Here is a 57,671-nt window from a genome sequence, read left to right on the forward strand (position 1 = left end):
AAGCTGGTGCTGCGGATGCCCAGGGCGCTGGATCCGGGCGGGACGGTCCTGATCACCGGCGGCACCGGCACCCTGGGCGGCCTGGTCGCCCGGCATCTCGTCACCGAACACGGCGTCCGCGGCCTCGTGTTGCTCAGCCGCAGCGGTCCCGACGCCCCCGGCGCGGGCGAGCTGGCGGCGGAACTCACGGCCCTCGGAGCCGACGTCACCGTAGAGGCGTGTGACGCGGCCGATCGTGAGGCGCTGGCCGCAGTCCTCGCACGCATCCCTGCCGACCGTCCCCTGACCGGCGTCGTGCACGCCACCGGCCTGCTCGACGACGGCCTCATCGAGTCCATGCCTCGGAACCGACTGGAGCGGGTGCTGCGGGCCAAGGTTGACGGGGCGGTCAACCTGCACGAACTCACCGCGGACCTCGACCTGGCCGCCTTCGTCCTGTTCTCCTCCGTCGCCGGAGTCCTCGGCGGCCCCGGCCAGGCCAACTACGCCGCCGCGAACACCTTCCTGGACGCACTCGCCGCCCGCCGACAGGCCGCCGGCCTCCCCGGCATCTCGCTCGCCTGGGGCCTGTGGGGAGAGGCCACCGGCATGACCGGCCACCTCGGGCGCGGCGACCTGGACCGGATGGCGCGCGGCGGCATCCTGCCGTTCACCCCGCACCTCGGACTGCGACTCTTCGACGCCGGCCGTGCGCTCCCGCACGCCCTCGCCGTGCCGCTCCGACTGGACACGGCCGCGCTGCGCACCCTGGCCGGGACGGGTGCGCTGCCCGGCGTGTTGAGCGGTCTCGTCCGAGGGGCGACCCGGCGTGTCGCGGCGGCCGGCGGGGAGACCGGCGTGGGGACGGACGGGTCGGCCTGGCAGCGGAGTATCGCGGCGCTCGACCCGTCCGAACGCTCACGCGCGTTGCTGGAGCTGGTCCGTACGCACGTCGCCGCAGTACTGGGCCACGGCGACCGGACGGCCGTGGCCGGCGACCGCGGCTTCAAGGACCTCGGCTTCGACTCGCTGACCGCCGTCGAACTGCGCAACCGGCTCACCGCCGAGACCGGGCTGCGGCTGCCCGCCACCCTTGTCTTCGACCATCCGACCCCGGCCGCGCTGGCCCGGCACCTGGGTTCCGAACTGTCCGGCGCGGAGCTCGCGCCGGCCGCCGCACAGGACACAGTGGCGTCGGCCGCCGCCCACGAGCCGATCGCGATCATCGGCATGGCCTGCCGCTTCCCCGGGGACGTGGCCTCGGCCGACGACCTGTGGCGGCTGGTCGCACAGGGCACGGACGCGATCTCCGAGTTCCCCGGCAACCGAGGCTGGGACCTCGCCGGTCTGTTCGATCCGCACCCCGACCACGCGGGTACGAGCTACACCCGCTCCGGCGGCTTCCTGCACGACGCGGACCTGTTCGACGCCGACCTGTTCGGCATCAACCCCCGCGAAGCCCTGGCGATGGACCCACAGCAGCGGCTGCTCCTGGAGACCTCCTGGAAAGCCCTCGAACACGCCGGCATCGCGCCGGACGCCCTCGCCGGCACCCGGACCGGTGTGTACACCGGGCTGGTCGCCCAGGGGTACGCCGGCCGACTCGACCGGGCCCCCGAGGAACTGGAGGGGTACCTGGGCACCGGCAACACGCCGAGCGTCGGTTCCGGCCGGGTCGCGTACACCTTCGGGCTGGAGGGGCCCGCCGTGACCGTGGACACCGCGTGCTCCTCCTCGCTCGTCGCCCTTCACCTCGCGGTGCGCGCGCTGCGCGGCGGCGAGTGCTCGATGGCGCTCGCCGGCGGCGTGACCGTGATGGCGGAGCCCGGGCTGTTCGTCGAGTTCAGCCGCCAGCGCGGTCTCGCCGCGGACGGCCGCTGCAAGGCGTTCTCCGCGGACGGCGACGGGTTCGGACCGGCCGAGGGCGTCGGCGTCCTGGTCGTGGAGCGACTGTCGGACGCGGTGCGCAACGGACACCGCGTCCTCGCCGTCGTGCGCGGCAGCGCCGTCAACCAGGACGGTGCCAGCAACGGCCTGACCGCCCCCAACGGACCGTCCCAGCAACGGGTCATCCGGCAGGCGCTGGCCGACGCGGGCCTGTCGCCGCAGAGCGTCGACGCGGTCGAGGCCCATGGGACGGGCACGGCGCTCGGCGACCCCATCGAGGCCCAGGCCCTCATCGCGACCTACGGTCAGGAGCGGACCGAGGAACTCCCCGTCTATCTCGGCTCCGTGAAGTCGAACATCGGCCACACCCAGGCCGCGGCCGGTGTCGCGGGCGTGATCAAGATGGTCCAGGCGATGCGCGCGGGCGTGCTGCCGCCCACGCTGCATGTCACCGAGCCCACCCCGCACGTGGACTGGTCCGCAGGATCCGTACGACTGCTGGCCGACGCGACGCCGTGGCCTGCCACCGGTCGCCCGCGCCGGGCCGCCGTCTCCTCCTTCGGCATCAGCGGCACCAATGCGCACGTCGTCCTGGAACAGGCCCCGGACAGCGAACAGGCCTCCTATAGCGAACAGACCCCCGACAGCGCGCCGCCCTCCGACCTGCCGGAGCACCGGCCGCCGGCGAGCCGAGCCACGCTGCCCTTGCTGCTCTCCGGTCACACGGCCGAGGCGCTGTACGCACAGGCCCGCAACCTCGCGGCGTTCCTCGAAACGACGCCGGTCCCCGCCCTGCCGGACGTCGCCTACACGCTCGCCACCGCCCGCGCCGCCCTGCCCGAACGGGCCGTGCTGACGGCCGCCGACAGGGCCGAACTCCTGCGGAATCTGCACGCGCTCGGTCGCGGAGAGACCGCACCCGGCGTGCCGGCGGGCCCGGCCCGGGCCGAGGGACGGCTGGCGCTGCTGTTCAGCGGTCAGGGCAGTCAGCGGGTCGGCATGGGACGTGAACTCCACGCCGACTTCCCGGTGTTCGCGACGGCGTTCGACGCGGCGGTGTTCGAGCTGGACCGGCAGTTGGCGGGGCATGTCACGCACTCGGTGCGGGATGTGGTGTTCGGAGCGGAGAGTGCCGAGGCCGCGGCGGGCATGGCGGGGCTGCTGGACGAGACGGTGTTCACGCAGGCGGGGCTGTTCGCCGTCGAAGTAGCGCTGTTCCGTCTCCTGGAGTCCCTCGGTGTGCGGCCGGACTTCCTCCTCGGGCACTCGATCGGCGAGCTCGCGGCGGCGTATGTGGCGGGGGTGTGGTCGCTGGCCGACGCCGCTGTCGTGGTCGGGGCCCGGGGCCGGCTGATGCAGGCGCTGCCGACGGGTGGCGCGATGGTGGCGATACAGGCCGACGAGGACGAGGTCCGCACGGTCCTGGACGATGTCCCCGCAGCCTGTGTCGCCGCCGTCAACGGGCCGATGTCGGTGGTGGTGTCCGGTGATGAGGAGCCGGTGCTGCGGGTGGCGGCGGAGTTCGCGCAGCGGGGTCGCAAGACCAAACGGCTGACAGTCAGCCATGCCTTCCACTCCGCCCGCATGGAGCCGATGCTCGACGAGTTCCGCCGCGTCCTGGGGACGGTGTCCTTCCGCGAACCCACGACCGCCGTCCTCTCCAACCTCACCGGCCGGATCGCCCAGGTCGGCGAACTGACCGACCCGGAGTACTGGGTACGGCAGGTACGCGAGCCGGTCCGCTTCGCCGACTGCGTCTCGGCGCTCGAAAGTGCCCAGGTGACAGCGCTGCTCGAAGCGGGACCCGACGGCGTCCTCACCGCCATGGCCCGCGAGACGACCGTCGCGCGGCCGGGTACCGCCGCCGTGCCCCTGCTGCGCGCCGAACGGGCGGAGTCGGCCACGGTCATCGGCGCGCTCGGCACCGTGCAACTCGCAGGCGTCCCGGTGGACTGGCCGGCCTTCTTCACCGGCACCGGAGCGCGCCTCACCGACCTTCCCGGCTACGCCTTCCAGCGCCGCCGCTTCTGGCTCGAACCGACGGCCCCCGTCGTCGCCCCGTCCACCGTGCCGGCCGACGCCGACCCGGAGTTCTGGGCCGCCGTCGATCGCGGCGACGCCGACCACGTGGCCGACGCGCTGGAGGTCGGCGACGAGACCCGGCGGGACTCGCTCGCCGACCTGCTGCCCGCCCTCGCCTCCTGGCGCCGCCTCCAGCACGAGCGCACCCTGCTGGACACCTGGAGCTACGAGACCGCGTGGCAGCCTTGGACGACACCGCAGGACGGCCAACGCCTCACCGGAACCTGGCTGTTGATCACCCCCGCCCCCGAGGCCGCCGACACCGGTACCGGCACCGGCACCGGTACCGACGCCGACCCCACGCACCGTTGCGCCCAAGCGCTCACCGCGGCCGGCGCCCAGGTCGAGACGCTGCGGCTGCGCCCCGCCGACCTGGAGCGCGACGAACTCGCCGAGCGGATCCGCGAGGCGGGCCCGGTCGCCGGGATCGTGTCGCTGCTCACCGGCGATCCGGGACAGCACCCCCGCCACCCGGCGCTGACCACCTGGCTCGCCGACACGGTGGTCCTCGTCCAGGCACTCTCCCTCTCTCCCTCCGAGGCGGGCCGCACCGCCCGTCTCTGGTGCGTGACCGAAGGGGCCGTGGCCGTGGGCAACGACCCCGTGCCCGAGCCGGCAGCCGCGCAGGTCTGGGGCTTCGGACGGGCCGCCGCACTCGAACTTCCCACTTCCTGGGGCGGGTTGGCGGACGTCCCCGTCGACGCCGACGAGCGGGTGTGGTCCCGGCTGGCCCGGGTGCTCGCGGGCGGCGGCCCGGAGGACCAGATCGCGTTGCGTGCCTCGGGTGCCTGGGTGCCCCGGCTGCGTCGCACGCGTGTCGTGCGCGCCGCCGGGCAGCGCGGCCCGGAGACGGCCTGGACGCCCGCCGGCACCGTCCTGATCACCGGCGGCACCGGCGGACTCGGCGCCCAAGTGGCCCGCTGGGCCGCCGCGCACGGCGCGGAACACCTGGTGCTGACCGCCCGCCGGGGTCCGCAGGCGGCAGGGGCCGACGAGCTCACCGCCGAACTCACCGCTCACGGCGTCCGCGTCACCGTGACCGCCTGCGACGTCGCCGACCGTGCGGCGCTGGACCGGCTGGTCGCCGCCGTCGAGGCGGACGGGCCGCCGATCCGGGCCGTCGTGCACACCGCAGGGATCGGCCAGGCCGCCACCGTCGCCGAGACGGATCTCGCCGCCTGCCAACGGATCACCGAGGGCAAGGTGCTCGGCGCGGCGCACCTCGACGCGCTGTTCGGCGACCGTCCGCTCGACGCCTTCGTTCTCTTCTCCTCGATCGCGGGCGTATGGGGGAGCGGAGCCCAGGGCGCCTATGCGGCGGGCAACGCCTACCTCGACGCCCTCGCCCGCCGTCGCCGCTCCCGCGGGCTCACCGCCACCGCCGTCGCCTGGGGCCCATGGGCCGGGGCCGGGATGGCGGCGGGCGAGAGCGGAGAGCAACTGGCCCGCCGGGGACTGCGCGCGATGGATCCGCAGGCCGCCGTCGCCCTGATGGCGCGCGCCGTGGCCCGCGCCGAGGCCGTCACCGTCCTCGCGGATGTGGACTGGCCGCAGTTCCTGCGCCGCTTCACCGCCCTGCGCCCGAGCGCCCAGCTCGCCGATCTGCCGGAGACCCGCGCCTACCTGGCCGAACGCTCCGACCCGCGTCCCGACGGCAGGCCGACACACGAACCGGAGCTGGCCCGCAGGCTGGCCGCGACCACGGCGGGCGAGGGACAGCGGATCCTGCTCGACCTGGTACTCCGCGAGGTCGCCGCCGTACTGGGCCTACCGGCCGGTGAACCGCCCTCGTCGGAACGGGCCTTCCGCGACCTCGGCTTCGACTCGCTCACCGCCGTGGAACTGCGCGACCGGCTCACCCTGAGCAGCGGGGTGGAGCTCCCCGCCACCCTGGTCTTCGACTACCCCACGCCGACCGCCCTGGCCGGTTTCCTCAGCGACGAACTGGCCGGCGCCCGGCCCGCCGACGCCAAGGCCGACGCCGAAGCGGCACCCGGCACAGCGCTGGACACCGAGCCGATCGCCATCGTCGCCATGGCCTGCCGTTACCCCGGCGGGGTCGGCGGACCCGAGGACCTGTGGCGGCTCGTCGCCGACGGAGTGGACGCCGTGTCGGAGTTCCCGGCCGACCGCGGCTGGGACCTCGACGCGCTCTACGACCCCGACCCCGACCACCCCGGCACCAGCTACGCACGCGAGGGCGGATTCCTCACCGCCGCCGCCGAGTTCGACGCCGCGCTGTTCGGCATCTCCCCGCGTGAGGCGCTGGCCATGGACCCCCAGCAGCGGCTGCTCCTGGAGACGTCCTGGGAGGCGTTCGAGAACGCCGGGATCGACCCGACCTCGGTCAAGGGCGAGGCCGTCGGCGTCTTCGTCGGCGGCGCGGCCTGCGGTTACGGGTCCGGCGTCGGGGAGCTGCCGGAGGGCGTGGAGGGGTATGCGCTCACCGGCAGCGTCAGCAGCGTGCTCTCGGGCCGGGTCGCCTACGCCTTCGGTCTGGAGGGCCCCGCACTCACCGTGGACACGGCCTGCTCCTCCTCACTGGTCGCGCTGCACCTGGCCGGCCGCGCGCTGCAACGCGGCGAGTGCACGATGGCGCTGGCCGGCGGGGTGACCGTGATGGCCACCCCGACCGGATTCGTGGAGTTCAGCAGGCAGCGCGGACTCTCCCCGGACGGCCGCTGCAAGGCCTTCGCCGAAGCCGCGGACGGCACCGGCTGGTCCGAGGGCGTCGGCCTGCTGCTGGTCGAGCGGCTGTCGGACGCCCGACGCAACGGGCACCGCGTCCTCGCCGTGGTGCGCGGCAGCGCCGTCAACCAGGACGGCGCCAGCAACGGTCTGACCGCCCCCAACGGGCCGTCCCAGCAGCGGGTCATCCGCCAGGCGCTCGCCGACGCCCGGCTCACCGCCCGCGACGTGGACGCCGTCGAGGCGCACGGCACCGGCACCGCCCTGGGCGACCCCATCGAGGCGCAGGCGCTGCTCGCCACCTACGGCCGGGACCGGCCGGAGGAGGTCCCGCTCTATCTGGGCTCGGTCAAGTCCAACATCGGGCACACCACGGCCGCGGCCGGCGTCGCGGGCGTCATCAAGATGGTGCTGGCGATGCGTGAGGGCGTCCTGCCCGCGACCCTGCACGTGGACCGGCCGACCCCGCACGTCGACTGGTCGGCCGGCACCGTCGCGCTGCTCACCGCCCCCCGCGCCTGGCCCGACCTCGGCCGGCCGCGCCGCGCGGGCGTCTCCGCCTTCGGTATCAGCGGCACGAACGCACACGTCGTCCTCGAACAGCCGCCCGCCGCGCCGACGGAGCCGGCCGGACCCCGCCCCGCCCACGCCCCCGGCAGCGCCCTGCCCTTCCTGCTCTCCGCCCACTCCGGCAAGGCGCTGCGCGCACAGGCCCGCAGGCTCGCCGACCATCTCGCGGCCTCGCCCGCACCGGACGCCACCGGCGCGGAACTGACCAACCTCGCCTACTCGCTGGCCTTCTCCCGGGCCGGGCTCGCCCACCGGGCCGTCGTCACGGCGGCCGACCGGGAGGGGTTGCTGACGGCCCTTGCGGGGTTGGCGGCCGGGGACTCTGGGGTCGACGCTGCCGTAGGGGTGGCACAGTCTGGAGCCCGTCCGGTGTTCGTCTTCCCCGGTCAGGGTTCGCAGTGGGCCGAGATGGCCGGCGGGCTGCTCACGGCGTCACCCACGTTCGCCACCCAGATCCTGGCGTGCGAGGAGGCGCTGGCGCCGTTCGCCGACTGGTCGTTGACCTCGGTCCTGCGCTCTGAGTCGGACGCGTGGCTGGAGCGGGTCGATGTGGTGCAACCGGTGTTGTGGGCGGTGATGGTCTCGCTGGCCCGGCTGTGGATCTCGCACGGCGTGCGGCCCGCCGCGGTGGTCGGTCACTCGCAGGGCGAGATCGCCGCCGCGTGCGTCGCCGGAGCGCTCTCGCTGGAGGACGGCGCGAAGATCGTCGCCCTGCGCAGCAAGGCCCTCCTAGACCTGTCGGGCAAGGGCGCGATGGCCTCCGTCGGCCTGTCCGCCGAGGACGTCGCCGAACTGACCGCGCCGTACGGCGACCGGATCTCCCTCGCGGCCGTCAACGGCCCGCACTCCGTGACGCTCTCCGGCGCCCCGGACGCGCTGGCCGAACTGCTGGAGCGGAGCGAGGAACAGGGTGTCTGGGCCCGGCGCATCCCCGTCGACTACGCCTCGCACTCCCCGCAGGTCGAGTCGGTCCGCGAACCCCTGCTGGCGGCCCTGGCGGGCGTCGTTCCGCGCGCCGCCGACATCCCCTTCTACTCCTCGGTCACCGGCGGCCCGCTGGAGACCACCGCCCTGGACGCCGAGTACTGGTACGTCAACCTGCGGCAGACCGTCCGCTTCGACGAGGCCGTCAGGGCCCTGCTCGACGCCGGGCACGACGCGTTCATCGAGGCCAGCGCCCATCCCGTGCTCACCACCGGCGTCCTGGAGACCGTCGAGTCGGCCGGCTCCCGGGCCGCGGTCCTGAGCACGCTGCGGCGCGGGGACGGCGGCCCCGACCGCTTCACCACCGCCCTCGCACACGCGTACGTCCGTGGCGTCCACGTCGACTGGCAGGCCGCCTTCGAAGACGCCCAGCCGCGACTGACCGGCCTGCCCACCTACGCCTTCCAACGCGAGCGGTACTGGCTGGCCGGCGACTCCGGCGGCGCGGCCGATGCGCAGACGCTCGGACTCATCCCGTCCGGGCACCCCGTTCTGGGCGCCGCCGTTGACCTGGCCGACGCGGACGGGGTCCTGCTCACCGGACGCGTCAGCCGGCGCACCCACCCGTGGCTCGCCGAGCACCTGACCCCGGCGACCGCGCTCCTGCCCGGTGCCGCCTTCGTCGAACTCGCCCTCCACGCAGGCCGGTTGACCGGCCTCGGCACACTCGAGGAACTCACCCTGCACGCACCGCTGCCGCTGCCCGAGCGCGGCGGCGCGCAGCTCCAGGTCTCGGTGGGCGCCGCACAGGCCGACGGCCGCCACCCCGTGGCCGTCCACTCCTGCCCGGACGACCCGGACACGGCAGGCGCCTGGACCCGGCACGCCGACGGCCTGCTCGCCCCGGCCCCGCACCACGCGCCCGAGGACGAGCACGAGGACGAGGACGAGGACGAGGACGACGGCGAAAGCGCGCTCGCCGACGACCTCGCCGACGACCTCGCAGACGACGCCGCGGACGACCTCGCCCTCTGGCCCCCGGCCGGAGCCGTGCCCGTGCCCCTGCCGCCCGCCGCCCCCGGGGAATCCGCACACCAAGTGCTGCGGGGGGTATGGAAGTCCGGCGGCGCCCTCTACGCGGAGGTCGCCCTCGACGCCGAACTGCGGCAGAGCGCCGCCGGCTACGGACTGCATCCGATGCTCCTGACCGCCGCCCTCCAAGCGGTCCACGCGATGGCCGCCGAGACCGGCACCGGAGGCGACGGCGAACTCCGGATGCCGTTCGCCTGGTCCGGCGTCACACTGCACGAGCCCGGTGCGACCGCGCTGCGGGTACGGCTGGAGGCGGCCGGCGACACACCGGACACGTTGTCCCTGGTCGCCGCGACCGACGCCGGAGCCCCCGCTCTCACGGTGCGCTCCCTCGCCCTGCGGGCCGTCTCGGCCGGCCGGCTCGAAGCCGCGCTCGCCGAGCGGGAGCCCCGCGCCGCGCAGGCCGGTTCGGTGCCGGTGCTGCGGCCCCTTCCGTCCCGTCCGGCCGATGACCCCGGGTCAGGGGCCGAGCCGGGGACCGCCGGGAGCGAGGCGCTGCTGCGGCGGCTGGGCGCGCTGGGCGAGGCGGACCGGCAGCGCGCGATGAGCGACCTGGTGGTCGCCCAGGTCGCGGGCGTCCTCGGCCATGCCGCGTCCGATGTCGCCGCGGACCGTCCGCTGCGCGACCTCGGCCTGGACTCGATGGCGGCGATCGAACTGCGCGGCCGGCTCGGCGCCGCCCTCGGCCTGCGGCTTCCGGTGACGCTCGTCTTCAGCCACCCGACCCCCGCGGCCCTCGCCGCCCATCTCGTCACCGAACTCGGGCTGGAGGAGGCGACGGCGGCCGGTCCGGCGGCGGTCGCGTTCGGCCGGCTGGAGAACGCCCTCACCCGGCTGCCGGACGACGACACGACCCGGGCGGCCGTCACCCGGCGGCTGGAGACCCTGCTGTGGAAGTGGCGCGACCCGGCCGACGCCGACGCCCCGGCGCCCGCCCTCAGCGGAGAGGCGCTCGCCGCCTCCTCCGCCGACGAGATCTTCGACCTGCTCGATCGGGAGCTGGGCAGCGCCTGACCCCTGACCCCTGACCCCGACCTGGACGTATTCCTACCGGCTTCTCCCCGGGCACCCGGTGAAAGTGGGCTCGCGTGTCGACCAACGAAGAGAAACTCCTCGACTACCTCAAGAGGGCCACCGCGGACCTCGGCCGGACCCGGCAACGGCTGCGCGAGATCGAGGCGGCCGCGGCCGAGCCCGTCGCCGTCGTCGGCATGGCCTGCCGGTACCCCGGCGGTGTGCGCACACCGCAGGAGCTGTGGCGACTCGTCGCCGACGGAGTCGACGCGCTCGGCGACTTCCCGCACGACCGCGGCTGGGACGTCGACGGCATCTACGACCCCGACCCCGAACGCTCCGGCAAGACCTACGTCCGGCGCGGCGGCTTCCTGGACGACGCGGCCGACTTCGACGCCGAGCTGTTCGGCATCAACGCGCGTGAGGCCCTGGCCATGGACCCGCAGCAGCGGCTGCTCCTCGAGACCTCCTGGGAGGCCTTCGAGCGTGCGGGCGTCGACCCGACCTCGCTGAGGGGCAGCCGGATCGGAGTGTTCGCGGGGGCCATCTCCTCGGGCTACGCCGAACGGCTCACCAGCGTTCCGGAGGCGGTCGAGGGGTATCTCGGCACCGGCAGCATGACCAGCGTCGCGTCCGGCCGGATCGCCTACACGCTCGGCCTCGAAGGGCCGGCCGTCACCATCGACACCGCCTGCTCCTCCTCGCTCGTCGCGATCCACCTCGCCGCCCAGGCGCTGCGCCAGGGCGAATGCACGATGGCACTGGCCGGCGGGGTGACCGTGATGTCGACGCCGGGCATCTTCATCGAGTTCAGCCGCCAGCGCGGCCTCGCCCCCGACGGGCGCTGCAAGGCGTTCGCCGCCGCGGCCGACGGCACCGGCTGGGCCGAGGGCGCGGGCGTCCTGCTGCTGGAGCGGCTCAGCGACGCCCGCCGGGCCGGGCGCCCCGTGCTGGCCGTCGTCCGGGGCAGCGCGGTCAACCAGGACGGGGCGAGCAACGGCCTGACCGCCCCCAACGACCGGGCGCAGGAACGCGTGATCCGCCAGGCCCTCGACTCCGCGCGACTGACCGCCCCGGACGTCGACGCGGTCGAGGCGCACGGCACCGGCACCACCCTCGGCGACCCCATCGAGGCACAGGCGCTGCTGGCCACGTACGGCCAGGGCCGGCCCACGGGGAAGCCGCTGTGGCTGGGTGCCGTCAAGTCGAACATCGGTCACACGGGTGCGGCGGCCGGCGTCGCCGGGGTCATCAAGATGATCGAGGCCATGCGGCACGAACTGCTGCCGCGGACCCTGCACGTGGACGAGCCGACGCCGCACGTCGACTGGTCGTCCGGCGGAGTGGAACTGCTCACCCGCCCCACCCCGTGGCAGCGCAACGGCCGTCCGCGCCGGGCCGGGATCTCCTCGTTCGGCGTGAGCGGAACCAACGCCCATGTGATCGTGGAGGAGGCACCGCCCGCCACGGAGGAGGCCGGCGCCGCCGAGGACATCCCCATCGGGGGAGTCCTCGTCGAGGAAGTCCCCGCCGTGCCCTGGGTCCTCGGCGCCCGCACCGACGACGCACTGCGCGCACAGGCCGCCCGGCTCGCCGCCCACCTGCGGGAACGGCCCGGCTTCCGCCCGGCGGACATCGGCTACTCACTGGCCACCTCGCGCGCCGCCCTCGACTCCCGGGCGGTCGTCGTGGGCGCCGAACCCGAAGAGTTCCTCGCGGGTCTCGACGCGCTGGCGCTCGGCGGGGACGCGCCGAACGCCGCGCACGGCCGGGCCGTCCCGGGCGGCCGCTCGGCCTTCCTGTTCACCGGCCAGGGCAGCCAGCGCCCCGGCATGGGCCGCGAACTGCACGCGACCTGGCCCGCCTTCGCCGACGCCTTCGACGCGGTGGCCGCCGAACTCGACGCCCGGCTGGCCGGGCACGTCGACCGGCCGCTGGCCGAGGTCGTGCTGACCCCCGACGATCCGCAGAGCGCGGAACTGCTCGGGCGGACCGTGTACGCGCAGACCGGACTGTTCGCCCTCCAGGTCGCCCTCTTCCGCCTCTACGAGTCCTGGGGCGTGCGCCCCGACCTGCTGCTGGGCCACTCGATCGGCGAGCTGAGCGCCGCGCACCTGGCCGGCGTGTGGTCGCTGCCCGACGCGGCGGCACTGGTCGCGGCCCGCGCCACCCTGATGCAGGAACTGCCCGCCGCAGGCGCGATGCTCGCGGTCGCCGCCACGGAGGAGGAGGCGATGGCGGCCCTCGCCGAGTACGACGGCGCTGTCGATCTCGCCGCCGTCAACGGGCCGTCCGCGGTGGTGCTCTCCGGCGACAGCGAGCCGCTGCTCGCGCTCGCCGACCGCTTCGCCGCCGAGGGCCGCAAGACCCGGCGGCTGCGCACCAGCCATGCCTTCCACAGCGCGCACATGGACGGCATGCTCGACCGCTTCCGCGAGGCAGCGGCCGCCGTCGTGGCCTCGCCCGCCCGCATCCCGGTGATCTCCAACGTGACCGGCGCTCCCGCCACCGACGACGAACTGGGCAGCGCCGACTACTGGGTTCGCCATGTGCGTGCGACGGTCCGCTTCGCCGACGGAGTCGCCGCGCTCGCCGACGCCGGCGCCACCGCCCTGATCGAGCTGGGCCCCGACGGAGTCCTCACCGCACTCGCCCAGGACACTCTGACCGCCCGCAGGACGACACCGACCCCCGTGTGCGTCCCCGCCCTGCGCGCCGGCCGACCGGAACCCGCCGCCGCCGTGCGCGCCCTCGGCGCGCTCCACCTCTGCGGCGGCCGCATCGACGGCGAGCGGTTCTTCGCCGGCCTCGACGCCCGCCGCACCGACCTGCCCACCTACGCCTTCCAGCGCAAGCGCTACTGGCTGGACGGCACGGCCACGACCCCCGACGCGGCCGGCCTGGGCCTCACCGCCACCGGCCACCCCCTGCTCGGCGCGGAGCTGCACATGGCGGGCAGCGGCAGCCTGGTCCTGACCGGACGGCTGTCCCCGCACACCCACCGCTGGCTGGCCGACCACGCGGTGGGCGGCGTCGTGCTCTTCCCCGGCACCGCGTTCGTCGAGGTCGCCGTCCAGGCCGGCGACCGCGCGGGCTGCCCCCACCTGGCCGAACTCATGCTGGAGGCACCCCTCCCGCTCCCCGCGGACACCCCGGTCCGACTCCAGGTCACCGTCGAACCGACCGACGACGACGGCCGCAGCCGGGTGGAGATCCACTCCCGGCCTGCGGACTCCACAGCCCCCGACGACGCCGAATGGACCCGACACGCAACCGGCGTCCTCACGACCGACCCCGACCCCGACCCCGCGACCTCCGCACAGGCAACCGCGCCACAACCCCCGGCCGACCTCGCCCCCCACGCGGTCTGGCCGCCCGCCGGGGCCGTGCCGGTCGACGTCGACGACTTCTACGCCGACCTCGCCTCCGGCGGATTCGGCTACGGTCCGTCGTTCCAGGGCCTGCGCGCCGCCTGGCGGCTCGACGGGGTCGTGTACGCGGAGGTGGCGCTGCCCGACGAACACGCCGCGGCCGCCGCGGACTTCCTCCTGCACCCCGCGCTGTTCGACGCCGCGCTGCACGCCAGCGGGCTGACCGGCCTCGGGCAGGACACCGGGCAGGCCCGGCTGGTGTTCTCCTGGAGCGGGGTGAGCGTGCACGCCGTCGGCGCCGCGGCGCTGCGGGTGCGGATGTCGGCCACCGGGCCCGACACGGTCGAACTGACCGCCGCCGACGGCCTGGGCAACCCCGTGCTCTCGGTGCGTGAACTGGTCATGCGCCCCGCCCCCGCAGCCGCGTCCGCCGAACCGGCCGACGGCGGTGCCCTGTTCCGGCTCGACTGGGTTCCGCAGCCCCCCTCCGAGGAACCGCCGACGACAGCTGCCGAGCCGTGGGCCGTCCTCGGCCCCGACCCCTTCGGCCTGACCGACGCGCTGGCCGGAGCCGGGATCGCGGCGAGCGAGTATCCCGACGTCGCCACCCTCGCCGAGGAGCCCGTGGCCCCCGCGGTCGTCCTGCTCCCGCTCGCCCCGGTCTCCGCCGCCGGACTGCCGAGCGCGGCCGACCGGGCCGTCGACCGGATGCTGCACACCGTGCAGGGCTGGCTGGCCCACTCCGCGTGGGAGGCGACCCGGCTGGTCGTCGTCACGTCCGGCGCGGTAGCCGCCCGCGACGGCGAGAGCGTCACCGACCTGGCCCACGCGCCGGTCTGGGGCCTGCTGCGCTCCGTGGAGGCCGAACACCCCGGCCGGATCCTCCTCGCCGACCTCGACACGGACGCCGCCTCCCGGGCCGCCCTGCCCGACGCGATCCAAACGGCACTGGCCACCGGCGAACCGCAGACGGCCGTCCGCGCGGGGGCCGCCCTCGCGCCGCGGATCGTCCGGGCGGACACCGCCCGGCTGCTGCCCGCCGCCCCCGACGGGCCCTGGCTGCTGGACACCGCCTCCGCGGGCGACCTGGACCGGCTCGCGCCGCTGCCGTACCCGCCCGCCGCCCGGCCGCTCGCCCCGCACGAGATCCGGATCGCCGTCCGCGCCTCCGGTCTCAACTTCCGTGATGTGCTGGTGGGTCTCGGCATGGTGCCCGGCCAGGTCGGCATGGGCACCGAGGGCGCCGGAGTGGTCGTCGAAGCGGGCTCGGCGGCCGGCGAGTGGCAGCCCGGCGACCGGGTGATGGGCGTGGTGCCCGCCTCGCTCGGCCCGGTCGCGGTCTGCGACCACCGCGCCGTCGTCCCCGTCCCGCCGCACTGGACCTTCGCCGAAGCCGCCGGCATGCCGATCGCCTTCCTGACCGCCTACCGCGCCCTGTTCGACCTCGCCGGCCTCAAACCCGGCGAGTCCGTACTGATCCACGCGGCGGCCGGCGGCGTCGGCATGGCCGCCGTCCAGCTGGCCAGGCACTTCGGCGCCGAGGTGTACGGCACGGCGAGCCCCGGCAAGTGGGACACCCTGCGGGAACTGGGCCTGGACGACGAGCACATCGCCTCCTCCCGCTCGCTCGACTTCGAGGACGACTTCACCGCCGCGACCGGCGGCCGCGGCGTCGACGTCGTCCTCAACTCGCTGGCCCGCGAGTACGTGGACGCCTCGCTGCGGCTGCTGGCGCCCGGCGGCCGGCTGATCGAGATCGGGAAGACGGACCTGCGCGACCCCGGCGAGACGGCCGTCCTCCACCCGGGGGTCGGCTACCAGCCGTTCGTCGACGCCGAACCCGAGCGCATCGGCGAGATCCTCACCCACGTCGTCGAACTCATCGAGAGCGGCGCGCTCAGCCGGCTCCCGGTGCGCAGCTGGGACATCCGTCAGGCGTCCCAGGCCTATCGGTACATGAGCCAGGCCAAGCACATCGGCAAGATCGTGCTCACCCTGCCCGCCGCCCCCGACCCCGAGGGCACCGTCCTGATCACCGGCGGCACCGGCGCGCTCGGCGCCCTGCTGGCCCGCCACCTGGTGACCGAGCACGGCGCCCGGCGGCTGCTGCTCACCAGCCGGGCCGGCGACCAGGCGCCCGGCGCCGAGCGACTGCGCGAGGAACTCACGGACCTCGGCGCCGCCCACGTGGAGCTCGCGGCCTGCGACGTCGCCGACCGCGCCCAACTCGCCGACGTCGTGTCCCGCATCCCCGCCGAGCACCCGCTGACCGCGGTCGTGCACGCCGCGGGGGTGGTCGAGGACGGCGTCGTCACCTCGCTGACCTCCGATCAACTCCGCCGCGTCCTGCGCCCGAAGATCGACGGCGCCGTCAACCTGCACCGGCTGACCGCCGACGCGGACCTCGCCCTGTTCGCCCTCTACTCCTCGGCGGCCGGCGTGCTGGGCGGCGCGGGCCAGGGCGGCTACGCCGCCGCCAACACCTTCCTCGACGCGCTCGCCTGCCACCGCCGGGCCGCCGGCCGCCCCGCCGCCTCGCTCGCCTGGGGACTGTGGGACCAGGCAGGCGAGATCACGGCCGGCATGGACCGGGTCGACCGGGCGAGGGCGGCGCGCTCCGGAATGCTGCCGCTGTCGGCCGCACAGGGCCTCGCCCTCTTCGACGCCGCCGCCGACACGCCCGAGCCTCTGCTGCTGCCCGTCCGGGTCGACGGCGCGGCCCTGCGCCGCGGGTCCGGCGCCGCCGCCGTGCCCGCGGCCATGCGCGGCCTGGTCCGGGGCCCGGCCCGGCGCACCGCCCGGTCCGCCGCCCGGCCGGAGCCCGCCGGGCTCGTACAGCGGCTGTCCGAGCTGGCCGAGGACGACCGGCGCAGACTGCTGACCGACCTGGTCTGCGACCACGCGAGCACCGTGCTCGCGCTGGGCGGCGCGGACGCCGTCGACCCGCGCCGGGGCTTCACCGAGATGGGCTTCGACTCGCTGACCGCCGTCGAACTGCGCAACCGGCTCGACGCCGCCACGGAACTGCGGCTGCCCGCCACCCTCGTCTTCGACTACCCCACCCCGGCCGACCTCGCCGAGCACCTCTTCGAGGAACTCGCACCCGACACCGCCGCCGCGGTGCCGGCGCTGCTGGACGAACTCGACCGCATCGAGTCCCGGCTCGCTCGACTGCGCGCCGACGCATACGACCGCGCCGCCGTCTCCCAGCGGATCGACCGGCTCCTGACGGTGTGGCGCAACCAGGACCCCGACTCCGCCCCCGCCGCGTCGGACACGCCGGAGACGGCCGCGGAGCAGCTCAGGGAAGCCAGCGCCGACGAGGTGCTCGACTTCATCGACCGCGAACTCGGCCTGGCGTGAGCGCCTTTGCCGCTTCCCCCTCCCCGTCGAGTCCAGGAAGGAGCGACACCACGATGCAGGATGGCGACACGCCGGAGAGCGAGAAGCTGGTCGGCTACCTCAAGCGGGTGGCCGCGGAACTGCACGACGCGCGGGCCGAGCTGCGCCGCGCCGAGCAGCGGGAGACGGAGCCGATCGCGATCGTCGCCATGGCCTGCCGCTACCCGGCCCAGGTGGCCTCGCCCGAGGACCTCTGGCGGCTGGTGGCCGAGGGCGAGGACGCGATCGGCCCCATGCCCGACGACCGCGGCTGGGACCTGGAAGGGCTCTACGACCCCGACCCCGACGCCCCCGGCAAGAGCTACGCCCGCAGCGGCGGCTTCCTCGACCACGCGGCGGACTTCGACCCCGAGTTCTTCGGCATCAGCCCGCGCGAGGCACTGGCGATGGACCCCCAGCAGCGGGTCCTGCTCGAAGTGGGATGGGAGCTGTTCGAACGCGCCGGCCTGGACCGCGACGCGCTGCGCGGCAGCCGCACCGGCGTGTTCGTCGGCGCCGGCTCCTCCGGCTACGGCACCGGCTTCCAGCAGGTGCCCGAGAGCGTCGGCGGCTATCTGGGCACCGGGACCATCATCAGCGTCCTGTCCGGCCGCCTCGCCTTCGTGTACGGGCTCGAAGGGCCCGCCGTCACGGTCGACACGGCGTGCTCGTCCTCCCTGGTCGCGCTGCACCTCGCCGTCCAGGCACTGCGCGCAGGCGAGTGCACGACGGCCCTCGCCGGCGGGGTCACCGTCATGTCCAACACCGGCATGTTCAGCGAGTTCAGCCGACAGCGCGGGATGGCCCCCGACGGCCGCTGCAAGGCGTTCGCCGCCGCGGCGGACGGCACCGGCTGGTCCGAGGGCGCCGGACTGGTCCTGCTGCAACGGCTCTCCGACGCGCGCCGCGACGGCAACCCGGTGCTCGCCGTGGTCCGCGGCAGCGCGGTCAACCAGGACGGCGCCAGCAGCGGCCTGACCACCCCCAACGGGCCCTCCCAGCGCCGGGTGATCCGGCAGGCGCTCGCCAACTCCCGGCTGACGGCCGACGACGTCGACGCGGTCGAGGCGCACGGCACCGGCACCACCCTCGGCGACCCGATCGAGGCCCAGGCCCTGCTGGCCACCTACGGGCAGGGCCGCGACCCGCGACGGCCGCTGCTTCTCGGCGCCGTCAAGTCCAACCTGGGCCACACCCAGGCCGCCGCCGGCGTGGCCGGGGTGATCAAGACGGTGATGGCCCTGCGCCACGGCCGGCTGCCGCGGACGCTGCACGTGGACGAACCCACCCCGCACGTCGACTGGTCGGCCGGCACCGTACGCCTGCTGACCGAGACACGGCCCTGGCCCGACACCGAGGGCCGGCCCCGGCGTGCCGCGGTCTCCTCCTTCGGCATCAGCGGCACCAACGCCCACGTCGTCCTCGAACAGGCCCCGGACGACGACGGACCCGCGCCCCAGCCGGCCGCGGCGGCGGACCGGCCGCCCGCACCCTGGATCCTGTCCGCGCGCGACGACGAAGACCTGCGCGCCCAGGCGGACCGTCTGGCGGCCTTCGTCGCCGCCGCACCCGCCGGCCTCGCACCCGACGACGTCGCCTTCTCCCTGGCCACCACGAGGTCGGCGCTGGCGCACCGCGCCGTCGTGACCGCCGCCGACCTCGACGGCTTCGCCGAACGGCTGCGCGCCCTGGCCCGCGGCGAAGGCGCCACCGCCGTGGCCGGACACGACCGGCGTCCCGTCTTCGTCTTCCCGGGCCAGGGCGCGCAGTGGGCGGGCATGGCCCGGGAACTCCTGGACACCGCACCGGAGTTCGCCGCGACGCTCACCGAGTGCGAGACAGCCCTCGCCCCCCACGTCGACTGGTCGGCCACCGACGTGCTGCGCTCCGCGGACGAGGAGTGGCTGGCGCGGGTCGACGTCGTCCAGCCCGTGCTGTGGGCCGTCATGGTCGCCCTCGCCCGGCTCTGGCAGGCGCACGGCGTGCGCCCCGCCGCCGTGGTGGGCCACTCGCAGGGCGAGATCGCGGCGGCCTGCGTCGCGGGCGGCCTGACCCTCGCGGACGGCGCCAAGGTCGTGGCCCTGCGCAGCCGCGCCATCCTGGAGCTGGCCGGCAGCGGAGGCATGGCCTCGGTCTCGCTGCCGGCCGCCCGTGCGCACGACCTGATCGGCCCGCTCGACGGAGAACTCACCGTCGCCGCGGTCAACGGCCCCCACTCGGTGACCGTCGCCGGCGACCAGCCCGCCATCGACGAACTCCTCGCCGTGTGCGAGGCCCAGGGCGTGTGGGCCCGCCGCATACCGGTGGACTACGCCTCGCACTCCGCACAGGTCGAGGCCATCCACGACCGGCTGACCAAGGAGCTCGCCGGGCTCGCCCCGACCGCCTCCACCGTGCCCTACTACTCCTCGACCACCGGTACCCTGCTGGACACCGCCGCCCTGGACACCGACTACTGGTACGACAACCTCCGCCGACAGGTGCGCTTCGACACCGCCGTCGACGCGCTGCTCGCCGCCGGCCACACCGCGTTCATCGAGGTCAGCGCCCACCCGGTGCTCACCGTGGCACTGCAGGACGCCGTCGAGGCCGCCGACGCGCCCGCGGTCGTCCTCGACACCCTGCGGCGCGGCGACGGCGGCCCCGGCCGCTTCGCCGAGGCCCTGGCCACCGCACACACGCACGGCCTCACCGTCGACTGGCGGCACCTGTTCGCCGGACACGCCGGCCCGCCGCGCCGCGTCGACCTGCCGACCTACCCCTTCCGCCGCCGCCGCTTCTGGCTCCAGCCCCCCACCGACACGGCCCGCGACGCGACGGGACTCGGCCTCCTGCCGACCGGGCACCCCCTGCTCGGCGCGACCGCGGCCCTCGCGGACGGCGGCGGTCTGCTGCTCACCGGGCAGCTCACCGCCCGCGCCCTGGCCTGGCCCGCCGACCACACCGTGGACGGCGCCGTACGGCTCCCGGCCGCGGCCCTGGTCGAGCTGGCGATCCGCGCCGGCGACGAGGCGGGCTGCGACCAGGTCGAGGAACTGTCCCTGGAAGCGCCCCTGGAACCGGGCGCCGAGGCGCTACGGCTGCAGGTCTCCGTCGGCCCGCCCGAGCCCGACGGCCGCCGTACGCTCACCGTGTTCTCCCGGCCGTCCGACGCGGACTCCGCAGCGCCCTGGACCCGGCACGCCACCGGCCTGCTGCGCCCGGGCCGGCCCGCCCCCCAAGCCGCCGACGAGGCATGGCCGCCGCCCGGCAGCGAACCCCTCGAACCGGACGGCCTCCACGACCGGTCGACGGCCGCCGGGCACACCCTCGGCCCCGCCTTCCGCGGCCTGCGCGCGGCCTGGCGACGCGAGGGGGAGCTCTTCGCCGAGATCGCCCTGCCCGAGGAACACGCCGAGGACGCGGGCGCGTACGGCCTGCACCCCGCCCTGCTCGACGCCGCGCTGCGCCTGCGGCTGTACGACGACGACCCGGCCGTACCCGCCGCACCCGCGTCGCCCGACACGCTCGGCGGGATCGCCCTGTACGCGGCCGGGGCCACCGCCCTACGGGTCCGGGTGCGCCCCCTCGAAGGCCCCGCCGACCGACCCGTGCGGCACGCCGTGCTGCTGACCGACCCCACCGGGCAGCCCGTGGCCCGCATCGACACCGTGTCCACCCAAGCCGCCGCCGAGCCGTCACGCGCCGCCCTCGAACACCGGCCCGACGCGCTGTACCGGGTCGAGTGGGTGTCCGTCGGCTCCACGGCCAGCTCCACGGCTTCGGCCGACGCGACCTGGGCGGTGCTCGGCGCCGACCCCCGCGGCCTCGCGCACGCGCTGCGCGACTCGGGCGCCCACGTGCACACCTTCCCCGGCCTCGAAGCGCTGGCCACCGCCCTGGACCACGGAGCCGCACTGCCGGACACCGTCCTGTACCCGGTGCAGCCGGGCCACGCGCCGCTCACCGCGGCGGCCCACGCGGCCGCCGCCGACCTGCTGCCCGTCCTGCACACCTGGACCGGCGACCCCCGCTTCGCGGCCGCACGGCTGGTCGTCGCGACCGGCGGCGCGGTCGCCGCCGCACCGGACGAGGACGTGCCGGACCTGCCGTCCGCCGCGGCCTGGGGGCTGCTGCGCTCCGCGCAGACCGAGTACCCCGACCAGTTCCTCCTGGCCGACCTGCCCGCCGCGCAGCCCGAGACCTGGGGCCGGGCCCTGGCCGCCGTCCCCGGCTGCGGCGAACCCGCCGTCGCCGTCCGCGACGGCGACCTCCTCGCCCCGCGCCTCACCGCCCACCAGGGCGGACAGCGCGCCTCGACCCGGCCGTTCCGCGCCGAGGGCACCGTCCTCGTCACCGGCGGCACCGGCACCCTGGGCCGGCTGATCGCCGCCCACCTGGCCGCCGAACACGGCGTACGGCATCTGCTGCTCACCAGCCGCACCGGCCCCGACGCCGACGGCTGCGCCGAACTGCGGGCCGAACTGGCGGCCCTCGGCGCCACCGCCGACATCGCCGCCTGCGACGCCGCCGACCGGGCCGCGCTCGAACGGCTGCTGGCCGCGATCCCCGCGGACCGGCCGCTCAGCGCGGTCGTGCACGCCGCGGGCGTCCTGGACGACGGCGTCATCGACTCGCTGACCCCCGAGCGGCTCTCTGCGGTCCTGCGGCCCAAGGTCGACGCGGCCGTCCATCTGCACGAGCTGACCCGCGACCTCGACCTGTCCGCGTTCGTCCTCTTCTCCTCGGCCGCGAGCATCCTCGGCAGCGCGGGCCAGGGCAACTACGTCGCCGCCAACGCCTTCCTCAACTCCCTGGCCCAGCAACGGCGTTCACAAGGACTGCCAGCCGTCTCGCTGGCCTGGGGGTTCTGGGAGCGGGCCAGCGGCATGACGGGCCGGCTCGCCGAGGCCGACCGCCGGCGGATGGCCCGCTCCGGTGTCGTCCCCCTGTCCTCCGCTACCGCCCTCGACCTGTTCGACCGCGCGACCGCGGCCGACGAGCCCGTGGCGGTGCCGCTCCGGCTGGACCGCGCGGCCCTGCGCGCCCAGGCCGACGCCGGCGTGCTGCCGGGACTGCTGCGCGGCCTCGTCCGCGGACCCGTACGCCGTACCGCCTCGGCCGCGGGCGCCGGCCCGGCTGGCGACCACTTCGTCCGCGACCTGCTCGCCCTCGACCCGGCCGACCAGGAACGGACGCTCACCGACCTGGTCCGCGCCCAGGTCGCCGCGGTGCTCGGCCATGACGACGCCAGGGCCGTGGACGTCACCGCCGCCTTCAAGAACCTCGGCTTCGACTCCCTCATCGCGGTCGACCTGCGCAACCGGCTCGCCGCGCTCACCGGACGCCGGCTGCCCGCCACCCTCGTCTTCGACCACCCGACCACCACCGCGCTCGCCGGATTCCTGCGCGCCGAACTCCTCGGCGCCGAGACCCGACCCGCCGCTCCCACGCCCGCGGTCACGCCGGACGCCGACCGGGACCCGATCGCCATCGTCGCCATGGCCTGCCGCTTCCCCGGCGGCGTCATGTCCCCCGAGGACCTCTGGCAGCTGCTGGTCGAGGGCCGCGACGGACTGACCGGCTTCCCCACCGACCGCGGCTGGAACGTCCAAGGGCTCTATCACCCCGACCCCGACCATCCCGGCACCAGCTATGTCCGCGAGGGCGGCTTCGTCGAGCACGCGGCCGACTTCGACGCCGGGTTCTTCGGGATCTCGCCGCGCGAGGCGCTGGCGATGGACCCGCAGCAGCGGCTGCTCCTGGAGACCTCGTGGGAGCTGTTCGAACGGGCCGGCATCGACCCGGCAGCCCTGCGCGGCTCCGCCACCGGCGTGTTCGTCGGCGCCGCCAACATCGGCTACCTGGCCGGCATGGAGCTGCCCGACGAACTCGGCGGCTACCTCGGCACCGGAAACGCCGCGAGCGTCGCCTCCGGCCGCCTCGCCTACACCTTCGGCCTGGAGGGCCCCGCCGTCACGGTCGACACCGCCTGCTCCTCCTCCCTGGTCTCCCTCCACCTCGCCGTCCAGGCGCTGCGCGCCGGGGAGTGCACGATGGCGCTGGCCGGCGGCGTCACTGTGATGGCCAACCCCGGCCTGTTCGTGGACTTCAGCCGACAGCGCGTGCTGTCCGCCGACGGCCGCTGCAAGCCCTTCGCTGCCGCCGCCGACGGCACCGGCTGGGCCGAGGGCATCGGCATGCTGCTCGTCGAACGCCTCTCCGACGCACGGCGCAACGGCCATCGCGTCCTGGCGACCGTCCTCGGCTCGGCGGTCAACCAGGACGGCGCCAGCAACGGCCTGACCGCGCCCAACGGACCCTCGCAGCAGCGGGTCATCCGCCGGGCGCTGGCCGACGCACGACTGAGCGCACCGGACGTGGACGCCGTCGAGGCGCACGGCACCGGCACCGCACTCGGCGACCCGATCGAGGCCCAGGCCCTGCTGGCCGCCTACGGCCGGGAACGGCGCCCGGACGAACCGCTCTGGCTGGGCGCGCTCAAGTCCAACATCGGCCACACCACGGCCGCCGCCGGGGTCGCGGGCGTCATCAAGATGGTCATGGCGATGCGGCACGGAGTGCTGCCCGCGACGCTGCACGTGGACGAGCCGACGCCGCATGTGGACTGGTCGGCGGGCGCGGTGCAGCTGCTGACCGAGGCACGCCCCTGGCCGGAGACCGGCCGCCCGCGCCGCGCCGCCGTGTCGGCGTTCGGGATCAGCGGGACCAACGCGCACACCGTGCTCGAACACCGCCCACCCGAGCCCTCCGACGACCCGACCCCGAACACCGCACCACCCCAGGCCGACCCGGGCGTCCTGCCGTACCTGCTCTCCGCCAAGACGCCCCAGGCCCTCGCGGCCCAGGCCGAGCGGCTGCGCGCCCACCTGGAGGCGGACGGCGCCGACCTCGCCCCGGCCGACCTCGCCGCCGCGTTGGCCACCACCCGTACCGCACTCGACCACCGAGCCGCGATCCCGGCCGGGGACCGGGCCGAACTGCTCGCCGGTCTCACCGCACTCGCCGACCCCACCGGCCTCACCGCTGAAGGCGGGAGCGGCGGGGTCGTGACGGGCAGTGCGCGCTCCGACGCCCCGCTGGCCCTGCTGTTCAGCGGTCAGGGAAGCCAACGGGTAGGCATGGGCCGTGAACTCCACAGCATCTTCCCCGTGTTCGCCGAGGCCTTCGACGCGACGGTGTTCGAGCTGGACCGGCAGTTGGCGGGGCATGTCACGCACTCGGTGCGCGACGTGGTCTTCGGAGCCGAGGGCACGCAGGGGCTGCTGGACGAGACGGTGTTCACCCAGGCCGCACTGTTCGCCGTCGAGGTCGCGCTGTTCCGCCTCCTGGAGTCCCTCGGCGTGCGACCGGACCTCCTCCTCGGACACTCGATCGGCGAGCTCGCGGCCGCGCATGTGGCAGGGGTGTGGTCACTGCCGGACGCCGCTGTCGTCGTGGCGGCGCGCGGGCGGTTGATGCAGGCACTGCCGACCGGCGGCGCGATGGTGGCGGTGCGGGCGACCGAGGAAGAGGTGCGGTCGGCGCTGGAGGGGGTGGAGGCCGTCGAGATCGCCGCCGTCAACGGGCCGACCTCGGTGGTCGTCTCCGGTGCGGAGGCCGCCGTCCTCGCCATGGCGGCCCGCTTCACGAAGCAGCGCCACAACGCCCGACGGCTCTCGGTCAGCCACGCCTTCCACTCGGCGCGCATGGAACCGATGCTCGCCGAGTTCCGCACCGTCCTGGAGAGCGTCTCGTACGCGGCCCCGCGCATCCCGCTGGTCTCGAACCTCACCGGGGCCGTCGCCGAGCCGGGCGAGCTGGAGGAACCCGAGTACTGGGTACGCCAGGTACGCGGCGCGGTGCGCTTCGCCGACGGCGTCGCCGCCCTGGACGCCCAGGGCGGAGCCCTGCTGCTGGAGGTCGGGCCCGACGCAGTGCTGACCGGGATGGCCCGCCAATGCCTCGACCCCGCCTCCGACACCCTCGCCGTCGCGACCGTCCGCCGGGACCGGCCGGAACGGGCCACGCTCGTCGCCGCTCTCGGCACGCTGCACGTCCACGGAACCCCGGTGGACTGGTCGGCCTTCTTCGAAGGCCGCCGCACCCCGGTCGACCTCCCCACCTACGCCTTCCAGCGCCGGCGTTACTGGCTGCAACCGCTGTCCGGCCCAGGCACCGCTCCCGGCGGCATGCCGGACACCTGGCGCTACCGCGCCGAGTGGACGCCGTGGGCCGGGCCGACGGACGACGGCGGCGCGCTGTCCGGCAGTTGGGCGGTGGTCAGCCACCCGGAGAGCCGCCTCGCCGACGCCCTCGCCGACGCCTGCGCGCGCGGGCTCGAACAACGAGGTGCCTCGGTGACCCGACTCCGCGTCGACGCGCCGGAGTGCGACCGCGACACGCTCGCCGACCGCCTGCGCGGCCTCGGCCCCCTCGACGGCGTGGTCTCCCTGCTGGCCGACCTGCCGGGGGAGCGCGCCGGCCTGCCCGGTCTCACCCACGGCCTCGCGGCCACCCTCGAACTCCTCCGGGCGCTCACCGACGTCCACCCGGGCGGCAGGCTGTGGTGCGTGACCTCCGGCGCCGTGTCCAGCGGCGACGACGATCCGGTCAGGCACGCCGAACAGGCCCAGATCTGGGGGCTCGGCCGCAGCGCCGCACTCGAACTCCCCGGCGTCTGGGGCGGCCTGGTCGACATCACGACCCCCGACGGCGTCGAACCGCCCCTGCCGGACGAGTCCGTGGCGTCCCGCCTCGCCGACGTCATCGCCCACGGCGTCGAGGACCAGGTCGCGATCCGTCCCGACGGCGTCCGCGTACGGCGTCTGACCCGTGCGGCGGCCGGCGCCGACGACCGGCTGTGGCAGCCCGCCGGAACGGTCCTCATCACCGGCGGCACCGGCGGCCTGGGCGCGCACATGGCCCGTTGGGCCGCCACGGCGGGCGCGCAACGCGTCGTCCTGGCCGGTCGGCGGGGCGCGCAGACCCCGGGAGCCGAGGACCTCGCGGCCGAACTGACCGCCGCGGGCGCCGAGGTGCTCGTCGAGAGCTGCGACCTGGCCGACCGGACCGCCGTGGAAGCCCTCGTCGAGCGGATCGACGCCGACGGACCGCCGCTGCGCGCGGTGGTGCACGCCGCCGGAGTCACCCAGACCGCCGCGATCACGGACACCGGCCCGGCCGAGGCCGCCGCGATCACCGGCGGAAAGGCCGCGGGCGCGAGCCACCTCGACGCCGTGCTGGGCGAGCGGCCGCTGGACGCGTTCGTCCTGTTCTCCTCCGTGGCCGGCGCCTGGGGCAGCGGCGCCCAGGGCGTCTACGGCGCCGCCAACGCCCACCTCGACGCGCTGGCCCAGGACCGGCGGGCCCGCGGACTGACCGCCACGTCGATCGCCTGGGGACCCTGGGCGGGCGGCGGCATGGCCGAACAGGACGGCGCGGACCAGCTCGCCCGGCGCGGTCTGCGCTCGATGGCCCCAGAAGCTGCCGTGGACGCCATGGCGCGCGCGGTGGGCCTGGGCGACACCGAGCTGATCGTCGCCGACGTGGACTGGAACGCCTTCGCCCCCCGCTTCACCTCCCTGCGGCCGAGCCCCCTGCTCGCCGGCCTGCCCGAGGTCGGGGCCGCCCTCGCCGCGCGGGAGGCCCGGGAAGCCCGAGACGCCTCGGCCGCCGGCCCGGGCCGGGCGGGCCCCGCGCTGGCCGCCCGGCTGGCCGCCGTGGGACCCGCGGAACGCGACACGCTGCTGCTGGACCTGGTGCGCGGCGAGGTCGCCGCCGTCCTCGGCCATGACTCGGCCGGGCAGGTGCAGGACCACCAGGCCTTCAGCGACCTCGGGTTCGACTCCCTCACAGCCGTCGAACTCCGGGACCGGCTCAGCCGCGTCGCCGGCGTCGACCTGCCGAGCACCGTGGTGTTCGACTGCCCGACCCCCGTCGAACTGGCCGCCCGGCTACGGGCCGACCTCACCGACGGCGACGTCTCCGTGCTCGCCCCCGTCCTCGCCGAACTCGACGGCCTGGAAGCGGCGTTCGGCCGGGTGGCCGACGAGGACCCGCAACTGCGCGCCCGGGTCACCCTGCGCATGCGGCGCTTCCTGGAACGGCTCTCCGCCCTCGACCGGGAGGACACCGCGCCGCCGGACGCAACCGGCGTGCAGAGCGCCTCCGACGACGAACTGTTCGCACTTCTCGACCACCATCTCGAAGCCCCCGGGCAGGCCCCGAAAGGTGACCCCTCATGAGCGGCGGCGACCACACCAACGGCGACCACACCAGCGGTGGCCACAGCGGCGGCGACAACAAGCTGCGGGACTACCTGAAGCGCGCCACGGTCGAGTTGCAGCGGGCCCGCGCCCGGATCGCGGAGCTGGAGCGGCCCGAGCCGATCGCCGTCATCGGCATGTCCTGCCGTTACCCCGGCGGCGTCCGCTCGCCCGAGGACCTGTGGCGACTGGTCGCCGACGGCGCGGACGCGGTCGGCGGCTTCCCCGTCGACCGCGGCTGGCCGCTGGACGACCTCTACCACCCCGACCCCGACCACCTGGGCACCAGCTATGTGCGCGAGGGCGGCTTCCTGGACGGCGCCGGCGAGTTCGACCCCGGCTTCTTCGGGATCAGCCCGCGCGAGGCGCTGGCCATGGACCCGCAGCAGCGGCTGCTCCTCGAGACCGCCTGGGAGGCCTTCGAACGCGCCGGCGTCGACGGGCGCGCGCTCAAGGGCAGCCCCACCGGCGTCTTCGTCGGCGGCACGCCCACCGGCTACGGAGCCGGCGTGGAGCGGATGCCCGACGGCGTCGAGGGGTACGCGCTCACCGGCAGCGTGGGCAGCGTGATGTCGGGCCGGGTCTCCTACGTCCTCGGACTCGAAGGACCCGCGGTGACCGTGGACACCGCGTGCTCGTCGTCGCTGGTCGCCCTGCACCTCGCGGTCCAGGCGCTGCGCCAGGGCGAGTGCACCCTGGCCCTGGCCGGCGGGGTGACCGTGATGGCGACCCCGGCCGCGTTCATCGAGTTCAGCCGGCAGCGCGGTCTGTCCACCGACGGCCGCTGCAAGCCCTTCGCCGCCTCCGCCGACGGCACGGGCTGGGCCGAGGGCGCCGGGATGCTCCTGGTCGAGCGGCTCTCCGACGCCCGCCGCCACGGCCACCCCGTCCTCGCCGTCGTCCGCGGCACCGCGGTCAACCAGGACGGCGCGAGCAACGGCCTGACCGCGCCCAACGGCCCCTCCCAGCAACGGGTGATCGAGCAGGCCCTCGCCAACGCGGGCCTGGCCCCGGCGGACATCGACGCCGTGGAGGCGCACGGCACCGGCACCCGCCTCGGCGACCCCATCGAGGCGCAGGCCCTCATCGCCGCCTACGGGCCCGGCCGCTCGCCCGACCGGCCGCTGCGGCTCGGCGCGGTCAAGTCCAACCTCGGACACACCCAGGCCGCCGCCGGAGTGGCCGGCGTCATCAAGACCGTCATGGCGATGCGCCACGGGGCCCTGCCCAAGACGCTCCACGTGGACGAGCCGACACCACGCGTGGACTGGTCGTCCGGCACGGTCGAACTGCTCACCGACACCGTCGACTGGCCTCGCGCGGCGAACGGCGAACCCCGCCGGGCCGGCGTCTCGGCGTTCGGAGCCAGCGGCACGAACGCCCACGTGATCCTGGAGGAGCCCGCAGCCCCCGTGGACCGGGACGGCAGCCACGCCACAGCAATGCCGTCGGGCGCCCTGCCCTTCGCCGTCTCCGCCCGAGGCGAGGACGGGCTACGGGCCCACGCCGCCCGGCTGGCCCGCTTCGCGCGCCTCGACCCGGACACCCCGCTCCCGGACATCGCGCTCACCCTCGCCGTGCACCGCTCCGCCCTCGACGACCGCGCGGTGGTCCTGGCCGCCGACCGCGCCGAGCTGGTCGCGGGCCTCGAGTCCCTGGCCGCGGGGGAGCCCGCACCGGATGTCGTCCGGGGCCCGGCGCGCCAGGTCACCCGCCCCGTGTTCGTCTTCCCCGGCCAGGGTTCGCCCCGGCTGAGAGAGACCGTCGATCTGCTGGACTCCGCCCCCGTCTTCGCCGAGCGGATCGCCGCCTGCGAGGCGGCGCTCGCGCCGTACGTCGACTGGTCGTTGACCGAAGTCCTGCGCTCGGGGCCCGACCGGTGGCCGGACCGGCCCGACGTCGCGCAGCCGGTCCTGTGGGCGGTGACGGTCTCGCTCGCCGCGCTCTGGGACTCCCTCGGCATACGGCCTACCGCCGTGGTCGGCCACTCCCAGGGCGAGATCGCGGCCGCGTGCGTCGCGGGCGCACTGTCGCTGGAGGACGGCGCGAAGATCGTCGCCCTGTGCGGCAAGGCCGTCTCGGAGCTGCCCGCAGACGCCGGCACGGCGTCGGTCGACGCCCCGGTGGAGCAGGTGGCCGAGCTCATCGCCGCCTACGCCGGCCGCGTGTCCGTCGCCGAGGTCAACGGCCCGGCGTCCGTCCTCGTCTCCGGCGACCAGACCGCTCTGGACGGGCTTCTCGCCGACTGCGCGGCAGCCGACGTGCCCGCCCGGAGACTCCAGGCCCGCCACGCGGCGCACTCCGCGCGGATCGAGCCGCTGCGCGAGCGGCTGCTGACCCAGCTGGCCGAGATCCGGCCGACCGCTCCCACCGTGCCTTTCTACTCCTCGGTCACCGCCGGCCGGGTGGAGACCGACGCGCTCGACGCGGAGCACTGGTACGCCAACCTCCGCCGGACCGTCCGCTTCGAGGAAACGGTCCGCCTGTTGCTGCGTCAGGGCCACGACGCCTTCATAGAGGCCTGGCCCGACCCCGTGCTCAGCACCGCCCTGCGCGACACGATCGACTCCGTACAGGCCGCCGCGGTCACCCTCGCCACCCTGCGCCCCGACGACGACGGCGGCGGCGCAGGACTGCGTACCGCGCTCGCCCAGGCGTTCACCAGCGGTCTCGACGTGGACTGGCGTCCGCTGCTCGCCCACCGGGGCGCGACCCGTGCCGACCTGCCCACCTACGCCTTCCAGCGGGAACGGTTCTGGCTGGAGAACGCGCCCGGCGCGCAGGCCGCTCCCGCCGAGGCCACCGAGAGCGCGCGGCCCGACGAGGCGCGCTTCTGGGCGGCCGTCGAGGACCAGGACCTCGACGCCCTCACCTCCCTCCTCGACCTGCCCGGCCCCTCGGGACGCGCCGCGCTGGCGCCGGCGCTCGGCTCACTGGCCGCCTGGCGCGACAGCCGCCGACTCGGCGCGACCGTCGACGCGTGCCGCTACCGCGTCGCCTGGCGGCCGCTCACCGCACCCCCCGAGCCGACGCTCACCGGCACCTGGCTCGTCGTGTCGCCCGAGGACGCGGACGGCGCCGACCTCGACCCGCCCGACCTCGACACGTCCTGCGTCGACGCGCTGGCCGCACACGGCGCGCGGGTGGTACGGCTGCCGGTCGCCACGGCCGACGTCGACCGCGCGGCGCTGGCCGAGCGGATCGCCGAACTGCGCGCGGGACTCCCGGACGACGGCCTCGCCGGCATCGTCTCCCTGCTGGGCATGGCGGGGCGGGCCCGCGCGGACCACCCGGCGCTCTCCCGGGGCATGGCCGCGACCATCGCGCTCACCCAGGCCCTCGCCGACACCGAACCCGGCGGCCGCCTGTGGTGCCTGACCCGCGGCGCGGTCTCCGTCGCCGACCGGGACCCGCTGACCCGCCCGGAGCAGAGCCGGATCTGGGGGTTCGGCCGGGTCGTCGGACTGGAGTTCCCCCGGCTGTGGGGCGGCCTCGTCGACCTGCCCGAACGTCCCGACGCCCGCGCCTGGACCCGGACGGTCGGCGTACTGGCCGGCGCGGGCGACGAGGACCAGACCGCGGTACGCGACTCCGGCGTCCTCGTCCGGCGCCTGGTACGCGCCCCGGCCGCCGACCGGAAGCCCGTACGCGACCCGCGGCCCACCGGCACCGTCCTGGTGACCGGCGGCACCGGCGGTCTCGGCGCGCACATCGCGCAGTGGGCCGCGGAGCAGGGCGCCGAACGGCTCGTGCTGACCAGCCGGTCCGGACTCTCCGCGCCCGGCGCCGAGGAACTCGCCCAGCGGCTCACCGCGCTCGGCCCGCAGGTCACCGTCGCCGCCTGCGACATGGCCGACCAGGAGGCGGTGGCGCGACTCGTCGCCGAGATAGACGCCGACGGCCCCCCGCTGCGGGCCGTCGTCCACGCGGCCGGCCTCGGCCAGGCCGGCGCGCTCGTCGACACCGATCTCGCCGAGAGCGACCGGCTGTCCGCCGGCAAGGTCGTCGGCGCGCGGGTGCTGGACGCCGTGCTCGGCGACCGCCCGCTCGACGCGTTCGTGCTCTTCTCCTCGATCGCCGGCCTGTGGGGCAGCGGCCGGCAAGGCGTCTACGCCTCCGCCAACGCCTACCTCGACGCCCTGGCCGAGCACCGCCGCTCCCGCGGCCTGACGGCGACCTCCATCGCCTGGGGCCCCTGGGCCGGCTCCGGCATGGCCGACGACGAACGGGCCCGCGAGGCCCTGGCCGGCCGCGGTCTGCGCATGATCGACCCGCGCAGCGCCGTCGCCGCGATGGACCGCGCCCTGGAACTCGACGAGACGACGGTCGTCGCCGCCGACATCGACTGGGAACGGTTCCTCACCGGCTTCACCGCGCTGCGGCCCAGCCCGCTGTTCGACGAACTCCCCGACGCACAGCGTGTGCTGCGCGCCGCCGCCGCGCAGGACAGCGCCGCCCCCACCGCCGGCGAACTGGCCCGTCGACTCGCCCGGGCCACCCCCGCCGAGCACGAGGCGATCGTCCTGGACATCGTGCGGGCGCAGGTCGCCCAGGTCCTCGGGCACTCCGCCCCGATGGCCGTCCCCGTCGACCGCCCCTTCCGCGACCTCGGCTTCGACTCCCTCACCACCGTGGACCTGCGCAACCGGCTCAAGGACGAGACGGGCCTCGCCCTGCCGACCACACTCCTCTTCGACTACCCGACCTCCCAGCTGCTCGCCAAGCACATCCTGGCCACGCTCGACGGGGCGGCGGAGCCGGTCGCCGGGCCCGTCGAGCCGACGACCGCACGGGCCGACGAACCGATCGCGATCGTCGCGATGGCCTGCCGCTACCCCGGCGGCGTCACCGGCCCGGAGGAGCTCTGGGACCTGATAGCCGCCGGCACGGACGCGGTCGGCGGCTTCCCCGCCGACCGCGGCTGGGACGTCGAAGGGCTCTACGACCCCGACCCCGACCGCCCCGGCACCTTCTACACCGACGAAGCCGGATTCCTGGACGCGGCCGGCGACTTCGACGCCGAATTCTTCGGCGTCAGCCCCCGCGAGGCGCTCGCCATGGACCCGCAGCAACGCCTGCTGCTGGAGACGACCTGGGAGCTGTTCGAACGGGCGGGCATCGACCCGGAGTCCCTGCGCGCCAGCGCCACCGGCGTCTTCGTCGGCGGCACCCCGACCGGCTACGGCACCGACGTGGCCCGGATGCCCGACGGCGTCGAGGGCTATGTGCTCACCGGCACCGCCGGCAGCGTCATCTCCGGGCGGCTGTCCTACCAGTTCGGCCTCGAAGGCCCGGCCATGACCGTGGACACCGGCTGCTCCTCCTCCCTGGTGGCCCTGCACCTGGCCGCCCAGGCCCTGCGCCGCGGCGAATGCTCCCTCGCCCTGGCCGGCGGGGTGTCGGTGACCTCCACCCCCGGCGGCTTCGTGGAGTTCAGCCGACAGCGCACCCTCGCCGGCGACGGCCGCTGCAAGGCGTTCGCCGCGTCGGCCGACGGCATGGGCTGGTCCGAAGGCGTCGGACTGCTGCTGGTGGAACGACTCGACGACGCCCGCCGCCACGGACACCCCGTGCTCGCCGTCGTCCGCGGCAGCGCCGTCAACCAGGACGGCGCCAGCAACGGCCTGACCGCCCCCAACGGCCCCTCCCAGCAACGGGTGATCCGCGCCGCCCTCGCCGACGCGGGCCTCGCCGCCGACGAGATCGACGCCGTCGAGGCGCACGGCACCGGCACCAGCCTCGGCGACCCCATCGAGGCCCAGGCGCTCATCGCGACCTACGGCAGGGACCGCGACCCCGAGCGGCCGCTGTGGCTCGGCTCGGTGAAGTCCAACATCGGCCACACCATGACGGCCGCGGCCGCCGCCGGGATCATCAAGATGGTCATGGCGATGCGCCACGGAGTCCTGCCCAAGACCCTCCACGTGGACGAGCCCACCCCGCACGTGGACTGGTCCGCGGGCGCCGTCCAACTGCTGACCGAGGCCCGGAGCTGGCCCGCCGGACCGCAGCCGCGCCGTGTCGGCGTCTCCTCCTTCGGCATCAGCGGAACCAACGCCCACCTGATCATGGAGGAGCCCCCCGACGACACCGCCCCGGCCACCGCGCCGCCGGATCCCGCGCCCGGTGCGCCGGCCCTGAGCGACCTCGGCGCGATCCCCTTCCCCGTCTCCGCGAGGAGCCCCGAGGGGCTGCGCGCCCAGGCCGCCCGACTCGCCGCCCACCTGGAGAGCGACCCCGGCCAGGACGTCTCCCTGACCGACCTGGCCCACTCCCTGCACTCCACCCGCTCCGCGATGCGCCACCGCGCCGTGGTCCTGGCCGCGGACCGCGAGGGGCTCCTGCACGCACTGGAGAGCCTCGCCGCCGGCACGCCGGCCGCCGGCGTCGTCGAGGGCCAGGCCCGGCACGGCGAACGGGTCGTATGGGTCTTCCCCGGCCAGGGCTCGCAGTGGGTCGGCATGGCCGTCGGACTGCTCGACAGCGCACCGGTGTTCGCCGCGCAGATCGCCGCCTGCGAACAGGCCCTCGCCCCGTACGTCGACTGGTCCCTGGAAGAGGTGCTGCGCGCCGAGGGCACCGCGGCGCAGGCACGGTACGCCCGGGTCGACGTCCTCCAGCCGGTGCTGTGGGCCGTGATGATCGCCCTCGCCGAACTGCTGCGCGCCTGCGGCGTCGAACCCGCCGCCGTCGTCGGACACTCGCAGGGCGAGATCGCCGCGGCCTATGTGGCGGGCGCCCTCAGCCTGGAGGACTCCGCGCAGGTCGTCGCCCTGCGCAGCCAGGCCATCAAGGCCCTGTCCGGACGCGGCGGCATGCTCTCCGTCGGCGAACCCGCCGAGCGGGCAGCCACCCGACTGGAGCAGTGGAACGGACGCCTGTCGGTCGCCGCGGTCAACGGCCCCGGCTCCACCGTCGTCTCCGGCGACACCGAGGCACTCGACGAACTCGCCGCCCGCTGCGCGGCCGAGAACGTACGCCACCGGCGCATCCCCGTCGACTACGCCTCGCACAGCGCCCATGTCGAGGAGATCGAGGACCGCCTCGCGGACCTGCTCGTCGGCATCGAGCCGCGCCCCGCCCGCATCCCCTTCTACTCGACCGTCACCGCCGCCGTACAGGACACCACCGGCCTGGACGCCGACTACTGGTACCGCAACCTCCGCCGGACCGTGCGCTTCGAGGACGCCGTACGCCTCCTCGTCGACGCCGGACACACGGCCTTCGTCGAGATCAGCGCCCACCCCGTACTGGTCGCCGGCATCGAGGAGGTGCTGGACGACACGGACCGGCCCCCGGTGGCGCTCGGCCTGCTGCGCCGCGACGAACCCGACGTCGACCGCTTCCTCTGCTCGCTAGCCGAAGCCCACGCCCACGGGCTGCCGGTCGACTGGACCGCGGTCCTCGGCGCCGGCTTTGGCCGCCGCGTCCCGCTGCCCACCTACGCCTTCCAGCACCGGCGGTTCTGGCTGGAGTCCGGCACCGGCCGCAGCGGAGCCGGCGACGCCGCCGGACTCGGACTCGCCCCCGTCGACCACCCGCTGCTGCTCGCCGGCACCACCCTGTCCGAACTCGGCCACCTCGTGCTCACCGGTCTGATCTCCGCACGCACCCAGCCGTGGCTGGCCGACCATGCCGTGGCCGGCGCCGTCCTGCTGCCCGGCACCGCCTTCGTGGACCTCGCCGTCCGCGCCGCCGACGAAGCGGGCTGCGGCCGACTCGACGAACTCACCCTCGAAGCGCCCCTGATCCTCCCGCCGAGCGGCGGAGTCCGCATCCAGCTCGTCGTCGGCCCCCCGGACCGCACCGGCTGCCGCGCCCTCACCGTCCACTCCCGTCCCGCCGCCGACCGGGCCGACGACGCCGACGGCTGGGAGCGGCACGCCAGTGCCGTACTCGCCCCCGCCACCCCGCCCGCCGACTTCGACCTGACCTCCTGGCCCCCCACCGGCGCCGTCCCCCTCGACATCACCGGCTTCTACGAGCAGGCGGTCGCCTCCGGCTACGCCTACGGGCCGGCCTTCCAGGGCCTGGAACGCGTCTGGCGGGTCGGCGACGAGGTCTGCGCGGAGGTCGCGCTCGGCGAACGCGAGCGCGACGAGGCGGGACGGTACGGTCTGCACCCCGCGCTGCTGGACGCCGCGCTCCAGGCGTACGGCCTGGCCGGCTCCGGCGGCCGGGACGCCAGGATCCTGCTTCCGTTCACCTGGAACGGTGTCTCGCTGCACGCCTCGGGCGCCCAGCGACTGCGCGTACGCCTCGTCCCGGACGGCGCCGACACGGTCACCGTGCTGGTGGGCGACAGCGAAGGCATGCCGGTGCTGCGCGCCGACTCCCTCGTGCTGCGCCCCGTCTCCGTCGACCAGCTCGCGGGCGGCCGGGACGCCACCCGGGACGCGCTGTTCACCGTCGACTGGAAGCCGGTCACCGCGCCGCCCGCCGACGACACCGACGACACCGGCGGCAGCGGGGCCGCCTGGGCGGTCCTGGGCGAGCCCGGCGCCCCGGACACCACGGAGCTCCTCGCCGGGCTCACCGCCGCCGGGATCGCGCCCGCCGTGTACCCGGACCCCGCGGCCCTCGGCGCCGCCGTCGAAGAGGGCGCTCCGGTACCGGACTTCGCCCTGCTCACGACCTCCGACGCCCCGCCGAAGGAGGCCATGGACCAGCACCCGGGACTGGCCGAACGCGTGCACACCGCGACCGCACGCACGCTCACCGACCTCCAGGCATGGCTCGCCGACCCGCGGCTGGCCGACTCGCGGCTCGTCGTCCTCACGCACGGTGCGCTGGCCACGGCGCACGGCGAAGCCGTCGCCGGCCTCGGCAGCGCCGCGACCGTCGGACTCGTCCGGGCCGTGCAGAGCGAGCAGCCCGACCGCTGCATCCTGATCGACCGGGATGCCGTCGTCGGCTCCGGTGCGCTGCTGCCCGCCGCGGTCCGCGCGTCCCTCGCTCTCGGCGAACCGCAACTCGCCGTTCGCGAGGGGCAGTTGCGGGTGCCTCGGCTGGGGAGGATCGGCGAGTCCGACGCGCTCGTGCCGCCGCCCGGAGCCTGGTGGCTGGACACCGTCAGGGCCGGGATCCTGGACAATCTCGCCCTGGTCCCGGCACCGGCGCTCCCGTCGGCCGAGGAACTCGGGGAGGGGCACCTGCTGATCGGGATCCGCGCCGCGGGGCTCAACTTCCGGGACGTGCTGATCGCCCTGGGCGTCTACCCGGACGCCGACGCCACGATGGGCGGCGAGGGCGCGGGCGTGGTGACCGCAGTGGGACCCGGCGTATCGGGGTTCGCGGTCGGCGACCGCGTCCTGGGCATGTTCCAGGGCGGGTTCGCCCCGCACGCCGTCGCCGACCAGCGCATGGTGACGAAGCTGCCCGACGGATGGTCGTTCGAGCGGGGCGCGTCGGTGCCGGTGGCGTTCACCACGGCCTACTACGGGCTGGTGGAGCTGGGCGGGCTGCGCGCGGGCGAGCGGGTGCTGATCCATGCGGGTGCGGGCGGGGTCGGCATGGCCGCGGTGCAGATCGCGCGTCACCTGGGCGCCGAGGTGTTCGCCACGGCGAGCGAGGGCAAATGGGACACCCTGCGCTCCCTCGGTCTGGACGACGCACACCTCGCGAGTTCCCGCACGCTCGACTTCGAGGAGCACTTCCGCGCGGCCACCGACGGCCGAGGCGTCGACGTGGTGCTCAACTCCCTCGCCGGGGAGTTCGTGGACGCGTCGCTGCGGCTGACCGCCGCCGGCGGGCGGTTCGTGGAGATGGGGAAGACGGACGTCAGGGACGCCAAGGAGGCGGCGGCCGACCACGGGGGAGTGTCGTATCAGGCGTTCGACCTGATCGCGGCGGCCGGCGCGGACGGGATCGCTCGGCTGTTCTCGGTCCTGATGCCGCTGTTCGGATCGGGGGCGCTGGAGACGGCGCCGGTGCGGACCTTCGACGTGCGGCGGGCGCCGGAGGCGTTCCGGTTCATGTCGCAGGCCAGGCACACGGGCAAGCTGGTGCTGCGGATGCCGCGCCCGCTGGACCCGGACGGCACGGTCCTGATCACCGGAGGCACCGGCACGCTCGGCGGGCTGCTGGCCCGCCACCTCGTCGCCCGGCAGGGCGTGCGTCACCTGGTGCTGACCGGTCGCCGTGGCCCGGACGCCCCGGGCGCCGAGGAACTGGTCGCGGAACTCGCCGCCGAGGGCGCCCAGGTGACCGTTCAGGCGTGCGACGTGGCGGACCGGGAGGCACTGGCCGCCGTCCTGCGGCGCATCCCGGCCGAGCACCCCCTCACCGGCGTGGTGCACGCCACCGGCGCCCTCGACGACGGCCTCGTCGACTCCATGACGCCCGACCGGCTGCGGCGCGTGCTGCGCGCCAAGGTCGACGGCGCCGTCCATCTCCATGAACTCACCGCCGACCAGGACCTCTCCGCCTTCGTTCTCTTCTCCTCCCTCGCCGGACTGCTCGGCAGCGCGGGGCAGGCCAACTACGCGGCCGCCAACACCTTCCTCGACGCACTCGCCCAGGACCGCCACGCGCGGGGCCTGACCGCCACCTCACTGGCCTGGGGCCTGTGGGCCGAGGCCAGCGGGCTCACCGGCCGGCTCGCCGAGGCGGACGTGGCGCGGATGGCGCGCGGCGGCGTCGTCCCGCTGCCGACCGACCTGGGACTGGCCCTCTTCGACACCGCCCGGACCACCGACGAAGCCCTCCTGGCGCCCGTGCGCATCGACAGCGCCGCGCTCCAGCCCGGTCTGACCGCGCCGATCCTGCGCGGACTCGCCCGAGGGCGGACCCGGCGCTCCGCCTCGGCCGGCCCGACGACGACGGGCGTCCCGCTCGACCGGCGGCTGTCCGCACTGTCGGCGGCCGAGCAGGAGGAGCTCCTGCTCGATCTGGTCCTGGCCGGCGTCGCCGCGGTCCTCGGGCACGGCTCCGTGGCCGCGGTCGATCCCGACCTGGCCTTCCGGGACCTCGGCTTCGACTCGCTCACCGCCGTGGAACTGCGCAACCGCCTCACCGCGGACACCGGCCTGCGGCTGCCCGCCACCCTGGTCTTCGACCACCCCAGCCCGGCCGACCTCGCCCGCCGCCTCCTGGAGGACTTCGCCCCGGCACCCGCCGAGACCCCGGCACCCGCCGAGACCCGGGAACCCGCCTACGCCACCCCTGACGCCGACCCCGCGGCGGCCATCGCCTCGATGGACACCGACGACCTCATCCGCCTGGCCCTGGACGGCTCCCACGACTCCTGACGCCCCAGGCCACACGAAGAGGGGGCGGTCGGCTCCGGCCGACCGCCCCCTCTTCCGCTTCCCTCACTGCCCGAGGAACGCCAACTCCTCCTTGCGCAGCGGCGGTTCGGCGGAGGTAGGACGGCCGGCGGGGCCGGCGGTCGGGCCGGTGGCGAGCCGCTGGACGGCGGCGAGCACCTCGGGCGCCCGGAGCCGGGTCAGGGGCGCGGACAGCGTGGTGACCTCCATCGTCGCCGCCGCCACGGCGGGCTGGGACAGCGCGGCCGTCGAGACCAGGTCCGCGAACTGCCGTCCCGCGGGGGAGGGGTTGGCCAGCCGGGCGTCGGTGACCTCCGCGCGGCAGCCCGGATAGCCGAGGTCCTGGGTGGTCGCCAGGATCCACGCGTCGTCGATCGCCGCGCTCACCGCCCGCTGGGCGCGCCGGGCGAGCTGCGGAGCGAGGCCGCCGAGCCGGCGCAGCTCGCCGTCGAGGGCGAGCACGCCGTGGGCGGCGCAGCTCATCCCGTGCCCGTACACCGGGTTGAAGGCCGCGAGCGCGTCGCCGAGCACGGCGAACCCCTCCGGCCAGGGGGTGAGCTGTTCGTAGTGCAGCCGACGGTTGTGGGTGCTGCGCGAGCCCTGGACGTCGGTGACCGGTTCGGCGGAGGCGATGAGTCGGCCGACGATCGGATGCCGCACCGCTCCGGCGAACGCGGCGAACCCCTCCTCGCCGCCCGGCGGTTCGGCGCCCCGGGTCCCCGAGACGGTGACGATCCACCGGCCGCCCTCGATCGGCACCAGCACCGCGCTCTGCCCCGGTCGTCCCGAGCGGTGGTCCGGATAGACGCTGACCACGGGAAAGTCCCGCTCCGCCCCCGCCGGAGCCCGGAAGATGCGGCTGGAGTAGCGCAGTCCCGAGTCGACGGTCTCCTCCCGGACGGGCGGCAGCCCCAGCTCCGCCAGCCACTTCTTGGCCGGCGAGCCCCGGCCCGTGCAGTCGACGACGAAGTCCGCCGCCAGCTCCGTCGGCCCGGCCGAGCCGTCCCGTGGCTGGAGGGCGACCCCGGTGACGCGGCCGGCCGCGGAGAGCGGGCCGAGCAGGTCCACCCCGTCGAGCAGGGTGATCCGAGGATCGCGCAGCACGGTGTCGCGCACCGTCCAGTCGAGCAGCTCCCGACTGCATGTGATCATGAACTCGGCGCCGGGGAACCGCTGCTGCCAGCCGTAGGCCGTCAGCGACACCACGTCCGCGGGCAGACCGATCCGGTGCGCCCCCGCGGCGAGCAGGCGGTCGGTGGTGCCGGGCAGCAGACCGTCGATCGTCCGCGCACCGCCGGACATCAGCAGATGCGCGTGCCGCGCCTGGGGCAGCCCCTTGCGCAGGTACGGCCCGTCGGGAACCGTGTCGCGTTCCAGCACGGTGACGGAGTCCACATGGCCCGCCAGGACATGCGCTGTCAGCATCCCCGCGAGCCCGGCGCCCAGCACCACGGCGCGCTTCGAGTCGGTCATCGGTACGCCACACCCTTCCAGTCGTCGATCGAGGCCGCGCGGTCCCGTGTCATCCGGGGCCCAGGAACACCACGTCGGAGCGGCCCCAGTAGCCCTGCATCTCGGTGATCAGCCCGGCCGCCGAGACCTTGACGGCCATCACGTAGTCGAACCGGATGCGGGTGCCGGGGCCGTTGTCCTCGGGCGGCGCGGGAATGAACCCCAGGCGCACCAGATTCGGCCCCCAGGGCAGGTAGTTCATGGTGGTGACGACCGGCACGGCGGCGCTCGCACCGTCCTGCGCCGCGACCGGCACGCCGAAGTCCTCGAAGGCCCGGCACTCGATGGCCGCGCCCGCGTGGGCGCGCAGCGCCTCGATCCCGGTCTGCGACCCGGTGCCGACCGGGTCCTCGAACGTCACCTGGGGCGAGTAGAGGGCGAGCAGCCCCTCCAGATCGCCGGCGTTGACCCGGCGGCAGTGTTCCACCACCAGGTGCTTGCACAGCTTCTCGTCGGGCACGGCGGTCTCCCGGGGTTCTCGTCGTCACATGCTCACGTCGGTGGCGCCCCAGAAGCTCCTGACCTCTTCGATGAGCCCTTCGTCGCCGATCCGGAACGTCATCACCGCCTCCACGGTGATCCGCCCCCGGTCGGGATCCGTGATGTTGACGACGTCGGCGGTGAGCGAGGCTGCGGCGTGCCGGTCGTCCTGGGCGCAGACGATCGACTTGACGGTGTCCTTGATGTCGGCCTGGTTCATGGTGACGTCGTAGAAGTGACGCAGCGCCTCGGGGCCGCGTGAGACGGAGAGGCCCATCGGATCCTCGATGTAGCCGTCCGGGGCGAACATGGCGACCACGCCGTCGACGTCGCCCGCGTTGAGCCGGCGGTAGTACTCCGTGATGATCTTCTTGCGGGTGGGCTCGTCGGTCATGGTGTTCCCTTCGTCGGTGGCGCTCGGCCGGAACGCGCCGAGCCAGTACGGCTCGCGCCGGAACGGGTACGTCGGCAGCTCGATCCGCCGGGCGCGGACGCATCCGAACAGCACGGCGGGATCCAGGTCCGCGCCGGCCGCGCACAGTCGGGCCAGCGCGAGCGCGAACGCCCGGGGCCCGGGCACGCCCTCCCCGTACAGGTGGACGGTGACGGCCGCGCCGGAGTCCGGACGGTCCTCGCGGGAGTCGCCGAGGTCCAGGACGAGGTCGGCGCCCGCCGCCTCGGCCGCATCGGCTGGGCCGGTGGCCGGCGCGACGCCGGCGAGCAGGGCTTCGACGTCGATCTTCGCGCCGCTCCCGGCCACCAGCGCGGCCGTGTGCGCGGGCACCGCCGTGCGGTCGCCCAGGACGTCCGTCCGGCCGGCGGCCACGCAGACGGCCTGACCGAGCGTCAGGCTGCCGCTGAGATGGGCGGCGGCGACCTGCCCGATGCCGCGGCCGACGACGACGTCCGGGCGCACGCCCCGGCTCTCCAGCAGCCGGCCGGCGGCGACCAGGCCCGCGAACGCCGCCGCGTCGGCATGCGGTACGACGCCCTGCGCGCCCGGCACCGGCAGTGGCCCGTCCAGGTGGGGGGCGAGGGCGTGGGCGGCCTCGTCCCAGGCGCGGGCGTAGGCGGGGAAGGCGGCGTACAACTCGGCCTCGGCGGCGGGCAGCCGCTCCTCGACGCCGGGGAGCAGCAGCGCCAGACGCGCGTCCTCGTCGGCGGACTGGCCGGTGACCAGGCCGGGATGGCGGGCGTCGGCGGCCAGCGCGGCCAGCGCGGCCAGCGCGTCGAGGAGCTCCGCCCGGTCCCGCGCCAGGATGACGGCGCGCTCCTCGAACGGGGTGCGGGTGGTGGCCAGCGACCAGGCGACCTCGGCCGGGGTGACGGTGTCGTCGGCGGACAGCCGCGCGTGCAGGCGTCGCGCCTGCGCGGCCAGGGCGGGCCCGGTGCGGGCCGACAGCAGACAGAGCGGCGGAGCCGACCCGGCGGCGTCGGGGGAGACCTCCACGGGCGGCTCGTCAGGTGAGACTCCCACCGGCGGCTCGTCGGGCGCCTGTTCGAGAATGAGGTGCACTTTGGTGCCGTTGCCGCCGAACGACGACACCCCGGCGCGCCGCGGTCGCCCGGTCTCGGGCCAGGCCACGGACTGCCGGGCCAGTGCGACGCCGCCGCCCTCCCAGTCGACCTCGGCCAGCGGCTCGGCGGCGTGCAGCGCCTGCGGCACGGTGCCGTGCCGCAGGGACAGGATCGTCTTGATGACGCCGACGACCCCCGAAGCGGCATGGGGGTGGCCGATGTTGGCCTTGACGCTGCCCAGCCACAGCGGATGATCGGCGCTCCGGTGCCGGCCGTAGGCGTCGATGACGGCCTCGGCCTCCACGGCGTCCCCGAGCGGGGTGCCGGTGCCGTGCCCCTCGACGACGTCGACGTCCGCCGGACCCAGGCCGGCGTCGGCGAGCGCGAGCCGCATCACCTGGCTCTGCGACGGGCCGTGCGGCGCGGTCAGCCCGTTGCTCGCGCCGTTGTGGTTCAGCGCCGACCCGCGGATCACCGCGAGCACCTCGTGACCGCGCCGGCGGGCTTCGGAGAGGCGTTCGACGACCAGCATCCCGGCGCCCTCGCCCCACCCGGTGCCGTCGGCGGCGGCCGAGAAGGACTTGCAACGACCGTCCGGGGCGATGCCGCCGAGGTTGTCGAAGGCGGCCGGGAACGCCATCACCGTCACACCGCCGACCAGCGCGGTGGAGCATTCCCCGCGCAGCAGCGCCTCGCGGGCCAGATGGAGCGCGACGCCGGAGGACGAACAGCCGGTGTCGACGGTGAGGGTCGGCCCCTCCAGACCGAAGGTGTAGGCCACCCGGGCGCAGGCGAAGGGGGAGCCGCTGCCGGAGGACACGTAGGGCAGACTCGCCTCGGGCACCTGCCGCAGGTCGGAGACATAGTTCTGGAAGAAGGTGCCCAGGTAGACACCCGTACGCGACCCGCGCAGCCGGCGCGGATCCTCACCCGTGCGCTCCCACGCCTCCCAGGCCAGCTCCAGCAACAGCCGCTGCTGGGGGTCGATCACCAGCGCTTCCTCCGGGCTCATGTCGAAGAACGCCGGGTCGAACCCCGAGGCGCCGGCGATGAAACCGCCCTCGGACAGCAGGCCGACGCCGCGCAGGGCGCCGTTCCAGGTGGCGAACCGCTCCAGGTCCCAGCCCCGGTCGTCCGGGACGGGCCCGATCGCGTCGCCGCCGGACACCAGCAACTCCCAAAGCTCGTCCGGCGATTCGATGCCACCGGGCAGCCGACAGCTCATCCCGACGACGACCACGGGATCGCTCTCGTCGGACCCGGCAGAGGGTGCGACGACCGGGGCGACGGCCTCCTCCTCGTCCCCGGTGAGCCGGGCGCGCAGATGCCGGGCGAGGGCGTCGGGGGTGGCGTGGTCGTAGACCAGGCCGACCGGCAGCCGCAGCCCGGTGGCGGCGGCGAGCCGGTTGCGCAGATCGACCGAACTGAGCGAGTCGAAGCCCAGGTCGCGGAAGAGCCGCCGGGGCGCGACCGCGTCGCCGCCGGGGTGGCCGAGCACGGCCGCGGCCTGTTCGCGCACGAGATCGAGCAGGATACGGGTGCGTTCGGCGGGCGGTTCACCGGCCAGCCGGGCGGCCAGCTCGGGGCTGCCGTCCGCGCGGGCACCGACGGCACGACGCGGGGGAGTCCGGATCAGACCGCGGAACAGCGGCGGCGCCGGATGCCCGGCGAGCTGCCGGGTGAGCGCGCCGAGGTCCGTCGGCAGCGCCACGAACAGCGCGCCGCCGGTGCGCACCGCGACGTCGAGCACGGCCAGGCCGTCCGCGCTGGACAGGCTGCCGAAGCCGGCGCCGGTCATCCGCTCCCGGCCGGCGCCCTGCACCCCCCGGGTCAGCTCGCTCGGCTCCTCCCACAGCCCCCAGGCCACCGAGGTGGCGGGCAGGCCGTCCGCGCGGCGGCGAGCGGCCAGGGCGTCCAGGAAGGTGTTGGCGGCCGCGTAGTTGGCCTGACCGGCGGTGCCGAGGACACCGGCGGCCGAGGAGAACAGCACGAACGCGGCCGGCGGCAGCTCGCGCGTGAGCTCGTCGAGGTGGAGAGCGGCGTCCACCTTGGGGCGGAAGACCCGCGCCATCCGCTCCGGGGTCAGCGCGTCCAGCACGGCGTCGTCGAGTGCGCCCGCAGCGTGGACGACGGCGGTCAGGGGGTGCGCCGCGGGCACCGCGGCCAGGACGGCGGCGAGCGCGTCCCGGTCGGCGGCGTCGCACGCGACGACGGTGGCCCGGGCACCCAGCTCGCCCAGTTCTTCGACGAGTTCCCGTGCCCCGGGAGCGTCCGGGCCCCGACGGCTGAGCAGCAGCACCCGGCGCACCCCGTGCCCGCGCACCACATGGCGGGCCACGAGCGCGCCGAGGGTGCCGGTGCCGCCGGTGATCAGCACGGTGCCGTCCGGGTCGAGCGGGGTGTGGTCGGGGGCAGCGGCGGTGGCGGCACGGCTGAGCCGGGGCGCGCGCACCGTGCCCTCGCGCAGGGCCAGCCGGGGTTCGCCCGCCGCCAGAGCCTCACGAAGGGCGTCGGCCGAGACCGGCGCGTCGGCGTCCAACAGCAGGACCCGCCCGGGGTGTTCGGCGTCGGCCGAACCCACGAGCCCCCACAGCGGCGCGGCCTCCAGATCGGGCGCCGCACCGTCGCCCACGGCGACCGCGTCACGGGTCAGCAGCACCAGCCGACCGTCCCCGAGCCGCTCCGCCGCCAGAAACGCCTGAAGGAGGTCCAGAGCCGCGACCGCGGCGGCCTCGGGTCCGGGGCCCGCGGCGGCGGCCGGAACGACCACGACGTCCGGCGCGCCGGCGCCCGCGGCGACGGCCGCGATCAGCGCGGACAGATCACGGTGAACGGCGACCTCGGCGCCGGCCTCGCGCAGCGAAGCGGCCAGAGCGTCATGCCCCGGGTCGTCGCCGAGCAGCGCCCATCGCCCCGCCGGTCCCTCTGCCGACCGGTCCACCGGCGCCCAATCGACGGCGAAGAACGCATCGCGCGGCAACCCCTCCGGGGCCTGCGGGTCCGCCACCTCCACCGGCCCGAACGCCACCGGTCCGAGCTCGGCCAACGGCTGCCCGGCGGCGTCGGCGAGCGTCACGACCACCGTGTCGTCGACACCCGGACGCAGCCTGACGCGCGCGGCGTCGGCGCCGGCGGCGTGGACGACGACGCGACCCAGCGAGGTCGGCAGCCAGGGGCGGCCGTCGCCGTCGTCCACCTGCGCGGGCCGGGCGAGGCCCCAGGCCCGCAGCGCCGCGTCGAGCAACGCGGGGTGGATGCGGTAGCCCCGCACCTCGCGTGCCTCGTCGTCGAGGACCACGTCGGCGAACACCTCGTCGCCGCGTCGCCACATCCCGCGGATCACGGCCGCGTCGGACGTGCCGTCCTCCCGAGGGACCGGGACCCGGACGGCGTCCGGGGGCGGCCAACTGTCGCCGCCCGGGGCCGGGGGAGGCGGCGGGGCGGTGAGCGCGGCGGTGGCGTGCCGGACCCATCGGCCGCCCGCCACGTCGGGGTGACGCACATGCACGGTGAGGGTGCGGTGATCGCGGCCGACCCCGTCGGCGGTCACCTGGACGCGGCCGGCGCCGGCCGAGCTCAGCACCAGCGGCCGCTCCAGGACCAGCCCCGCCACGGCGGCGCCGACCTCGTCGGCGGCCCGCACCGCCAGCTCCGCCACCGCGGCGGCGCCCACCACGGGCAGCCCGCGGACGTCATGGCGCAGTGCCGGGCCGGAGAGGTCGAGGACCCCGGTGAGAACGACCGCGTCACGGTCGGCCAGCTCCACCGCGGCGCCGAGCACCGGGTGGTCGGCGGCGTCCACCCCGAGCGCGGAGGGCTCGGCGACCGCCGCGCCGGACGACAGCCAGTAGCGGACGCCCTGGAACGGGTAGGTGGGCAGCTCCACACCCACGTCCGCGGCATCGATCCCGGCTCCGGCTCCGGCCGCCGCGAACAGCGGAGCCAGGCCGATCCTGGTACCGCGCACCGCCGCCTCGGCCAGCGAGCCGCGCATGCGAGCCAGCGAGCCGTCGTCCCGCCGCAGCGTGCCGACGACACAGGCGTCCGCCTCCGCGGACTCCGCGCACTCCTCGACGGCCGCAGTGAGCACCGGATGCGGGCTGGTCTCGATGAAGACGCCGTGCCCGGAGGCGAGCAGGGCGCGTACCCCCTGTTCCAGCAGCACCGGCCGGCGAAGATTGCGGTACCAGTACCCGGCGTCCAGCTCCGCGGTGTCGATCCAGTCACCGGTGACCGTCGACCAGAACGGCACCTCGCAGGTGCGGGGCTCGATGTCGGCGAGATCCGCCGCCAGCCCCTCGCGCAGCGACTCGACCTGCTCGGAGTGCGAGGCGTAGTCGACCGGGATACGGCGCACCCGCACCCCGTCGGCCTCACAGGCCCGCACGAACGCGTCCAGCGGGCCCGCCGCGCCGGAGACGACCGTGGAGCGGGGGCCGTTGTGCGCGGCGACCGAGAGCCGGAGACCGTCCTTGTCGAAGCGCGCCAGGACCGCGTCGGCCGGCAGCGCCACCGAGGCCATCCCGCCGCGCCCGGCCAGCTCCGCGGCGATGGCCCGGCTGCGCAGCGCGACGACCTTCGCGCCGTCCGCCAGCGAGAGCGCCCCCGCCGCACAGGCCGCGGCGATCTCCCCCTGGGAATGGCCCAGGACGGCGGCCGGCCGAACGCCGTGGTCCTGCCACAGCCGGGCCAGGGACACCAGGACCGCCCACAGGGCGGGTTGCACGACGTCGACCCGCGCCAGCGCCGCCTCGTCGTCCAGCACCTCGCTGAGCCGCAGGCCGGTCCACGGCGCGAGGGCCTCCTCGCAGGCTCTGAGGTGCGCGGCGAACGCCGGGCACTCGTCGCGCAGTCGGGTCGCCATCCCGGTCCACTGGGAGCCCTGCCCGGGGAAGACGAAGACGACCTTGCCGCGCACGGCGGCCAGCCCCTCGACCAACTGCGGCGACCCAGCGCCCAGTTCGAGCGCACGCAACGGCTCCTGGGCGCTGTCGAGGTCGTCGACGAGCACGACCGCCCGGTGCTCGAAGGCGGTCCGCCCGGTGGCCAGAGCCGCGCCCACGGCGGCCGGGTCCGCCCGCGGCTCGCGCACACACCACTGCGCCAACTGCCGGGCGCGGGCCCGCAGCGCCTCCGGCGTCGCCGCCGACAGCAGCCACGGCACGGGCCCGCGGCTCAGCGGATCGTCCGTCCCCGGCTCGTCCGTCCCCGGCTCGTCCGTCCCCGGCTCGTCCGTCCCCGGCTCGTCCGTCCGCGGCTCGCGGGATGCGGTTGCCGGGGCCGCGTCCTCGGGCGCGGCCTCTTCCAGGACCACATGCGCGTTGGTGCCACTGAGACCGAACGAGGAGACCGCGGCGCGGCGCGGCCGCCCGGTCCGCGGCCACTCACGTGACTCGACGGCGAGGCGCACCTCCCCGGCGGACCAGTCGATGTGCGGCGACGGGGCGTCGACGTGCAGCGTGCGCGGCACCTGCCCGTTGCGCAGCGCCATCACGGTCTTGATGACACCGGCGACACCCGAAGCGGCCTGGGAATGCCCGATGTTGGACTTGATCGACCCGAGCCACAGCGGTTGTCCGGGCTCGCGTCGCTGCCCGTACGTGGCGAGCAGGGCCTGCGCCTCGATGGGGTCGCCGAGCGTGGTGCCGGTACCGTGCGCCTCGACCAGGTCGACCTGGTCGGGGGAGAGCCCGGCGTTGGCGAGGGCGGCGCGGATGACCCGCTGCTGGGAGGGCCCGTTGGGCGCGGTCAGCCCGTTCGACGCGCCGTCCTGGTTGACGGCCGAACCGCGCAGCACGGCGAGCACGCGCCGGCCGTTGCGGCGGGCGTCCGACAGCCGCTCGACCAGCAGCAGGCCCACGCCCTCGGCCCAGGAGGTCCCGTCGGCCGCGGCGGCGAACGGTTTGCAGCGGTTGTCCGGGGCCATCATCCCCTGGCTGCTGAACCCGTGGAAGATGCTGGCGTTGGACATCACGGTCACCCCGCCGGCCAGGGCCAGCGAACATTCGCCGTTGCGCAGCGCCTGCACCGCCAGATGCAGCGCGACCAGCGACGAGGAGCAGGCGGTGTCCACCGTCACCGCCGGGCCCTCCAGCCCGTAGACGTAGGACAGCCGCCCGGAGATGACGCTGCTGGAGGTGCCGCTGGCCATGTACGTGGCCAGACCCTCGGGCAGCGTCGTGACGCCGGTGCCGTAGCCGGTGGCCGTGGCGCCGATGAAGACGCCGGTCCGGCTGTGCTTCAGCGAGGACGGCACGATCCCGACCCGCTCGAAAACCTCCCAGGACGTCTCCAGCAGCAGCCGCTGCTGCGGATCCATCGCCAGCGCCTCGCGGGGCGCGATGCCGAAGACGGAGGCGTCGAACCGGTCGACCCGGTCCATGAAGCCGCCCTGCGGGACGGGCCCGATGCCGTCGCCGGCGGCCGCGAGGTCGAGCACCTGCTGCTTCCAGCCCCGATCGTCGGGCAGATCGCCGATGGCGTCGGCGCCGTCGGCGACCAGCCGCCACAGATCCTCGGCCGAGGACACGGACCCGGGGTAACGGCAGCCCATCCCGACGATCGCGATCGGCTCCCGGGCGGCGCCGGCCAGTTCCTCGTTCTGCGCGCGCAGCCGTTCGTTCTGCGTCAGCGACGCCCGGAGCGCGTCGACGAGCCGGTCGGGAGGGGACGTCATGACGAACTCCGCTCGTCGCAGTGGCAGACCGAGGCAGGGCTGCCGCTGAACCTAATGAGCGGAATACGCGACCCCAACCCCACACTTGCCGGGCCCGACCCCTGATCGCCGGCCCACACCCCCTACCGACCACCGCAGGCACACCGAGCCCGACCGGACTTCGAGGCGCAGGCTCACCCAGAACCGGCGTGTTGGGTTTTCGGCTGGGAGGCAGGAGCAGCAAGCGCCGTGCGACACGCCAGCCAGGCGTCGGCACTCAGCAGATCCTGAAGCCTGGTGAACAGGGCGAACAGCTCAGGGCCCCACTTGTCGCGGAAGGCGGAATCGACGAGAGCGATATCGAGTTCGTTGGCCGCCGACAGTTCGGCGTAGTCCCGGCGCAACTGTGGCCCTGGCACGTAGGAGCTGCCGGTGAACCTGTCATGGAAGGCGGCGTCGGCCTGGTCGAGAGCCGGGTGCGTGGCCTTCCGGTCGCATGAGGCGTACAGGTACACGATGGCCTCGGCCTCGGTGCCGATCACCTCTGCAAGATCATTACGACGGTCCAGTGGCAGCAGCGCTGTGGGGAAGCCGTCCGTGCCGTAGAACGCGTGACACAGGCCGGCGAGTTGGAGAGCCGGGCGGGCCTTCCACGTCGCCAGCCGCGCCTGTACGCGCTGGAGGTGGGTGAGGAGGGTGCCGCCGGGGTGGGCGATGCTTTCTGCGGCGAACTCACGCAGCAGGGCGACAGCCCGGTCGGTCTTGGCAGGAAGAGCAGGCACGGTGTCCGTGTCCCTTCGATGGATCGGTACAGGAAGTGCCGCTGAGACTGATCGCGATCGAGACTGATCGCGATCGCGGGTGGTCCGGCTCAGCCGCGCCGCCAGGCGGGGTTCAGTCGGATCTCGATGTCGTCGGACACTGTCTCCGGCGCTGGGTCGGCCGTCACGCGGACCTGTAGCGGACGGTCGGTGTCGGCCTCGACGAACGACAGGGGCGGGCGGCCTTCCTGCAGGTGCTTGTCGCCCCACTGCATCAGCGACAGGAACACCGGCAGCAGATCCTCGCCGGCCTCGGTCAGCCGGTACTCGTCGCGGGCCCGGCTCCCCGGCTCCCGGTAGACAACGGGCACGACGATCTGCGCGGCCTTCAGCTGTTTGAGTGCCCGTGACACCGCGGGTGCCGAGGTCCCGATCCGCTCCACGAAGTCCTCGAACCTGGTTGTGCCGTAGAAGCATTCGCGGACCACCAGGAACACCGTCTTGGTGCTGAGCAGGTCCAGCACCCGCCCCGCCGAGCATCCGTCGCCGATCGACCACGCATCCCGGTCGCGCAGCCGTTCCTCGAACTTCATCGCCGCTCCGCCCTTGTGACTAACGATTGCGTTATCCAGCGTGCGCATGATGTTATCTCAGTAACGACCTCGTTACCCAGGTGGGAGATGCTGTGGTTGCAGCAGCAGTCGCGAACGTCGCCGCCGACGTCGAGATCGTCTTCGACCCGAGGTGGCCGCGCGGATCGTCGACGGCCTGAAGGCCGAGGCCACGGAGGTGCTTGCGGGCGACGCCGCCGTCGCGGCCGAGGCGGCGCTGTCCGGCCCCGTGGAGCGCCTGACCTTCTCGGCCGCCCGTCGGCACCGCATCCCGACATTCGAGGAGACGTGAACCGTCATGCCGCTGTGGACCATTCATCACACGCCCGGAATCTTTACCGACGCGGAAAAGCATCGACTCGCCTCCCACATCACCGACCACTACGAAAAGGTCGGATTGCCCCGGTTCTACGTGGTCACGCTGTTCCATGAGACCCGGCCCGAGGATTTCTACGTCGGCGGGGAGCCCACCCCGGTCGGGGTCCGCATCGCCATCGACCACATCGCCCGCCACAACCCCGACCGGGAGAGCCGGCGCCGCACCGCCCAGTGGATCAAGGGCATGCTCCAGCCCCACCTCGAACGGAACGCGGGGCTGCACTGGGAGTTCCACATCGACGAGACCAGCGACGACCTCTGGATGATCAACGGGATCGCGCCGCCCCCGGCCGGCTCCGACGCCGAGAAGCTCTGGGCCGAGAACAACTCGGCGTCCTCCTACTGATCGCGCCGCCGGTACCGTCCCCGGAACAGCCGGACCGCACTGCCATCAGGTCGCCGGTGCTGACGGAAGCGAAGGCCAGGTGCTGGAGCCCGGTGGTTGGCTCCGGGACTATCGGCTCGTGTCCGGCAGGGTCAGAAGGCCCCGTGGTCGCTCGGGGCGGGACGTCAGCCAGTGCCGCGCGTTCCCGCCAGTGCGCGTCCGCTGACGATCTCGGACTCGATCCGCACGAACACCTCGTCCCGCAACGGCATCCAGGAGCTGGGGCCGACCTGAGTCAGCCGTTCGTGTTCCGCGGGGTCGGTCACCACGCCGGCCCGCCCGGTCACGACCACGCTCCAGCCGGATCGGGTCTCGGCATCGAACTCGTCCGCCTCGAAGGCGACCACGACGCCGTCGATGGCGTGCACGAGGTCCGAGCCCGACGCGGTGCACAGCAGCACAGCGGCGTCCGCGTCCAGCGAGAAGTTGATGGGGAGGACCGCGGGCAGGGCGTGTCGGGTGTACACGACGCGGCCGACCGGCACCCGGATATGGACCTGCACCGACGTACGGTCGAGGGTCCCGCCCGCAGGGTCCTGCTGGACGCCTCGCACGAGGCGGCCTCGGCCTGCGCACCTCCCGCCGCTTCGAGGGGACGGAGGTGCGCTGGACCGTCCACCTGGATCAGGACGACGTCCACCTGTCGGCCGTAGAGGCCCGGGCCGTGCCGCCGACGCGGCCAGCCTGCTGCCGCTGCTGCGACCGTCCGTCGTAGACGTGGTCGGCGCCGGACGGGCCCCCGGTCGGTGCGCACCGAGGACCAGGCACAAGCAATGCACGGCGTGGCCGACGACTGGCTGCGCCGGCTGTGGAGAGGAGGTGGACCGCCATGACCGACACCGTGTTGGTCACCTACGGAACGACGAACGGATCCACGGCGGAGATCGCCGAAGCCGTCGCCGAAGTCCTGCGTAAGAGCGGGCTGACCGTCGAGGCACTTCCGGCCCGGTCCGTGACGAGCGTGGCGCGCTACGACGCCGTCGTGGTCGGCGGCGGGCTCTACGCGGGGCGCTGGCACAAGGACGCGCGGCGGTTCGTCCGCCGCAACCGCGTCCTCCTCGCGCAGCGGCCCGTGTGGTTCTTCAGCAGCGGCCCGCTCGACGCCTCCGCCTCCGAGCGGCACATCCCGCCCGTGCGGGGCGTGCAAAAGGCCATGAGCCGACTGGATGTCCGAGACCACGTCACCATCTCGCCCCGCAGGGTCACGGCGGTCGCGCCACCGACGGAGTGCCGCGTGCGGTACGGCGTGGACCGTCCGGCAGGCGAGGGAGACAGGACGACCCAGGCGGATCGGGTGTTTACCCGACAAGCTGGATGTGTGGGGCAATCTCGTCAGTCGGACAGAGGATGGTGAGGAGCGTCATGAAGGGCTATGTCTTCCACGGCCCGGGACAGTCCGCCTGGGAAGAGGTACCGGACCCAGCCGTCAAGGAACCCACCGACGCCATCGTGCGGGTCGACGCCGTGACCATCTGTGGCACGGACCTGCACATTCTCAAGGGTGACGTGCCCGAGGTGCGCCCCGGCACGGTCCTGGGCCATGAGGCCGTAGGCGAGATCATGGAGGTCGGCAGCGACGTCCGGACCGTCCGTCCGGGCGATCGTGTGCTGGTCTCCTGCATCAGCTCCTGCGGCCGCTGCCGGTTCTGCCGGGACGCCATGTACGGCCAGTGCCGGGGCGGCGGGGGCTGGATCCTCGGCCACCTGATCGACGGGACCCAGGCCGAGTACGTCCGTGTCCCCTACGCGGACCTGTCCGTGCACGCGCTGCCCGGCGCGGTCGAGAGCAAGGACGCCGTCCTGCTGGCGGACATCTTCCCGACCTCCTACGAGGTCGGCGTCCTCAACGGTCGGGTGCGCCCGGGCGACACCGTCGCCGTCGTCGGGGCCGGACCCATCGGCCTCGCGGCGATCGCCACCGCACACCTGTTCGCCCCCGAGCGGATCGTCGCCGTCGACCTGGCCGCATCCCGGCTGGAGGCTGCCAAACGGCTCGGCGCCGACGCCGTGGCCGACGCCGCCGAGGACCCCGAGCAACTGGTCGCCGACCTCACCGACGGGCTCGGCGCGGACGTGGTCATCGAGGCGGTCGGCGTGCCGGAGAGCTTCGAACTGTGCACGCGCATGGTCCGGCCCGGCGGTCACGTCGCCAACGTCGGGGTCCACGGCAAGCCCGCCACGCTGCACCTCGAAGACCTGTGGATCAAGAACGTGACCATCACCACCGGCCTGGTGGACACCCACTCCACGCCCACCCTGCTGCGCATGGCCGCCGCAGGCCGGCTGCCCACCACGCAGCTCGTCACCCACACCTTCCCGCTGGAGCACATGGAGGAGGCGTACGACGTCTTCGCCCGGGCCGCCGACACCGGCGCCCTCAAGGTGGTGCTCGGCGGACAGCCGCACGAGGAGGTCGCCGTCCGGGCGGCCTGACGAGAGGACGTGACTGGCCGTGGCCGAACAGACACCGTCGAACACGACGGACAGCGCGCCCTCGGGCGATCTGGGCCGCCGACTTGCCGCGCGCCGTGTCCACCTCGGGCTGACACGAGAGGAGACGGCCGCCCGGGCGGGCATGGCCCCAGCTATGTGGCATACCTGGAGCAGAGCCCGGACGCCGCGCCGAGCCGGGGCGCACTGCTCGCACTGGCGGCCCCACTAGGCCGGTGGACCGGGACCGGCCGGGCCCGCTGTCGCTGCGCATCACGCCGCCCGGGCGTCCGCCCGCCGCGTCGCCTCCGCCGCGCCACGGCGGTACCGGTGTCCGGTGTCCGGTGTCCGGTGTCCGGTGTCCGGTGTCCGTTGTCCCAGGACCGTGCGGCCTTGTCGGTCTGGCGACGCAGCCTGCCGGAGTCGGCGCCGAGGTCGCCGAAGACCCTGGAGGTGCACGCGCAGGCCGTCATCGCACGCGTTGGTCGGCGGTCGCATCGGCCCGGTGACGCACGCGGTGCTGCAGCACGCCTCGGCGCCGGTAGCGGTGGTGCCGCACGACTGACAGAGGGAAGCAAGCCGTCCTCGGAGACAAGGGACGACCAGTTGCCACAGCCGACCGGGTCCGTCCCGGGTCCATCACGGTCCCGATCCCGGAGGGAGGCGCGGTCCCCGCGAAGAACACGATCGCGGTACGGGTCTCGCACACCTCCGCGCGCGGAGCCTGCCCGCCGGGGCGGCCGGACTCACTCATGGGGGACGACGGCGACGGGGCAGCGTCCGTGATGGAGGGCGGCGTGGGCGACGGGACTCAGGTGGGGTGCCACACCGTGCCGGTGAGCGCGACGGCCGACGACCAGGAGCGCGGCGCCTTCAGAGGCATGCAGGACGGCCTTGGCGGGGCTCGCGAGACGGATGTCGTCGGCCACGTCCACCTGCGGGTACTTCTGGTGCCAGGGGCGGAGGACGTTGTCCAGTTCCTTACGCGCGTCCTTCGTCATTTCCTCGCTGACGTGGTGGTCCACTCCCCAGGGTGTGCGCGCGTGGAGCGGCACGCTGCGGCCGTGGACGGCCAGGAGGGGAACACCCCTGGCGGCGGCGCTGTGGAACGCGAAGTCGATGACCTCGTCGCAGGCTTCGCGCAGTTTCAACGCCACCACCACGCGACCGGCAGGCGTGGAGGCAGGTCCCTCGTCATGGGCTTCGGCGCGAACCACCACCACCGGCCGCTCGGCCCGTGCCACGATCGGCATGCTGACGTCGCCCATGAAGTAGCTCGCGATGGATCCCAGCCGATGTGAACCGAGCACGAGCATCTCGGAATCGGAGGCTGCATGGAGCAGCGCCTCCTGGGCGTCTTCGGCGACCAGGCTCCCGACGACGGTCAGGCCCGGATGGTGGGCCTGCAACTCGGCTTGAGTGGTGTGGACGAGACGTTTGGCCCAGTAGTTCTGATCGACTTCCGAGGGGACGCCGGCCGGTTCCGGCGCGAGCAGGGGCCACGCGTGCAGCAGGCGCAGCGTGAGCCTGCGCTTCTCGGCCTCGTCGGCGGCCCACCGGGCAGCCGTGAGGCTTCCGGGTGAACCGTCGAGGCCCACGGTGACGACTGGTTGCATGGCGGCGGCCTCCGTCTCGTACGAAGCTGGATACGACGGTGGATGACGGTGAACGACTCCGATGGCGTGCATGCTCCGGACGTCGAAGGCATGCCGACCGCGGTACCTCTCTCCTTTGAGGAGTACCGCAATCCCCTCCTCGGCGCATGTGGAGCTGCGGCGGAGGACGGCGGGCATGGGGTACCCGCCACGAGACACGAGAGGAGACGAGTGCGGTGGGGATTCCCCTGGTGGTCGGCATCGGCGGGTCAGAAGCCGGCCGGCCTGGAGGCGGTGGACCGGGCCGCCGCGTCCTTCCTCCGTCACTCCCGTTCACCCGGGCGGAGGTGCTGTGGAGGCATCCGGGCCATCGAGGGTGGCCGGACCCGCGGCGTGATGGCCGGGTACCGATGCCTGGCCGTCCTGGGTGACACGGCACGCGGCAGCTCGGGGGCGGAGCGGGACGCCGTTGGCGCGCAGCACCTCGCGGACGCCCAGGATCAAGGGGAAGACCTCATGATTGCGGTCCTCGCCCTGCTCTTCCCAGGCCTGCTGCTCAGCCTCAACGGCCATCCGGTCCTCGGCGAACACCCGCTCGGTGAAACGCCTGATCAGCGGCCACGCCAGATTCAAGGCCCCGGGAATCCCGGGCTTCTCGATCATGAGCAGGCCATAGGTGTGACACGCGCGCTGCTCGGCATCCTCGGGCACGTACGCGACCCAGAGACGGAAGGCCGGACGCTCGGCGCCCTCCGGGACGAGGTCAAGTGTCTGGTACGGGTATTCGGTACGGATGGTCATGACGTCGCTGGAGTCACCGCCACCGATCCTCTCCGCGGCCAGCAGGCCGGCCGCGCGGTTCCGCTTCCCCCCGGCATGGGTGAACAGGTACCGGGCCTCCACCGACCGCGGCCCGGTCCGGTATCCCAGCAACTGGGGGTGGAGCCTGCCGACGACGCCCCGGTGGAGGAACTGGTGATTCATGTCGAGCAGGTTCTCGTGCATGAACGAGTAGTGGCAGTGCACGGTCCGGGAGAAGGTCATGGTCTTGTACTGCGCCGAACCGTATGCCGGCAGGTCGGGCAGGGGGGTGACCGCCGCCTTCTCCGCATCGCCCGGGAAAACGAACACCAGGCCGTACGCCTCGCGGACGGGATAGCTGCGCACGCCACGCGGCGGCCGGCCATCGCCCTTGGACAGGTACGGGATCTGCGAGAGACGGCCGTCGCCGCGATAGACCCACGCGTGATAGCCGCAGCGCAGCGTCTCGCCCTCCACGGCCCCCATGCTCAGCGGCACTTGACGGTGGGCACACCGGTCCTCCAGCGCGTGGACGGTACCGCTCTCCCCGCGGTAGAGCGCGATGCGCTCTCCGGCGAAGGCGGTCGCGAGCACCCGCTTGCTGCGCACGCTCCCGGACAGTGCGACCGGATACCAGAAATCCGGGTTCGCCCCGACGCGCCGCAGGTCGACCATGCATACCTCTCCCTCGCCCGTGGGACAGAGCCCCCTCCATCCTCCCGGCCGCCCGCCACCGACGCACTACCCAGCGCATCCGGACGGGTGAGCGACTCCACCCTCGGCGAGAGGTCACGGACGGCCTGGAGGAAGCCGCTGCCGAGCAGGAACCAGGACCGGCTGGTCGGCAGGTGGCTCGTCGTGAGCTCGCAGGCTTGCTCCGCTCCGACGTGACCTGAGCGCAGGGTGAACGCGATGATCCCTTCAGGGTTCAAGCGCTTGAGCAGATGCCAAGCAGACGTCGAAGATGCCGGCCGAGTCGGCGCCGGAGCGGCACTCGCTCAGCCCCCGCCCCCCCGGCCCTACGGGGTGATGGAGTCGATGTAACCGCCGTCGACGCGGATGGCCCCGCCGGTGGTCGCGGAGGCCAGGGGCGAGCTGAGGTAGACGACCATGTTGGCGATCTCCTCGGGCTCGATGAGCCGCTGGAGCAGGGACTGCGGCCGGTGGTCCCGCATGAAGGCGCGCTGGGCCTCGTCCCAGGGGAGGTCGGCGTCGACGAGTTGGTAGACGAACTCCTCCACGCCCTGGGTGTGCGTGGGGCCGGCGATGACGGAGTTGACGGTCACCCCGCTGCCCGCGGCCTGTTTGGCGAAGCCGCGGGAGACGGCGAGGAGCGCGGTCTTGGTCACTCCGTAGTGGATCATCTCGACGGGCGTGACCACGGCGGAGTCGCTGGCGATGTACTGGACGCGCCCGAAGCCGCGGTCGATCATGCCGGGCAGGTACAGGCGGGTGAGCCGGACCGCGGCCAGCACGTTCACCTCGAAGTAGCGCCGCCACTCGTCGTCGGTGATCTCCAGGGCGGGCTGTGCGCCGAAGATGCCCAGGTTGTTGACCAGGATCTCCACATGCTCCAGGGCGTCCCCGATGCGTCGGGCGCCCTCGTCGGAGGCGGCGTCCGCCACGACGGGCACGACGTCCGCGCCCGGCACGGCGGCGCGGACGCGCTCGACGGCCGCGGTGACCTTCGCCGGGGTCCGCCCGTTCACTGCCACGCGGGCGCCCGCCCGGGCCAGCCCGACGACGATGGCCTCTCCGATGCCCTGCGTGGAACCGGTCACCAGGGCGGTGGAGCCGGTGAGATCGAGCTGCGTCATGGAGGAAACTCCCGTTCTGTGCCTCTGCGGTGCACATCTTGCTCGGGGAAGCGCGCCGGGGACGCACATCGAAGGCTCCGCCCGGGGCAGGCGGCACCGCGCGACGCGTACCCGTCTTGCACGCCCGCATTCAGCGTGGCCAGCGTCACCATATTTCCTTCTCGCGTACGACACCCATGGAGCGGGTCGCGGTCCCGCACCGCGGTGGCATCCTCAGCGGCTGGCT

General features: G+C 74.7%; 14 protein-coding genes and 5 pseudogenes (1 of these 19 running past the window's edge). 10 read left to right on the forward strand and 9 right to left on the reverse strand.

The window, feature by feature from the left end; genetic code table 11:
- From ACWD4O_RS41160 to ACWD4O_RS41180, 5 genes and pseudogenes are all read left to right on the forward strand, one after another.
- The coding region (locus ACWD4O_RS41160; RefSeq protein WP_451288168.1) for a type I polyketide synthase at window positions 1–10,236 on the forward strand (10,236 nt) is incomplete at its 5' end.
- A gap of 119 nt (window positions 10,237–10,355) precedes the next feature.
- Window positions 10,356–16,970: pseudogene (locus tag ACWD4O_RS41165) on the forward strand (SDR family NAD(P)-dependent oxidoreductase); the annotation flags it as partial.
- Between the two features lie 107 nt (window positions 16,971–17,077).
- Window positions 17,078–25,150: pseudogene (locus ACWD4O_RS41170) on the forward strand (type I polyketide synthase); the annotation flags it as partial.
- A gap of 705 nt (window positions 25,151–25,855) precedes the next feature.
- Window positions 25,856–27,214 (forward strand): annotated as a pseudogene (locus ACWD4O_RS41175) (SDR family NAD(P)-dependent oxidoreductase); the annotation flags it as partial.
- Entirely contained in the window at window positions 27,211–38,484 is an 11,274-nt protein-coding gene (locus tag ACWD4O_RS41180; RefSeq protein WP_451288169.1) for a type I polyketide synthase, read from the forward strand. The pseudogene ACWD4O_RS41175 and the gene ACWD4O_RS41180, both read left to right, overlap by 4 nt.
- Window positions 38,485–38,547: 63 nt before the next feature.
- Here ACWD4O_RS41180 and ACWD4O_RS41185 read toward each other — a convergent pair whose 3' ends face one another.
- From ACWD4O_RS41185 to ACWD4O_RS41205, 5 genes and pseudogenes are all read right to left on the reverse strand, one after another.
- Window positions 38,548–39,975 carry an NAD(P)/FAD-dependent oxidoreductase gene (locus tag ACWD4O_RS41185; protein ID WP_451288170.1) on the reverse strand — a complete coding sequence of 476 codons (1,428 nt, stop codon included), beginning with the start codon at window positions 39,973–39,975 and terminating at the stop codon, window positions 38,548–38,550.
- Between the two features lie 49 nt (window positions 39,976–40,024).
- Window positions 40,025–40,474, reverse strand: a complete 450-nt coding sequence (locus ACWD4O_RS41190; protein WP_451288171.1) for a nuclear transport factor 2 family protein — start codon at window positions 40,472–40,474, stop codon at window positions 40,025–40,027.
- A 24-nt stretch (window positions 40,475–40,498) separates the two neighbouring features.
- Window positions 40,499–48,688 (reverse strand): annotated as a pseudogene (locus ACWD4O_RS41195) (SDR family NAD(P)-dependent oxidoreductase); the annotation flags it as partial.
- A 173-nt stretch (window positions 48,689–48,861) separates the two neighbouring features.
- A complete protein-coding gene (locus tag ACWD4O_RS41200) occupies window positions 48,862–49,449 on the reverse strand; it encodes a DUF6817 domain-containing protein (protein ID WP_451288172.1) in 588 nt (195 codons plus the stop codon).
- Between the two features lie 89 nt (window positions 49,450–49,538).
- Window positions 49,539–50,021, reverse strand: a complete 483-nt coding sequence (locus ACWD4O_RS41205; RefSeq protein WP_451288173.1) for a winged helix-turn-helix transcriptional regulator — start codon at window positions 50,019–50,021, stop codon at window positions 49,539–49,541.
- A gap of 151 nt (window positions 50,022–50,172) precedes the next feature.
- Here ACWD4O_RS41205 and ACWD4O_RS41210 point away from each other — a divergent pair, with 151 nt between their 5' ends.
- Both ACWD4O_RS41210 and ACWD4O_RS41215 read left to right on the forward strand, forming a co-directional pair.
- Window positions 50,173–50,331, forward strand: a complete 159-nt coding sequence (locus ACWD4O_RS41210; protein ID WP_451288174.1) for a hypothetical protein — start codon at window positions 50,173–50,175, stop codon at window positions 50,329–50,331.
- 6 nt (window positions 50,332–50,337) lie between these two features.
- The gene (locus ACWD4O_RS41215) at window positions 50,338–50,763 is read left to right on the forward strand and encodes a tautomerase family protein (RefSeq protein ID WP_451288175.1); all 426 of its coding nucleotides are present in this window, start codon (window positions 50,338–50,340) and stop codon (window positions 50,761–50,763) included.
- 164 nt (window positions 50,764–50,927) lie between these two features.
- Here the strand turns inward: ACWD4O_RS41215 and ACWD4O_RS41220 are convergent, their stop codons facing one another.
- Entirely contained in the window at window positions 50,928–51,305 is a 378-nt protein-coding gene (locus ACWD4O_RS41220; protein ID WP_451288176.1) for a pyridoxamine 5'-phosphate oxidase family protein, read from the reverse strand.
- A 326-nt stretch (window positions 51,306–51,631) separates the two neighbouring features.
- Here ACWD4O_RS41220 and ACWD4O_RS41225 point away from each other — a divergent pair, with 326 nt between their 5' ends.
- Together ACWD4O_RS41225 and ACWD4O_RS41230 are read left to right on the forward strand one after the other, a co-directional pair.
- Window positions 51,632–52,156: a flavodoxin domain-containing protein gene (locus ACWD4O_RS41225; protein ID WP_451288177.1), complete on the forward strand. Its 525-nt coding sequence runs from the start codon at window positions 51,632–51,634 to the stop codon at window positions 52,154–52,156.
- A gap of 8 nt (window positions 52,157–52,164) precedes the next feature.
- Entirely contained in the window at window positions 52,165–53,235 is a 1,071-nt protein-coding gene (locus tag ACWD4O_RS41230) for a zinc-dependent alcohol dehydrogenase family protein (protein ID WP_451288178.1), read from the forward strand.
- A 743-nt stretch (window positions 53,236–53,978) separates the two neighbouring features.
- Here ACWD4O_RS41230 and ACWD4O_RS41235 read toward each other — a convergent pair.
- From ACWD4O_RS41235 to ACWD4O_RS41245, 3 genes are all read right to left on the reverse strand, one after another.
- Window positions 53,979–54,848, reverse strand: coding sequence for a universal stress protein (locus ACWD4O_RS41235; RefSeq protein WP_451288179.1), 870 nt, complete (start codon window positions 54,846–54,848; stop codon window positions 53,979–53,981).
- Between the two features lie 312 nt (window positions 54,849–55,160).
- Window positions 55,161–56,303, reverse strand: coding sequence for a Rieske 2Fe-2S domain-containing protein (locus tag ACWD4O_RS41240; protein ID WP_451288180.1), 1,143 nt, complete (start codon window positions 56,301–56,303; stop codon window positions 55,161–55,163).
- 344 nt (window positions 56,304–56,647) lie between these two features.
- A complete protein-coding gene (locus ACWD4O_RS41245; protein WP_358805360.1) occupies window positions 56,648–57,445 on the reverse strand; it encodes an SDR family NAD(P)-dependent oxidoreductase in 798 nt (265 codons plus the stop codon).
- A gap of 176 nt (window positions 57,446–57,621) precedes the next feature.
- Here ACWD4O_RS41245 and ACWD4O_RS41250 point away from each other — a divergent pair.
- Window positions 57,622–57,671: pseudogene (locus tag ACWD4O_RS41250) on the forward strand (alpha/beta hydrolase family protein); its annotated part runs 304 nt beyond the window's last position; the annotation flags it as partial.

It is taken from the genome of Streptomyces sp. NPDC002623 (assembly GCF_053592635.1).

Coding starts and splice junctions, on each gene's coding strand:
- ACWD4O_RS41225 (WP_451288177.1), top strand. CDS start 51,632: ATGACCGACACCGTGTTGGTCACCTACGGAACGACGAACGGATCCACG.
- ACWD4O_RS41245 (WP_358805360.1), bottom strand. CDS start 57,445: ATGACGCAGCTCGATCTCACCGGCTCCACCGCCCTGGTGACCGGTTCC.
- ACWD4O_RS41235 (WP_451288179.1), bottom strand. CDS start 54,848: ATGCAACCAGTCGTCACCGTGGGCCTCGACGGTTCACCCGGAAGCCTC.
- ACWD4O_RS41185 (WP_451288170.1), bottom strand. CDS start 39,975: ATGACCGACTCGAAGCGCGCCGTGGTGCTGGGCGCCGGGCTCGCGGGG.
- ACWD4O_RS41180 (WP_451288169.1), top strand. CDS start 27,211: ATGAGCGGCGGCGACCACACCAACGGCGACCACACCAGCGGTGGCCAC.
- ACWD4O_RS41205 (WP_451288173.1), bottom strand. CDS start 50,021: ATGAAGTTCGAGGAACGGCTGCGCGACCGGGATGCGTGGTCGATCGGC.
- ACWD4O_RS41230 (WP_451288178.1), top strand. CDS start 52,165: ATGAAGGGCTATGTCTTCCACGGCCCGGGACAGTCCGCCTGGGAAGAG.
- ACWD4O_RS41215 (WP_451288175.1), top strand. CDS start 50,338: ATGCCGCTGTGGACCATTCATCACACGCCCGGAATCTTTACCGACGCG.
- ACWD4O_RS41240 (WP_451288180.1), bottom strand. CDS start 56,303: ATGGTCGACCTGCGGCGCGTCGGGGCGAACCCGGATTTCTGGTATCCG.